57 protein-coding genes and 1 pseudogene (2 of these 58 running past the window's edge) are annotated in these 56,187 nt (G+C 60.1%); 34 read left to right on the plus strand and 24 right to left on the minus strand.

The window, feature by feature from the left end:
- Window positions 1–875, minus strand: partial view of an ABC transporter substrate-binding protein gene (locus tag C8265_RS02455; RefSeq protein WP_108482370.1) — the 5' portion only. The gene continues 160 nt to the left of window position 1, outside the view; only the first 875 of its 1,035 coding nucleotides appear in the window; its start codon is at window positions 873–875; the stop codon falls past the left edge of the window.
- 298 nt (window positions 876–1,173) lie between these two features.
- On the opposite strand from C8265_RS02455, the gene C8265_RS02460 reads away from it, so the two are divergent.
- The 3 genes from C8265_RS02460 to C8265_RS02470 all read left to right on the plus strand — a co-directional run bounded on the left by C8265_RS02460 (window position 1,174) and on the right by C8265_RS02470 (window position 4,163).
- Window positions 1,174–2,187, plus strand: a complete 1,014-nt coding sequence (locus C8265_RS02460) for a TRAP transporter substrate-binding protein (protein WP_108482371.1) — start codon at window positions 1,174–1,176, stop codon at window positions 2,185–2,187.
- Between the two features lie 73 nt (window positions 2,188–2,260).
- The gene (locus C8265_RS02465) at window positions 2,261–2,851 is read left to right on the plus strand and encodes a TRAP transporter small permease subunit (RefSeq protein WP_108482372.1); all 591 of its coding nucleotides are present in this window, start codon (window positions 2,261–2,263) and stop codon (window positions 2,849–2,851) included.
- Window positions 2,844–4,163 (plus strand): TRAP transporter large permease, encoded by a 1,320-nt coding sequence (locus C8265_RS02470; protein WP_108482373.1) that lies wholly within the window; start codon window positions 2,844–2,846, stop codon window positions 4,161–4,163. Before C8265_RS02465 ends, C8265_RS02470 begins: the two co-directional genes overlap by 8 nt.
- A 26-nt stretch (window positions 4,164–4,189) precedes the next feature.
- On the opposite strand, the gene C8265_RS02475 is transcribed toward C8265_RS02470, so the two are convergent.
- The 7 genes from C8265_RS02475 to C8265_RS02505 all read right to left on the minus strand — a co-directional run bounded on the left by C8265_RS02475 (window position 4,190) and on the right by C8265_RS02505 (window position 12,904).
- On the minus strand, window positions 4,190–5,719 hold the full coding sequence (locus C8265_RS02475) for a fused MFS/spermidine synthase (RefSeq protein WP_240610954.1): 1,530 nt from the start codon (window positions 5,717–5,719) through the stop codon (window positions 4,190–4,192).
- 146 nt (window positions 5,720–5,865) lie between these two features.
- The gene (locus C8265_RS02480; protein WP_108482374.1) at window positions 5,866–7,338 is read right to left on the minus strand and encodes a carboxypeptidase M32; all 1,473 of its coding nucleotides are present in this window, start codon (window positions 7,336–7,338) and stop codon (window positions 5,866–5,868) included.
- On the minus strand, window positions 7,335–8,360 hold the full coding sequence (locus C8265_RS02485; RefSeq protein WP_108482375.1) for an ABC transporter ATP-binding protein: 1,026 nt from the start codon (window positions 8,358–8,360) through the stop codon (window positions 7,335–7,337). Before C8265_RS02485 ends, C8265_RS02480 begins: the two co-directional genes overlap by 4 nt.
- A complete protein-coding gene (locus C8265_RS02490) occupies window positions 8,357–9,322 on the minus strand; it encodes an ABC transporter ATP-binding protein (protein WP_108482376.1) in 966 nt (321 codons plus the stop codon). The genes C8265_RS02485 and C8265_RS02490 overlap by 4 nt, the downstream gene beginning before the upstream one ends.
- Window positions 9,319–10,257, minus strand: a complete 939-nt coding sequence (locus C8265_RS02495) for an ABC transporter permease (RefSeq protein WP_206050239.1) — start codon at window positions 10,255–10,257, stop codon at window positions 9,319–9,321. The genes C8265_RS02490 and C8265_RS02495 overlap by 4 nt, the downstream gene beginning before the upstream one ends.
- Window positions 10,257–11,231 carry an ABC transporter permease gene (locus tag C8265_RS02500; RefSeq protein WP_108482377.1) on the minus strand — a complete coding sequence of 325 codons (975 nt, stop codon included), beginning with the start codon at window positions 11,229–11,231 and terminating at the stop codon, window positions 10,257–10,259. The genes C8265_RS02495 and C8265_RS02500 overlap by 1 nt, the downstream gene beginning before the upstream one ends.
- Before the next feature lie 104 nt (window positions 11,232–11,335).
- On the minus strand, window positions 11,336–12,904 hold the full coding sequence (locus C8265_RS02505; RefSeq protein ID WP_108482518.1) for an ABC transporter substrate-binding protein: 1,569 nt from the start codon (window positions 12,902–12,904) through the stop codon (window positions 11,336–11,338).
- 184 nt (window positions 12,905–13,088) lie between these two features.
- Here C8265_RS02505 and C8265_RS02510 point away from each other — a divergent pair, with 184 nt between their 5' ends.
- Genes C8265_RS02510 through C8265_RS02535 form a run of 6 tightly spaced genes read left to right on the plus strand, consistent with a single transcriptional unit; the run spans window position 13,089 to window position 18,365 of the window.
- A complete protein-coding gene (locus C8265_RS02510) occupies window positions 13,089–14,090 on the plus strand; it encodes a GntR family transcriptional regulator (RefSeq protein ID WP_240610942.1) in 1,002 nt (333 codons plus the stop codon).
- The gene (locus C8265_RS02515; protein WP_108482378.1) at window positions 14,080–14,781 is read left to right on the plus strand and encodes a creatininase family protein; all 702 of its coding nucleotides are present in this window, start codon (window positions 14,080–14,082) and stop codon (window positions 14,779–14,781) included. The genes C8265_RS02510 and C8265_RS02515 overlap by 11 nt, the downstream gene beginning before the upstream one ends.
- On the plus strand, window positions 14,778–15,794 hold the full coding sequence (locus C8265_RS02520; protein WP_108482379.1) for a ketopantoate reductase family protein: 1,017 nt from the start codon (window positions 14,778–14,780) through the stop codon (window positions 15,792–15,794). Before C8265_RS02515 ends, C8265_RS02520 begins: the two co-directional genes overlap by 4 nt.
- Window positions 15,785–16,540 (plus strand): SDR family NAD(P)-dependent oxidoreductase, encoded by a 756-nt coding sequence (locus C8265_RS02525; RefSeq protein ID WP_108482380.1) that lies wholly within the window; start codon window positions 15,785–15,787, stop codon window positions 16,538–16,540. The genes C8265_RS02520 and C8265_RS02525 overlap by 10 nt, the downstream gene beginning before the upstream one ends.
- A complete protein-coding gene (locus C8265_RS02530) occupies window positions 16,537–17,442 on the plus strand; it encodes a polysaccharide deacetylase family protein (protein ID WP_108482381.1) in 906 nt (301 codons plus the stop codon). Before C8265_RS02525 ends, C8265_RS02530 begins: the two co-directional genes overlap by 4 nt.
- Window positions 17,439–18,365 (plus strand): isoaspartyl peptidase/L-asparaginase family protein, encoded by a 927-nt coding sequence (locus tag C8265_RS02535; RefSeq protein ID WP_108482382.1) that lies wholly within the window; start codon window positions 17,439–17,441, stop codon window positions 18,363–18,365. The genes C8265_RS02530 and C8265_RS02535 overlap by 4 nt, the downstream gene beginning before the upstream one ends.
- A gap of 185 nt (window positions 18,366–18,550) precedes the next feature.
- Here the strand turns inward: C8265_RS02535 and C8265_RS02540 are convergent, their stop codons facing one another.
- The 4 genes from C8265_RS02540 to C8265_RS02555 all read right to left on the minus strand — a co-directional run bounded on the left by C8265_RS02540 (window position 18,551) and on the right by C8265_RS02555 (window position 21,460).
- Window positions 18,551–19,135: an HNH endonuclease gene (locus C8265_RS02540; protein ID WP_108482383.1), complete on the minus strand. Its 585-nt coding sequence runs from the start codon at window positions 19,133–19,135 to the stop codon at window positions 18,551–18,553.
- Between the two features lie 170 nt (window positions 19,136–19,305).
- On the minus strand, window positions 19,306–19,980 hold the full coding sequence (locus C8265_RS02545; RefSeq protein WP_108482384.1) for an alpha/beta hydrolase: 675 nt from the start codon (window positions 19,978–19,980) through the stop codon (window positions 19,306–19,308).
- Window positions 19,977–20,609, minus strand: coding sequence for a DNA-3-methyladenine glycosylase family protein (locus C8265_RS02550; protein WP_108482385.1), 633 nt, complete (start codon window positions 20,607–20,609; stop codon window positions 19,977–19,979). The genes C8265_RS02545 and C8265_RS02550 overlap by 4 nt, the downstream gene beginning before the upstream one ends.
- A complete protein-coding gene (locus C8265_RS02555) occupies window positions 20,606–21,460 on the minus strand; it encodes a cobalt-precorrin-6A reductase (RefSeq protein ID WP_338065760.1) in 855 nt (284 codons plus the stop codon). The genes C8265_RS02550 and C8265_RS02555 overlap by 4 nt, the downstream gene beginning before the upstream one ends.
- A 122-nt stretch (window positions 21,461–21,582) precedes the next feature.
- On the opposite strand from C8265_RS02555, the gene C8265_RS02560 reads away from it, so the two are divergent.
- A complete protein-coding gene (locus C8265_RS02560) occupies window positions 21,583–22,809 on the plus strand; it encodes an MFS transporter (protein ID WP_108482386.1) in 1,227 nt (408 codons plus the stop codon).
- On the opposite strand, the gene C8265_RS02565 is transcribed toward C8265_RS02560, so the two are convergent.
- The 5 genes from C8265_RS02565 to C8265_RS02585 all read right to left on the minus strand — a co-directional run bounded on the left by C8265_RS02565 (window position 22,806) and on the right by C8265_RS02585 (window position 28,375).
- A complete protein-coding gene (locus tag C8265_RS02565; RefSeq protein ID WP_108482387.1) occupies window positions 22,806–23,561 on the minus strand; it encodes a squalene/phytoene synthase family protein in 756 nt (251 codons plus the stop codon). The two genes, C8265_RS02560 and C8265_RS02565, sit on opposite strands and share 4 nt — an antisense overlap.
- Window positions 23,558–24,265: a class I SAM-dependent methyltransferase gene (locus C8265_RS02570; RefSeq protein ID WP_108482388.1), complete on the minus strand. Its 708-nt coding sequence runs from the start codon at window positions 24,263–24,265 to the stop codon at window positions 23,558–23,560. Before C8265_RS02570 ends, C8265_RS02565 begins: the two co-directional genes overlap by 4 nt.
- Window positions 24,262–25,890 (minus strand): citramalate synthase, encoded by a 1,629-nt coding sequence (gene cimA / locus C8265_RS02575; RefSeq protein WP_108482389.1) that lies wholly within the window; start codon window positions 25,888–25,890, stop codon window positions 24,262–24,264. Before cimA ends, C8265_RS02570 begins: the two co-directional genes overlap by 4 nt.
- A 96-nt stretch (window positions 25,891–25,986) precedes the next feature.
- Window positions 25,987–27,441, minus strand: a complete 1,455-nt coding sequence (gene cysS, locus C8265_RS02580) for a cysteine--tRNA ligase (protein WP_108482390.1) — start codon at window positions 27,439–27,441, stop codon at window positions 25,987–25,989.
- A 331-nt stretch (window positions 27,442–27,772) separates the two neighbouring features.
- Window positions 27,773–28,375: an outer membrane protein gene (locus C8265_RS02585; protein ID WP_108482391.1), complete on the minus strand. Its 603-nt coding sequence runs from the start codon at window positions 28,373–28,375 to the stop codon at window positions 27,773–27,775.
- Window positions 28,376–28,733: 358 nt separating this feature from the next.
- Between C8265_RS02585 and C8265_RS02590 the strand changes: the two genes are divergently transcribed.
- From C8265_RS02590 to C8265_RS02635, 10 genes are all read left to right on the plus strand, one after another.
- Window positions 28,734–30,158: an AfsR/SARP family transcriptional regulator gene (locus C8265_RS02590; protein WP_164512248.1), complete on the plus strand. Its 1,425-nt coding sequence runs from the start codon at window positions 28,734–28,736 to the stop codon at window positions 30,156–30,158.
- A 90-nt stretch (window positions 30,159–30,248) separates the two neighbouring features.
- Window positions 30,249–31,487 (plus strand): cytochrome P450, encoded by a 1,239-nt coding sequence (locus C8265_RS02595; RefSeq protein WP_108482393.1) that lies wholly within the window; start codon window positions 30,249–30,251, stop codon window positions 31,485–31,487.
- Window positions 31,487–32,554: a PEP/pyruvate-binding domain-containing protein gene (locus C8265_RS02600; protein WP_108482394.1), complete on the plus strand. Its 1,068-nt coding sequence runs from the start codon at window positions 31,487–31,489 to the stop codon at window positions 32,552–32,554. The genes C8265_RS02595 and C8265_RS02600 overlap by 1 nt, the downstream gene beginning before the upstream one ends.
- Window positions 32,555–32,573: 19 nt before the next feature.
- The gene (locus C8265_RS02605) at window positions 32,574–34,391 is read left to right on the plus strand and encodes a PEP-utilizing enzyme (protein WP_240610943.1); all 1,818 of its coding nucleotides are present in this window, start codon (window positions 32,574–32,576) and stop codon (window positions 34,389–34,391) included.
- A 60-nt stretch (window positions 34,392–34,451) separates the two neighbouring features.
- Window positions 34,452–35,057 carry an HD domain-containing protein gene (locus tag C8265_RS02610; protein WP_108482395.1) on the plus strand — a complete coding sequence of 202 codons (606 nt, stop codon included), beginning with the start codon at window positions 34,452–34,454 and terminating at the stop codon, window positions 35,055–35,057.
- Window positions 35,058–35,068: 11 nt separating this feature from the next.
- On the plus strand, window positions 35,069–36,508 hold the full coding sequence (locus C8265_RS02615) for an aldehyde dehydrogenase family protein (protein WP_108482396.1): 1,440 nt from the start codon (window positions 35,069–35,071) through the stop codon (window positions 36,506–36,508).
- Window positions 36,508–37,122, plus strand: a complete 615-nt coding sequence (locus tag C8265_RS02620; RefSeq protein ID WP_108482522.1) for an HD domain-containing protein — start codon at window positions 36,508–36,510, stop codon at window positions 37,120–37,122. The genes C8265_RS02615 and C8265_RS02620 overlap by 1 nt, the downstream gene beginning before the upstream one ends.
- Complete coding sequence (locus C8265_RS02625) at window positions 37,115–37,861, plus strand: SDR family NAD(P)-dependent oxidoreductase (RefSeq protein ID WP_108482397.1); 747 nt, start codon at window positions 37,115–37,117, stop codon at window positions 37,859–37,861. Before C8265_RS02620 ends, C8265_RS02625 begins: the two co-directional genes overlap by 8 nt.
- 17 nt (window positions 37,862–37,878) lie before the next feature.
- Window positions 37,879–38,196 carry a 2Fe-2S iron-sulfur cluster-binding protein gene (locus C8265_RS02630; RefSeq protein ID WP_108482398.1) on the plus strand — a complete coding sequence of 106 codons (318 nt, stop codon included), beginning with the start codon at window positions 37,879–37,881 and terminating at the stop codon, window positions 38,194–38,196.
- Window positions 38,196–39,419 carry an NAD(P)/FAD-dependent oxidoreductase gene (locus C8265_RS02635; protein WP_108482399.1) on the plus strand — a complete coding sequence of 408 codons (1,224 nt, stop codon included), beginning with the start codon at window positions 38,196–38,198 and terminating at the stop codon, window positions 39,417–39,419. Before C8265_RS02630 ends, C8265_RS02635 begins: the two co-directional genes overlap by 1 nt.
- Here the strand turns inward: C8265_RS02635 and pcaQ are convergent.
- Window positions 39,416–40,324: a pca operon transcription factor PcaQ gene (pcaQ, locus tag C8265_RS02640; protein WP_108482523.1), complete on the minus strand. Its 909-nt coding sequence runs from the start codon at window positions 40,322–40,324 to the stop codon at window positions 39,416–39,418. The genes C8265_RS02635 and pcaQ overlap by 4 nt on opposite strands.
- A 96-nt stretch (window positions 40,325–40,420) precedes the next feature.
- Between pcaQ and pobA the strand changes: the two genes are divergently transcribed.
- Genes pobA through C8265_RS02670 form a run of 6 tightly spaced genes read left to right on the plus strand, consistent with a single transcriptional unit; the run spans window position 40,421 to window position 44,934 of the window.
- Window positions 40,421–41,590: a 4-hydroxybenzoate 3-monooxygenase gene (gene pobA / locus C8265_RS02645; protein ID WP_108482400.1), complete on the plus strand. Its 1,170-nt coding sequence runs from the start codon at window positions 40,421–40,423 to the stop codon at window positions 41,588–41,590.
- The gene (pcaD, locus tag C8265_RS02650; RefSeq protein WP_108482401.1) at window positions 41,590–42,378 is read left to right on the plus strand and encodes a 3-oxoadipate enol-lactonase; all 789 of its coding nucleotides are present in this window, start codon (window positions 41,590–41,592) and stop codon (window positions 42,376–42,378) included. Before pobA ends, pcaD begins: the two co-directional genes overlap by 1 nt.
- Window positions 42,371–42,751 (plus strand): 4-carboxymuconolactone decarboxylase, encoded by a 381-nt coding sequence (pcaC, locus tag C8265_RS02655; RefSeq protein ID WP_108482402.1) that lies wholly within the window; start codon window positions 42,371–42,373, stop codon window positions 42,749–42,751. The genes pcaD and pcaC overlap by 8 nt, the downstream gene beginning before the upstream one ends.
- A complete protein-coding gene (pcaH, locus tag C8265_RS02660) occupies window positions 42,748–43,473 on the plus strand; it encodes a protocatechuate 3,4-dioxygenase subunit beta (protein WP_108482403.1) in 726 nt (241 codons plus the stop codon). Before pcaC ends, pcaH begins: the two co-directional genes overlap by 4 nt.
- Window positions 43,473–44,090, plus strand: a complete 618-nt coding sequence (pcaG, locus tag C8265_RS02665) for a protocatechuate 3,4-dioxygenase subunit alpha (RefSeq protein WP_108482404.1) — start codon at window positions 43,473–43,475, stop codon at window positions 44,088–44,090. Before pcaH ends, pcaG begins: the two co-directional genes overlap by 1 nt.
- A gap of 7 nt (window positions 44,091–44,097) precedes the next feature.
- On the plus strand, window positions 44,098–44,934 hold the full coding sequence (locus C8265_RS02670; protein ID WP_108482405.1) for a 3-oxoadipate:acetyl-CoA acetyltransferase: 837 nt from the start codon (window positions 44,098–44,100) through the stop codon (window positions 44,932–44,934).
- 13 nt (window positions 44,935–44,947) lie between these two features.
- Here the strand turns inward: C8265_RS02670 and C8265_RS02675 are convergent, their stop codons facing one another.
- Both C8265_RS02675 and C8265_RS02680 read right to left on the minus strand, forming a co-directional pair.
- A complete protein-coding gene (locus C8265_RS02675) occupies window positions 44,948–46,012 on the minus strand; it encodes a 3-carboxy-cis,cis-muconate cycloisomerase (RefSeq protein WP_108482406.1) in 1,065 nt (354 codons plus the stop codon).
- A 63-nt stretch (window positions 46,013–46,075) separates the two neighbouring features.
- The gene (locus tag C8265_RS02680) at window positions 46,076–47,191 is read right to left on the minus strand and encodes a Ppx/GppA phosphatase family protein (protein ID WP_108482407.1); all 1,116 of its coding nucleotides are present in this window, start codon (window positions 47,189–47,191) and stop codon (window positions 46,076–46,078) included.
- A gap of 178 nt (window positions 47,192–47,369) precedes the next feature.
- Between C8265_RS02680 and C8265_RS02685 the strand changes: the two genes are divergently transcribed.
- From C8265_RS02685 to C8265_RS19675, 8 genes and pseudogenes are all read left to right on the plus strand, one after another.
- Entirely contained in the window at window positions 47,370–47,666 is a 297-nt protein-coding gene (locus tag C8265_RS02685; RefSeq protein WP_108482408.1) for a virulence factor, read from the plus strand.
- Window positions 47,667–47,692: 26 nt separating this feature from the next.
- Window positions 47,693–48,610, plus strand: a complete 918-nt coding sequence (locus tag C8265_RS02690; RefSeq protein WP_108482524.1) for a methylenetetrahydrofolate reductase — start codon at window positions 47,693–47,695, stop codon at window positions 48,608–48,610.
- Window positions 48,611–48,619: 9 nt separating this feature from the next.
- Window positions 48,620–49,273 carry an HAD family hydrolase gene (locus tag C8265_RS02695; RefSeq protein ID WP_108482409.1) on the plus strand — a complete coding sequence of 218 codons (654 nt, stop codon included), beginning with the start codon at window positions 48,620–48,622 and terminating at the stop codon, window positions 49,271–49,273.
- Window positions 49,270–50,247 carry a methyltetrahydrofolate cobalamin methyltransferase gene (locus C8265_RS02700; RefSeq protein ID WP_108482410.1) on the plus strand — a complete coding sequence of 326 codons (978 nt, stop codon included), beginning with the start codon at window positions 49,270–49,272 and terminating at the stop codon, window positions 50,245–50,247. The genes C8265_RS02695 and C8265_RS02700 overlap by 4 nt, the downstream gene beginning before the upstream one ends.
- Before the next feature lie 95 nt (window positions 50,248–50,342).
- Entirely contained in the window at window positions 50,343–51,023 is a 681-nt protein-coding gene (locus tag C8265_RS02705; RefSeq protein ID WP_126623138.1) for a hypothetical protein, read from the plus strand.
- Window positions 51,024–51,035: 12 nt separating this feature from the next.
- Window positions 51,036–53,075, plus strand: a complete 2,040-nt coding sequence (locus tag C8265_RS02710; RefSeq protein WP_108482412.1) for an ASKHA domain-containing protein — start codon at window positions 51,036–51,038, stop codon at window positions 53,073–53,075.
- Window positions 53,076–53,169: 94 nt separating this feature from the next.
- A pseudogene (locus tag C8265_RS19670) lies at window positions 53,170–53,730 on the plus strand (fasciclin domain-containing protein); the annotation flags it as partial.
- A 24-nt stretch (window positions 53,731–53,754) separates the two neighbouring features.
- Window positions 53,755–54,255, plus strand: a complete 501-nt coding sequence (locus C8265_RS19675) for a fasciclin domain-containing protein (RefSeq protein ID WP_240610955.1) — start codon at window positions 53,755–53,757, stop codon at window positions 54,253–54,255.
- Between the two features lie 51 nt (window positions 54,256–54,306).
- Here C8265_RS19675 and C8265_RS02720 read toward each other — a convergent pair whose 3' ends face one another.
- The 4 genes in view from C8265_RS02720 to C8265_RS02735 are tightly spaced (at most 31 nt apart) and all read right to left on the minus strand, a layout consistent with a single transcriptional unit that may run on beyond the window.
- Window positions 54,307–55,101 carry an FAD binding domain-containing protein gene (locus C8265_RS02720; RefSeq protein WP_108482414.1) on the minus strand — a complete coding sequence of 265 codons (795 nt, stop codon included), beginning with the start codon at window positions 55,099–55,101 and terminating at the stop codon, window positions 54,307–54,309.
- Window positions 55,102–55,125: 24 nt separating this feature from the next.
- Complete coding sequence (locus C8265_RS02725) at window positions 55,126–55,611, minus strand: (2Fe-2S)-binding protein (protein ID WP_108482415.1); 486 nt, start codon at window positions 55,609–55,611, stop codon at window positions 55,126–55,128.
- Between the two features lie 31 nt (window positions 55,612–55,642).
- Window positions 55,643–55,879, minus strand: a complete 237-nt coding sequence (locus C8265_RS02730; protein ID WP_108482416.1) for a hypothetical protein — start codon at window positions 55,877–55,879, stop codon at window positions 55,643–55,645.
- On the minus strand, window positions 55,879–56,187 hold the 3' portion of the coding sequence (locus C8265_RS02735; protein ID WP_108482417.1) for an XdhC family protein. 657 nt of this gene lie beyond the right edge of the window; 309 of the gene's 966 nt are visible here — the last part of the coding sequence; its start codon lies beyond the right edge, outside the window; its stop codon occupies window positions 55,879–55,881. The genes C8265_RS02730 and C8265_RS02735 overlap by 1 nt, the downstream gene beginning before the upstream one ends.

The following is a 56,187-nucleotide window of genomic DNA, read 5'->3' on the forward strand; positions in this document are numbered from 1 at the left end:
CCGGCCAAGATCTGTTGCGCGACCCAAAATGCCAGGGTGCTGACGCCGGGGGCAATCGAAACCGACATGGTTTCATATCCGTTCGCCTCGTTCTGCTCTTTCCACCACAGCATTTCATCCTGACGGTTGCCCAGCACGATCAACGGGGTGTCGCGGCCTGCGGCCTTGAACGCTTGCGCCGCGCCGTAGCCATCACCGCCCTGGGTCACAACGCCGACAATTTCCGGCAGCGAAGGCAAAATGCCCGCCACGGCCTTTTGCGCCACATCCTGCGCCCAATCGCCGTGTACCGATCCGACAACTTCGAACTGGGGAAATTTCTCAACGCCTTCATGGATGCCGGCCGAGATTTCATCATCGACAAACACACCGGCAAGGCCACGAATTTCCAAAAGGTTTCCACCGTCGGGCAAACGCTCGCTCAGGTATTCAACCTGCTTTTGGCCCATGGCGTTGAAATCCACCGCGATCCGCCAGGCGCAAGGTTCGGTCACGATCCCATCAAAGCTGACAACCGTTACACCTGCGCTGCACGCTTCCTTGATTGCGCCGTTCAGGGCGGTTGGCGATGCGGCGTTGATCACGATGGCATCGTAGCCTTGCAAAATCATGTTCTGAATCTGCGCGGCCTGCTCTGTGGCCTGATTTTCCGACGTGGTGTTGGCATCTGCCGCGGCGACGATTCCGTCTGCAACGGCACCGCCTGTCACCTCTTCCCAACTGGTCAGCATCGCCTGACGCCATGAATTGCCGGCATAGTTGTTGGACAATGCAATCTGTTTGTCTGACGTGTCGGCCAGATGCGATTCTGCCGATGCGCCACTTGCGGCCACAATTACCGTCGCCGCACTAAGCAGCAGTTTTGAAATAGACATTTCTTATCCCTCCACACGCCGAATCCACGGCGCAGCAATCTTGTTGTGGCCCGTCCTCCACGCGCCATGACAAGATGGTGATACAGGCACACGCCCATGTAAAGGTTATCATCACTACCTGATCGGGATCATTTTTATCTGCCGCACGCGGCCTGCCCGGCCGGTTCCGTGTTGCCCACCCGGGCTTGTCAGCTGCGAAAAGGTCGTGCAGTGTGGGGATGTTGCCCGGGGTATCCACCCACTCTGCCGGGGTTTCCGGCAGCACGAACAGGGCGACTTTCCTAGGGAGGAGAACACCATGTTCCAACGTCTATTCGCCGCAGTCGCCATTACCGGCGCACTTGCGACCGGTGCCATGGCGCAACAAAGCTACAACCTGAAATTCCAAAGCAGTGATCCGTCCGGCTCTGCCGCCTATAAGGTGCAAGAGGCCTGGGCCGCCAGCCTGGCCGAAAAATCCGGCGGCACGATCAAGGCCGAAATGGTGCCCGCCGGCGCGATTGTTGAATATAACGAAACCCTTGATGCCATCGGCGCAGGTATCCTTGACGGGCATGTGACCGACAGTTCGTATTTCACCGGCAAAGACCCGGCCTTTGCCCTGATCGGCAACCCGGTCGGCGCCTATTCCGAACCCGAAGAGCTGTTGGCCTATTTCAACGAAGGCGGCGGCAACGAGGTTTATAACGAGATCCTCGCACCCTATAACCTGCACTTTATCGGCGCCGCGGCCCAACCCGCCGAAGCGATGGCATCGAAAATTCCAATCGACGGCGTGGATGATTTCAAGGGCGTGAAAATGCGCGCACCCGAAGGCATGGTGCAATCGGCATTCGCCATGGCGGGCGCCGTTCCGGTGAACCTGCCCCAATCCGAAGTGTTCACATCGCTCGACAAGGGCGTGATCGATGCGGCCGACGTAACCACCCTGGCCACCAACGATTCGCTGGGCATTCACGATGTGGCCAAACATCCGATCTATCCGGGCTTCCATTCGCTGCCCCTGAACGAAGTGTCGATCAACAAGGACACCTGGGAAAGCATGACCGAAGAACAGCAGGCGATGATGGTGCAATCGGTCAGCGATTATGCCACCAACCTGATCGAAACCATGCGTGGAAAGAACGAGGAAGTGGCCGCCAGACTTGAGGCCGATCCAGAGGTCACGATTCACAACTGGTCGCAGGAAGAGCGCAAGAAATTCCGCGCCTTTGGAACCGAACAGTGGAAGAAATACGCCGAGCAGTCGGAAAATGCGCAAAAGGTATACGACAGCCTGACCGCCTATCTGAAATCTCAGGGCCGTCTCTGACCCCTTGATCCCTATATCCCGGGCGGCGGTTCTGTTGCCCGGGTTTTCATTCTGATCTCAAAAGGCTGGCGTGATGTCGCAGGAAATTACCCCCAGGATCGATCCGCCTGATGTGCCACAAGACGCCCTGTCGGCGGTTCTGGTGCCATTCGGGCGGCTTTTTGGCATTGCCTTTCTGCTGATCACCGCGTTCAGCTTTTTCGAGGTCGTGATGCGATACGGGTTTGATGCGCCAACCACATGGGTGCATGAAACCACAACCGCGATGACCGCCCTGTGTTTCGTTTTTGGCGGCGTTTATTGTCTGGGCACGGATCGCCATATTCGCGTGGTTCTGATTTATGATTTCGTAAGCCCGGCCGTGCGGCGGATCATGGATATCGTGATTTCCATTGTCGGCACGGCGGCGACCGGGCTGATGGCCTGGGCCTCGTGGCCGCTGGCATATAAATCGTTTTTCCGCCCTACTGGCGAATTTCGGTTGGAAAAAACCGGCACCGCCTGGAATCCGCCCACCCCCGCCATCATCAAGACATTTCTTTTCCTCATGCTCTGCGTGATGTGCGTTCAGTTTGCGTTGCAGACCCTTCGCCACATCCGGCGCGATCCCAACGCCGAGTCCGCCGGGCACGACCCCATAAAGGTGCAGACCGGCGATGCTTGAACTTCAATCTCTCGGCATCGGTGGCGGCAGCCTTGCGATGTTCGGCATGCTGCTGGCGCTTTTGCTGACTGGTATGCCTCTCGCCTTTGTTACGATCCTTGTCGCGCTGATCTTTGCCCTTGGCTGGTTTGGTCCGGTGGTTGTGCCCATTGTGACGACGCGGATCTATTCGTTCATGATGCAATACGTTTTCGTGTCGATTCCGATGTTCGTGCTGATGGCGTCGATCCTTGATCGATCCGGAATTGCGCGCGATCTGTTCAACGCGATGAGCGTTGTTGCCGGGCGCCTGCGCGGGGGTGTCGGAGTGCAGACATTGCTGGTTTCGGTGCTTTTGGCGGCGATGTCGGGCATCATTGGCGGTGAGATCGTTCTGTTGGGTCTGTTGGCGCTGCCGCAGATGTTGCGCCTTGGGTATGACCGTCGGTTGGCCATCGGCATTGTCTGCGCGGGCGGTGCGTTGGGCACGATGATTCCACCGTCGATCGTTTTGATCATCTTTGGCCTGTCGGCGAACGTTTCGATTGCCGAACTGTTCACCGCATCCTTTGCGCCCGGTCTGCTGCTGGCCACCTGTTATGCCATTTACGTGCTGACGCTGGGCAATCTGTTTCCCCATATGGCCCCGGTGCCCGATGTCGAAGACACACAAACCACGCTGGCCGAAAAGCTGGTTCCGCTCAAGGGGCTGATCCTGCCGCTGATCGTGGTGACCTTTGTTCTTGGCTCGATCTATGGCGGTATTGCCTCGGTGACCGAGGCGTCGGCCATCGGGGTTGTCGGGGTGATCCTGTCAACGCTCGTGCGGGGTGAGCTGACGTTCAAGATGCTGATCGATTCGGGGCTTCAGACCCTGCGCACCTGTGGCATGATCGTTTGGATCGGTGTCGGGGCAACGGCGCTGATCGGGGTTTACAACCTGATGGGCGGGATCGATTTCATTAAAACGCTGCTTTTGGGCGTGTCGGACGAGCCGATCTATGTGCTTTTGACGATGATGCTGATCCTTGGGGTGTTGGGCATGTTTCTTGACTGGGTCGGGATCGCGCTTTTGACCATTCCGATCTTTGCGCCGATTGTCGTGTCCTTGGGCTATGATCCGATCTGGTTCGGGGTGCTGTTTTCGCTGAACATGCAGGTGTCGTTCCTGTCACCGCCGTTCGGGCCGGCCGCATTTTATCTGAAAAGTGTGGCACCGCCCGACATATCCCTTGGCACGATATTCACCTCGCTGTTGCCGTTCATCGCGATTCAGTTGTTCGTTCTGGCGCTGGTCATTTCCTTTCCGGGAATTGCCCTGTGGTACAGATAAAAATGGTAAGGCCCGGCCCCGGTGGATCAGTCGATAACCGGGTCCAGCCCCATCAGATGGCTCAGCGGCACATGATCGTCGGTCAGAATCTGCGCCATTTTCTGGTTGATCATGCTGTCGATGAATGCGGGGGCAAGGGGCTGAAACCGCGTCATATCGGGGGTCGGCGCATCGATTGAGGAAACCGGGCTGTCTTGTGCGCTGGCCAACACCACAAAGATCCGCCGCTCACCGGGTTTTGGTTGGCTGGCGGCGGTCCAGACTTCGACGCTGGGAAACACATCGCGCAATGTCACCAGAACTGCCGCCAGAACATCAAGCCGGTTCACACTGTCTACGACGTTCATGGTAAACACCCCACCGGGGGACAGACGGTCAGACACCAGTTGAAAGAACTCCTGCGTCACCAGGTGTTCGGGCGCGGCGATATCGGTAAAGGCATCGCCAACGATCACATCGTATGTCTGCGCGTTGTTTCGCAGCGCCATGCGCGCGTCGGTGTGCAGCACCGTTGCCGTTTCGGGTTTGAACCAGAAGTGTTCGATGGCTGTGGCGGTGACTTCGGGATCGATTTCGGCAATGGTGATGCCTCCGATCCCGCGATCTGCCCAGGCGCGTGGCACCGTATAAGACCCGCCGCCAATATGAAACGATGTGAAATCCGTGCGCCCCATGCGCATCCGGGGCAAGGCATCCAACATCGCGCCGTGTTCGGTATACATTATACGCGGGGTATTTCCGGCACTGATCCCGTGGGCAAGGTGATCAATCACCATCAGGTTCACGGGGTTTTGCGGATCATTCGACAGGGCGACGGTGCGAATGCAATAATAACTGCTTTCCCGGTCGCATATCGAAGGAAGCCGCGCCGCCCCTGCCCCAATCACAAACACCAGCCCGAGTCCCGCGATCAGCACCGCCCCACCGCGCCGTGACACCCCCCCAAGCCAGAAACAGATCAGCGCCGCCGCCAGATATATCCCCGAAATCGTAAGCAGCGTCGCCACCGAGCCGATCCACGGAATAAACAGGAACCCGGCCAAAAGCGTGCCGAAAATCGCCCCGATCGCCCCGGCGGCAAACATCGCGCCCAGCGCGCGTTCCGATTGATCGCGCCCGCGCATGGCCGCCACGGTCAAAACCGGTGCCGGCACCCCGGCAAAAAGCGACGGCAAGAAAAACGCCAGCGTGGTCAGGGTGGTGATCGCCGCCAAAGGGTGCAGCAGCGTGTCAATCACCGGCCCCGACGCCATGCGCAACACCAACGTTGCGCCCGCCGTGGCACAGGCAGCGGCGATCATCGTCCAACCGGTGATGCGCAGGGCACGGCCGGTTTCGGCCGCCGCAATCCGTCCGCCCCACCAATGGCCCACCGAAAACCCGGCCAGGACAACAGCAATGATCGAGGTCCAGGTGTACAGGCTCATCCCGACATAGGGGGCAATCATCCGCCCCGCCACGATTTCAACCACAAGGCTTGACGCGGATATGCCCGCCTGAAGAAAGATCAGCAGCCATAGTGGCGCGTGTGAGGGTTTGTCAGAGGTTTTCATCATATCCACAGCCGATCCTTCGCCAGAGTTTTGCCAATATATCTGTCGGGATAAAGCAATGGAATGGGAACAAAGGCCAGATGCACACGGCATCAAGCGGCCAATCCAACGCGCGGTGTCAAAATCGCGCGTTGGAACCGCAATCGGGCCTAGGCAAACTTGCCGCTGAGATAGTCGACATAAGGCCCCGTATCACCGACGCGCAGCCCCAGATCACCCAAAATCTGTGCGCGGGTTTTCGAGCGGCCATGGCGCCAGACCGCATCGCCCAGCGCGGCGCGCAACGGCGCGGTATCGGCCCGGTTCAGCGCGGCGCGCACATCGGGCTTTGCCGCATCGAAATGTTGCATCAGCTGCGCGGCCGTGGCGTTTCCGATGGTATAGGTCGGAAACGACCCGATATAGCCGACCGACCAATGCACATCCTGCAGACACCCTTGGGCGTCGTTTTCAACACTTACGCCCAGATCGGCCTGCATCGCCTCGCGCCACACATGGGGAATATCTGCCACCGACAGGCTGCCATCCATCAGGGCCATTTCAATTTTAACCCGTAACATGATGTGCAGATCATAGGTCAGCTCATCGGATTCCACCCGGATCGGCCCCGGCTCTACCCGATTCACGGCGGCGATGAATTCCTCGGCGCTGACATCGCGCAGCTGATCGGGAAAAGTATCGCGCAGCCGGGGAAAATGCACATTCCAAAACGCTGCCGTGCGCCCCACATGGTTTTCCAACAGGCGCGATTGGCTTTCATGCATGCCAAAACTGGTGCCACCCACGGCATAAAGCCCAATCATATCAGTGGCAAAGGCACCCCGGTCATGGTCCGGTGACACGCCCTGTTCATACAGGGCATGGCCAACCTCATGAATTGATCCAAAGATCGACATCGGCAGGTAATTTTTCGGCCAACGCGAGGTGATGCGCACATCATTACGGGTGAAACTTACCTCAAAGGGATGCACGGCGGTATCCAGCCGCCCGCGATTGAAATCATAGCCCAGGGCGCGCGCGGTGTCGGCGGCGAACCTGTGTTGCAGTTCGGGCGCGAAATCACGGTACAGGAAATCGGTGCGCGGTTTATCGCGGCCCCGCGCCACGTCAAGCACCGGCAGGATGCCCGCGCGCAATTCATCGAAAAACGCCGACAGGCTGGCCGCTGTTTCGCCCGGTTCGTAAATTTGCACCATTGGGTCATAGGGGTGGCCATCATACCCCAAGGCTTGGGCACTTTGCCGGGCCAGATCGACAACCTTTTCCAGATGCGGGCGAAACAGCGCAAAATCGCCGGTTTCGCGCGCCTTGGCCCAGGCTGCACTTGCCACGGTGGCCTGTTCCGCCTGTTCGCGCAGCAATGCGGCAGGCAGGCGCGCGTGATGGTCAATGGCCTGTTGCACGGCCTGGGCCGCCGGATCGTCGCCCGCCGCCTGCACCGCGTCCTGCATCCCCGGATCAAGGATCATGTCGCGCGCGATACCCAGAAGGGTGGCAATCTGATGCCCGCGCGTGGCCGCGCCGCCGGTGGGCATTTGGGTGCGCGCATCCCAGTTCAGCGTGTTCACGGTACAAAGAATATCGTTCAGGCGCCCGATCCGGGCAGTCAGGTCATTGGTCATGCAGCAGCCTCTGATTTCAACTCAACTCCGCCATCGTTGAGATGGCAGGCAACGGTGCGCGCCGGGCCAGCATCCGACAAACGCGGCACTTCGACCCGGCAGCGTGGCCCGGCAAAGGGGCAACGCGGATGAAAGGCACAGCCCGGCGGTGGATTGATCGGCGATGGGATTTCGCCCTTGATCGCCTCGAACCGCCGTTTGCCAGTGCCCACTGTGGGAACCGAGGCAAACAGCGCCTGAGTATAGGGGTGTTTGGGATCGGCATAGAGCTGATCGGCGGGGGCCAGTTCAACCAACCGGCCCAGATACATGATCGCCACCCGGTCACAGACATGGCGCACCACCGACAGATCATGGGAAATGAACAGCGCCGTCAGCCCCAGATCGCGGCGCAGATCCATGAACAGGTTCAACACCTGCGCCTGAATCGACACATCAAGCGAGGCGACGGCCTCATCCAGAACCAGAACTTCGGGCTCCATCGCCAAAGCCCGGGCAATCGCCACACGCTGCCGTTGCCCGCCGGAAAACTGATGCGGCAGGCGGTCGGCATAGGCCCCCTCAAGGCCGACCTTTTCCAACAGCTCACGCATTCGCGCGCGCACCTGATCGGCTGGAATAATCTTGTGATGGCGCGGCCCTTCGGCCAGGGTTTCGCCCACTTTCATACGCGGATTGAGCGATGCGAAGGGGTCCTGATGGATCATCTGCACCTGCGTCGTCAGCTTGTCGGTATTGCCGCCCACCTGTCGCGCGATGGGTTTGCCATGCAATGTTACCGCGCCGTCGCTGGGCGCATAAATACCCGACACGACACGGCCCAAGGTGGATTTTCCACAGCCGGATTCACCGACAATGCCCACCACTTCGCCCTTGATCACCTCAAGCGAGACATCCGACAGCGCGTGCACGACCACAGGTTTGCCGCCCCCCGTCAGCCGCCCCACCAGACGTTCGGCCAACCCGGGCATCCGGGTGAACCGTTTGGACACATGGTCGATTTTCAGGATGGGATCGGTCATGAACGCTCCAACGGATGATGGCACAGCACGGTTTGCCCGTCTTCGGTGACGACGGGCGGTTCGGTCGCGCAAATATCGGTTGCCCGGGGGCATCGGGGCCGGAACGGGCAACCCGACGGCAAACGCGACAGTTGCGGCGTTGAGCCGGGGATTTGCGGCAGCGGTTTACCCGGCTCATGGCGCGCCGGGATCGAATCAAGCAGCCCCATCGTATAGGGGTGGCGTGGGTGGCCAATCACCTGCTGCGCCGTGCCGCGTTCCACGATCCTGCCCGCATACATAACGCAGATATCATCGGCCAGCGATGACACAACCGCCAGATCATGGGTGATCCACACGATCGCCGCGCCAGTACGGTCGGCCAAATCGCGCACCTCGGCCAAAATCTGCCCCTGGATCGATACATCCAGCGCGGTTGTTGCCTCGTCCGCGATAATCACCGATGGGCTGTGCAGCAAAGCCATGGCAATCGCCACCCTTTGGCGCATACCGCCCGATAATTGGTGTGGATAGGCGTGCAACCGTTCGCCCGCCGACGGAATCCCGACCGTTTCCAACGCTTTGCGCGCTTCTTCCAATGCCTCGGTCTTTGACATGCTGCGATGCACGCGCACCGCCATCGCCATCTGATCGCCCACACGCAGAACAGGATTGAGGGTCATCATCGGGTCTTGAAACACCATGGCCACGCGGTTGCCGCGCATCTTGCGCATATCCTCATCGGACAATTCGCGCATGTCTTTGCCATCAACCAAAACCTGACCGGCGCACACCTCGCCCGGTGCGTCAATCAGGCCAAGGATGGAAAACCCCGTCACGCTTTTGCCCGAGCCGGATTCACCGACCAGACCCAGAATCCGGCCCTTTTCCACGGCAAAGCTGACATCGTTCACCGCTGTCACGGCCCCGCCGCGGGTTTCAAAACGGGTGGTCAGGCCCCTCACCTCTAATGCTGCGGTCATCGGCTGTTCCTCGGGTCGATTACGGTGCGCACCTGATCGCCGACAAGGTTGATCGCAACCACCGTGACCATCAGGAAAAGGCCGGGATAGATCGAAAGCCAAGGGCGCCCGGCGTGAATGTATTTGAACCCGTTGGAAATCAGCGATCCCAGCGAGGGTTCGGTCAGCGGCAGACCGACGCCCAGGAACGACAGTGTCGCCTCAAGCGAAATCGCCGATGCCACCTGCACCGTGGCCACAACAATCAGCGGTGGCAGAACGTTGGGCAACAGATGTTTGAACATGATCCGCCGGGTCGGCAGCGGGGTAGAGCGCGCCGCCTCGATGTAATCCTTGCGCCGCTCGACCGATGCCGCGCCGTGGGTGGTGCGCGCGAAATAGGCGTATTGCGCCACGACCAACGCCAGAATGATCTGCGGTATCCCCTGCCCCAGCATCGCCACCATGACCAGCGCCAGCAGGATCGCGGGCATCGACAGTTGCAAATCGACAATCCGCATCAACAGCGCCTCGATCCGGCCCCCGAAATAGGCGGCGGTCAAACCCACGGTGATGCCCACGGTCAGCGCCAGAACTCCCGCCGACAGGCCGATCACGAAACTGGTGCGCAGGCCGTAAAAGATGGCCGACAACATGTCGCGCCCGGCATTGTCGGTGCCCAGCAAATGCTCGTACCCGCCCGACCCCTCGCTGCCCGGTGGCAGAAACGCATCAAGCCAGTCAAGATTGGCCAGATCATAGGGGTCTTGGGGCACCAGCCAGGGCGCGCCAAACGATCCGACAACCAATGCAACAATCACGATCAGCGCGGCAATCGCCACCCAAGAGCGCGAATAATCCGACCAGAAATTGCGCAAACGCACGGCGCGGGTTTCGGCAGGCGGGGCGGCCGGAACCGCCAGGGTGTTGCCACCCGGTGTCAGGGTATCGGGCATCACGACCCTCCTTTCAGGCGCACACGCGGATCAAGCCGGGCATAGATCAGATCGACCGTCAGGTTGATGAAAACAAACAGGATCACCACCATCACCAGATAGGACACCATCACCGGGCGATCCAATTGCAGAATCGAATCGATGATCAGCTTGCCCACCCCCGGCCAGTTGAACACCGTTTCGGTGACAACCGCGAAGGCCAGCGTCGAGCCAAGTTCAAGGCCGAACACGGTGACCACCGGGATCGAGATATTGCGCAGGATGTGGGAAAATACGATCTGGCGGTCGGGCAACCCCTGGGCGCGGGCAAAGCGAACATATTCGGCGCCCATCGCCTCGACCATGCCAGCGCGGGTGAGGCGGATCAAAAGGCCCATCTTGAACAACGACAGATTGATCGCGGGCATGATCACATGCGACCATCCCTCAGCCGTGGCCAGCGATGTCTTGAACCACAGGAAATCGGCCACCGGCCCACGCCCCCCCGAGGGCAACCAACCCAGTTCGACCGCAAACGCCATGATCAGCAACATGCCGATCCAGAATGTCGGCACGGAAAAGCCAAGAACCGACAGTGCCATGATCAGTTTTGCGCCAATGCTGTTGGGGCGATACCCGGCATAAAGCCCGGCCGGTATGCCGATCACGGCGGCAATCGTCACCGACACCAGAACCAATTCGATGGTCGCGGGCAGCCGCGAAAACACCAGCGACGTGACCGAGATGTTATAGACCATGGATTTGCCCAGATCACCCTGGAACACATTGCCGACAAAGGTAAAATATTGCTGCCACAGCGGTTGATCCAGGCCGTATTGGCGGATCAGGTTTTCACGTATTTCGGCGGTCGCGCCCGGATCGATCATCACGTCAATCGGATTGCCGATGGCATAAACCCCGACAAAAACGATGATCGACATCACGAAAACGACCACGACGGCCTGCGACAGTCTTCCGACCAGATATCCGAACATCGGCAACCTCGTGTTTCGGCCCCTGCATCAGGGCAGTATCGGTGTTGGAAAAGACCGGAGCGGCGCACCCATCAAGGCGCGCCGCCCCTGTTTTCAGATCAGATTTATTTCGGCGTGATCGCGTAGGCGCGGGTTTCCTGATCAATCCGCGGTACGAAATTCAGCTTGCCAGCCTTGGCCGCCGATACGCTTTGCAAGATTACGGTCGGGATCAGCGCGCGGTCTTCCATGGCGATGAACGACGCTTCTTCATACAGCTTCCTGCGCGCTTCCGGGTCCAGCGTTTGTGCGCCTTCGCCGAACACACGGTCGAAATCGGGGTTGGAATAGCCCGAGCGGTTGAAGTTGCCGAAGCCCTTTTCAGGATCCTTGGTATGAACCAGTGCGCCATAGGTATAGGCGGCCTCACCCGTCAGGGTGCCCCATGCCGACATCGTCATGGTGTATTCCTCGCGCGCGGCGGCGGGGAAATACACGGTGCCGTTCAACGCCTGCGCATTCACTTTCAGCCCGGCGCGCGACCACATTTGCGCCAGCGCCTCGCAGACCACGGCATCGCCGGGCACGCGGTTGTTGGTGCAGGTGAAATCAATTTCGAATCCGTCGGGATATCCGGCTTCGGTCAACAATGCCTTGGCCTGTTCGATATCATAGGCAGGGGCGGGCAATTCGCTGGAATACCCAAAGAACCCTTCTGGCATCAACTGATTGGCAGGGGTGCCCAGACCTTCGAGAACGATACTCACCAGAACGTCACGGTTGATCGCCAGATCCAGCGCCTTGCGCACGCGCACATCCTGCAACGGATTGCCGTCAACCTCTTTGCCGTTCACCTTGATCGGCTGGGGCTCTTCGTCTTTTACCGATGGCGCGATATTCAGGATATACACCGAATCCGACACGAATGTATCGATGCTGCTGTCGTTTTTCATCGACAGGTAATCGGTCGCAGGCACATAGTTGATCATATCCACCTGGCCCGATTTCAACGCGGCCACGCGGGCGGCATCATCAGGGATTTCGCGGCGCGTGACCTTGTCCCACACGGGTGCGTCGCCCCAGTATCCGTCGAACTTTTCCAGCACCAGATCGCCTTTTGGCTCCCAGCTGACAAAGGTGAACGGCCCGGTTCCGATGGCCTTTTCGCCCGAGTTGAATTCTTCGTTGCGGGCTTCCATGCCGGTTTCGCTGGGCACCACGAACAGACGGGTGAAATCGTTGGGCAGGGATGGCGCCATGCCCTTGGTTTTCACGCGCAAGGTGTAATCATCGACCACTTCGACCGAATCGACGTATTTGGTATACAGGGTCATCGGCATCGGGCCGGTGACTTCCGGGATGCGTTCGATGCTGAATTTCGCGTCTTCGGCAGTAAAATCGGTGCCGTCGTGAAATTTCACGCCTTCGCGCATCTTGAATTCCCACGTCGTATCGTCAATCGCCTCCCAGCTGACGGCGAGGCCGGGCTTGAGCTGCAGGGTTTCATCCACATCGACCAGCGTATCAAACACGTGGCGCAGGGATTCCGCCTGACTGCCCAGGGTTGACCAGTGCGGGTCGATGGAATCAGGCCCGGCGCGCAAACCAATGGTCAGATCCGCAGCCATCGCCGACGGGGCGACAACCACCAGGGCAAGGGCGGCAAGGCCCGATTTGAGAGTATTCAACATCATTCCCATGTCTCCATTTGTTATATTTATCTGTAACACTACGCGGCGAAACTTTTTTTCGTCAAGCCAATTTACACCAAAAAACATCGCCATCCAGAAACAAAATTGCGCCAACCGGGCAAAATATAGGTCGAAAGCTTAAAAATTAGACTTGAGCCACAAAATGTTATTCTGCATTGATACTCTTATGAAGAGCAATGACCCCAATGGAATCGCCCCCGCCCTTGCGCGCATCGCAGCGGCAATCGACGACTCATCGTCAATTTCGGTATCGGTGCAACTGCGCGGTGCACTGGAATACGGGATAGCCACGGGCGACATCCCCGCCGGTGGCCGCCTGCCTTCGGTGCGCAAACTGGCGATGACACTGGGCCTGTCGCCGGTGACCGTTTCCAATGTTTACGCCGCCCTTCAGGAACGCGGGCAGATCGAAGGACGCATCGGGTCGGGCACGTTCGTCACCGACCGGGGCCGCCCTTCGGCGGCAGGCGCCGACCGTCTGGCCGCCTTCGAACGGCGCATCGCCGATCTGATCGCCGCCGGGCGCGATCTGGGGCTTTCGCCACAGGATGTGGCCTTTCGCGTTTCCATGGCGCCACGCACACCCGAACGGGGGATACGGGTGCTTCTTCTTGGCACGTTCCGCGAGGCCACCGCCGCCTATGCCGATGATCTGAGGCCAATGCTGAACAGCGTTGATACCGTGATACCATGGGTCACGTCCGAAACCGCGCCCGCGCCCGCCGCCGATGTGGTGTTTTGCGCGCGCACCATTTCGGGCGAGGCGGCGCGCCTGTTTCCCGACCTGCCGATGGTGGCGATGGTGCTGATTCCAAACGAGGCGACGCGCATCGCGCTGGCCTCGATTGCACCGGATTCACGGGTTGTGGCCGTTTCATATTTCGATGATTTCCTGACCGTTCTGAAGGCCGGGATCACCCGCTTTGCCCCGCATGTGGATCGGGTGACGGCGGTGCCGCGCACGGCGCTTGATCTCGATGATCTGCTTGAGCGGTGCGATGTGCTGATTCACGTCACCGGCGCCGAATACCTGCGCGACCGTATGCGCCCCGATCAAACCTGTATCGAATATCGCCACACCCCCGACACCCAAACCGTACGCGCCGAGCTGCTGCCGATGATTGATACGTTGCGTGCGCGAACAAAGGAGACATTGAATGAAAATTAGTGAAAGCAACTGGTTTGAAGTTGAGGAATACCTGAAATCCGATGACCGCTGTGTTTTGCCCTTGGGCAGCACCGAACAACATGCCCATCTGTCATTGGCGGTCGATTCGATCCTGTCCGAAAAAATGGCCGCCGATGCTGCTGCCCCGCTGGGCGTGCCGGTGTTTCCCGCCGTTCCCTATGGACTGACGCCGTATTTCATGGCGTTTCCGGGCACGGTTTCGTTGAAACTGAACACCTATGCCACGCTTGTGCGCGATATCCTCGACAGTCTGTATGACACCGGGTTTCGCCGGATCCTGATCGTGAACGGCCACGGCGGCAACAGCCCTGTGCAACCCGTTTGTGCCGAATGGATGCAGGACCGCGACGGTGCCCGGTGCCGGTTTCACGACTGGTGGCGCGCGCCCAAGACATGGGAGGCGGTGCAAACCCTTGACCCAATAGCCTCGCACGCGTCCTGGATGGAGAATTTCCCCTGGACACGGCTTGAGGGCCGCGCCCTGCCCAATCACCAGAAACCCTTTGTCGATTTCGACCGCCTGCGTGACCGCAACGCGCAGGGCGTGCGCGAATTGATCGGCGATGGCAATTATGGGGGCGTCTACCAGAAACCCGATGAGGACATGCACCGCATCTGGGACATCGCGGTTGAAGAAACCCGCGCGCTGCTGGACGGTGATTGGGCATGAGCGATGATCCGATCCTGATCTGGGGCGCGGGCGCCATCGGTGGCATTCTGGGCGCATATTTCGCGCGGGCCGGTCATGCGGTGCACATGGTCGATATCGTCGCCGACCATGTGGACGAGATGCGCCAAGGCTTGCGCATCGAAGGCCCGGTCGAGGCATTCACCGAACCCCTGACCGCCGATACGCCCGAAACCCTGACCGGCACGTTCCGCCGCGTGATCCTGGCGGTCAAGGCGCACCATACCGCGGGTGCCATGGACATGTTGATGCCGCATCTGGCCGAGGACGGATTTGTCGTGTCGGCGCAGAATGGGCTGAACGAACGGGTGATCGCGGGCAAGATCGGGGCCGAGCGTACCATGGGCTGTTTCGTAAACTATGGCGCCGACTGGCTGGAGCCCGGGCGCATCCTATATGGCAACCGCGCCGCCGTGGCCTTGGGCGAACTCGATGGCACGATGACCGACCGATTGCGCGACATGCACGCCCTGTTTTCACTGGTCGAACCCGATGCCGTGGCGACCGACAATATCTGGGGCTATCTCTGGGGCAAGCTGGGATATGGCGCGCTGTTGTTTGCCACCGCCCTGACGCCCGAATCGATGTCTGACGCGATGAACCCGCCCGCGACACGCCCGGTCTATGCAAAACTTGGCCAAGAGGTGATGCAACTGGCCGCCGCCGAAGGGGTCACGCCACTGGGGTTCAACGGATTCGACCCCGAAGGATTCCGCACGGGTGATCCGGCCCGCATCGACACCGCCATCGACACAATGGTCGCCCACAACCGCAAGACCGCGAAAACCCATTCCGGCATTTACCGCGATCTTGCCGTACGCAAACGCAAGACCGAAGTAGATGCACAGGTTGGCGTTCTGGTCAGCATCGGGCGCACCCACGGCATTGCCACCCCCGCGCTGGAATTGCTGTGCGCCCTGATCCACGACATCGAAGACGGGCGCGAAGAGCAATCAACCGGTCTTTTACAAAGGTTCCTGCCGCTATGCACCTGAGTTTCGAAGGAAAAACCTTTGCCGTCACTGGCGCCGCACAAGGCATCGGCGCGGCCATTGTTGAAACGCTTGCCCACTCTGGTGCCACTGTCGCTGCAATCGACATCGACCGTGACGGCATGACGCCACTCACCGCCCTGCCCCACGTCACCCTGCACGCCGGTGATCTGGGCCACCGCGATGCGGCGCTTGCGCTCTGCGCCGAGGTCACCGACCGCCACGGAACAATTGACGGGCTGATCACCGCCGCCGGGGGCGTGCGCGGCCAGATCGGCCGCCCGCTGGAACAGATCGACACGGCAGATTGGTCTGCGATTTTCGCCGCCAACGTGGATGCGGCAATGTGGTGCGCCCAAGGGTTTGCGCCCGGCATGAAATCGCAAGGGGCGGGCCGGATTGTCACCATTTCATCGGGCGCGGGGCTCAAGGCCAGCCTGACTGGCATTCAGGCCTATGCCGCCGCCAAACACGCCCTTGTCGGGCTAACCAAACAACTGGCGCTGGAGTTGGGGCCATCGGGCATTACGGTCAATTCCGTTGCGCCGGGGTTCATCCTGTCAAACCCGTCGACCGAGAAACAGTGGGATGCCTTCGGCCCGGACCGCCAGAAACAGATCATGGGCAGCATCCACATGCGCCGCCTTGGACGCCCTCAGGATATCGCCGATGCCGTTGCGTTTCTGTGTTCGGACCGCGCCGCATGGATCACCGGACAGATACTGCAAGTTGATGGAGGACATGCATGAGCGAACCATATGAGTGGGGCGAACCGACATGGCGCGGCAAGGTCAACGCCGTGCGCGCCGGACGATCCCTGTTGCCCGATGTCTGGCCAAACGGCGCGCGCTGCGCCGTCGCCCTGTCATTTGACAGCGACCATGAAACCAACGAGTTGCGCGATGGCGGCGGGTCGGTGGCGCGCCTGTCCTGGGGCGAATTCGGGGCGCGCCGCGGTATTCCCCGCATCCGCCGCGTTCTGGACCGGTTCGGCGCCAAGGCCAGTTTCTTCGTGCCTGCCGTGTCGGCCCTGCTGCACCCCGAGGAACAGAAATCCCTGGCCGAGGATGGCCACGAAATTGGTTTGCACGGCTGGATTCACGAACTGAACACCAAACTCGACGCCGCCACCGAACGTGATCTGATGCTGCGTGCCGCCGATACCCTGGAAAAGATCAGCGGCAAACGCCCGGTGGGCATGCGCACGCCGTCTTGGGATTACAGCCCCAACACCCTTGATATTGCCCGTGAAATGGGGCTGCTTTACGACAGCTCGCTGTTTTCCGATGATGATCCTTATGAAATCGTCGCCAACGGCGAGGCCACAGGCATTGTCGAGCTTCCGGTCGAATGGATCCGCGACGACGCGGTGTATTTCATGATGAACCGTCACGGCGCACAGCGCCCCTATACGCCGCCCGCCGACGTGCTCGACATTTTCACCCGCGAATTTGAGGGGGCGCATGCCGAAGGCGGCTTGTTCCTTTTGACCATGCACCCCCATGTGACGGGCTATCGCAGCCGCATTTTCATCCTCGAACAGCTTCTGGAACGCATCACCGCCAAGGGCGATTGCTGGATCGCCACCCACGCCGAAATCGCGCAATATTGCGCCGATCAGGCAGGCATGACCACGAAAGGCACGACATGACCAAATTTTCACTCGCCGTTCACGGCGGCGCCGGTACGATCCTGAAAGAAAACCTGACACCCGAACTTGAGGTGCAGTATCACAATGGATTGCGCACAGCACTTGAGGCCGGACAGGCCGTCCTGGCCAAGGGTGGCAGCGCGCTGGATGCCGTGACCGCCGCCGTTTGCGCGCTGGAGGATGAACCGCTGTTCAACGCCGGGCGCGGCGCGGTGTTCACCACCGAGGGCGTGCAGGAAATGGATGCCGCCGTGATGGACGGTGCCACCCGCAAGGCGGGCACCGTCGGCGGCATCTTTGGCCCGCGCAACCCGGTGCGCGCCGCCCGCGCGGTGATGGAAAACACCGATCACATCATGCTGATCGGGCCAAATGCGCTCAAGGTAGCAAAGGATGCGGGCCTGCCGTTCGAAGAGGCGCCGTATTTCTTTACCCAGGCGCGTTGGGACGCGCTGCAGTCCACCCTGAAGATGCGCGCGGCAGGGATTGAGGATGATGATCCGGCCCGCCGTCACGGCACCGTGGGCGCGGTGGCCTGCGACGCCAACGGCAACCTGGCCGCAGCCACATCCACCGGCGGGATGACCGCCAAGGCACCGGGGCGGATCGGTGATACGCCGTTGATCGGGGCCGGCACATTCGCCGACAATGAAACCTGCGCCGTATCGGGCACCGGCCACGGCGAGGTGTTCATCCGCTTTACCGCCGCCGCCGAAATCGCCGCAAGGATGCGCCACGCGGGCCAATCGCTGGAACAGGCCGCGCGCCATGTCGTCGATATCGATCTGGGCCAGAACGACGGATCAGGCGGCGTGATCGCGGTGGATGCCAAGGGCAACATCACCCTGCCCTTCAACTGCGAAGGCATGTACCGCGGATCGGTCACACAAGACGGCGATTTCCAGACGTTCATCTATCGCTGAACGGATTTCACCTTACAGGCCGCCATGCGGTTTTGAACAATGGAGCCAGGCGTGGGCCAATCGGCCGGTCCACGCCTTTGCCCGCTATCGCGGCGCCAACCCGGGGCAGCGACCCGAAAAATCAACGCACCCGCACATTTTGATGCTGCGCCGCAGCATATGCACAAACACCCCTCCCGCGCCCTTCATGCCTCAAGTTCGGCGTCCCAGTATAGGAAATCGAGCCAGCTGTCGTGAAGGTGGTTGGGTGGAAAGCGGCGGCCCATGTTTTTCAGCTCTTCCGCTTGGGGCTGGCGGGCGGGTTTCAGCAGGTTCATTCCCGATTGGCGAAGACTTTTGCTGCCTTTGCGCAGGTTGCACCGCGAACAGGCCGCGACGACGTTTTCCCAGCTGGTGATCCCGCCGCGCGCGCGGGGGATTACATGGTCAAAGGTCAATTCGCCTTTTGCGCCGCAATACTGACAACTGAAATCGTCGCGCAGGAAAAGGTTGAACCGGGTAAAGGCCACGCGTTTCACCGGTTTCACATAATCGCGCAGAACCACCACGGACGGAATTTTGATCTGTGTCGTGGGGGATCGCACGATCTGATCGTATTCCGCAATCACATCGACTCGGTCCAGAAACGCGGCTTTTACCGCCTCTTGCCAGGGCCAAAGGGACAGGGGGTAATAGGATAATGGCCGATAATCGGCATTCAGCACCAAAGCCGGACAATGGCGCAAGCTACTGGGTTCACGTACAAAATTGGTTCTGAAGTCGCCGTCCATCGGTGCATCATCTCCTCGCCCAAGGGCGGCGGAGACCTGATGATCGGATCACATTCCGCCCCGGTAATGGTCGGACTATATATCGGCTTTGGCGTCTGACAAGCCTAAGATTTTGTGATCGTCCCGATGCAAAACCAACGAACGGCGCGGCGCCCTGCCCCGTGCTGGGGTCAGTCGGTGTGTTCTAACCCCAACCGTTCGCGCATGAAGGCCAGCGCCACCGACAATCCGTCAGGTGCGATGCCATGGGCCGTGCCCTTCATGATGTGGGCGTATACGTCGATTCCGGCCTCTTGCAACGCTTCGGCGGCGGCGGGCAGGCTTTCTGGTGGCACCACATCATCGCCGTCGCCATGGATCAGCAGAACCGGCATTTTCGAAACCGCCTCATCGGCCAATGTTTCGGGGCGAAGCAACCGGCCCGAAAACCCGACAACGCCCGCCACTTCGTCATCGCGGCGCGGGGCGACATGCAGGGCCATCATCGTACCTTGGGAAAACCCAAGCAGGATCATGCGATCGGCACTCAGCCCTTCGTCGGCCAGCACGGAATCGAGATAAGCGTTCAGATCATCCACCGCCGCGCGCATGCCTGTTTCGGCTTCTTCCTCGCTTGAACCATCAATCCAGGGAATCGGGAACCACTGAAAGCCCATCGGATTGCCGGTACAGCGTTCCGGCGCGTTGGGGGCCACAAAGGCCACGCCGGGCATATGCGGTGCCAACGGATCGGACAGGCCCAGCAAATCAGCGCCATCCGCGCCGTATCCGTGCAACAGCACCACAACCGCTGTTGCCTGCCCTTTGGGCGCGCCGGCCCGTTTGCTTTCAAGTGCCCGTGTCATCCGATACCCTCGCGTGATTTGATGTGCTGGTAATAGGCCCAAAGCCCGCGCGCCGCAACGGCCCGCCACGGTGCCCAGGGTTCGGCCAGCGCGCGCAGTTCTGCGTCAGTTGGCCGGGCGGGCAGATCATAAAGCAGGCGCGCCGCCTCTTGCATCGCCAGATCGCCCGCCGCAATCACATCGGCCCGCCCCAGCGCGAACATGGCATAGATTTCCGCCGTCCACCGGCCAATGCCCAACAGACCCGACAGGCGCGCGATGACCTCTTCATCGGGCAGATGGTGCAGCGCGTCATAGTCAAATCCGCTGTTGGCAAGGGCCATGGCATAACGGATCTTGGGCCGCGAAAAACCACAGGCGCGCCATGCCTCGGCATCGCCCTGTCGGGCGCGGTGAAGATCATCCAATCCCGCCGCCTGCACCTTGGCCCAAACCGCCGCCGCCGATGCCACGCTGACCTGCTGGCCAACGATGGCAAACAACAGCGCCGAAAACCCCACCGGGCGGCGGCGCAGCGGCCAGGGGCCGGTCAGGCGCAAAATATCGCCAAAGCGCGGATCAACCCTGGCCAGCCACGCCGCGCCCTCTGCCACATCCTGGTCAGTCAGTATCAATCGCCGTTCTGTCATATCTGCCCCTTGACCCAATCAACCGCTGCCGCAACCGTTTCGACCTGTGGCGCGTCAGGTTGCGCAGACCGGCGGATCATCGCAACGGGCAAATGCAATTGGCGCGCCGCGTCCAGTTTTGGTCGGCTGGCATCGCCGCCGGCATTTCGCATGATCAGCCAATCGATGTTCAATTCCCGAAACAGATCCACCTCATCTGCTACCGAAAACGGCGGATGACCCAAAAGATAATACCCGTGGTCCAATGGAAACGCACCATCGGCGGTTTCGATCTGTCGGCAGATCATCAGACGCCCGGACATATTTTCAAAGCGGTGCAATGTCTTGCGCCCTGTCGCCACGAACACGCGCGCGCCCACGGGAATGTGGTGTGCGGCGTCTTCCTCGCGGTTCAGATCAGCCCATCTGTCGCCGGGGCCGGCCACCCAGGGCGGGCGCAAAACCTGCAGATAAGGGATATTCAACCGTTGACACACCGCAAAGGAGCGATGCGAAATATCCGCAGAAAACGGATGAGTTGCATCCATCACCGCAGTGATGTTTTCGTGACAAAGATATTCGGCAAACCCGTCGACGCCGCCAAACCCGCCAACCCGCATCGGCACGCCAGACGGTTGCACGGTGCGCGTGATCGCTGCGACAGATGCAATCACCTGCACGCCGGGAACATCGCGAAGGCAGGCGGCAATTTCACGCGCTTCGACCGTCCCGGCCAGCAACAAAACGCGCATCACACCCGGCGCGCCAAAGTTGCGCGAAGGCAAACACAGATAAAACCACTCACCGCTTTTCGCATCGGCCCATCCAACCCCGGCTTTCCCTGCACCGCCAAGGCGGCGCGACAGGCCCATCAGCCTGTAACACAGATTGCAACTTTGCAACCTGTCACGCAGAACAAAGCGCCAGCGACCGTTTTACACAGGCCCGTTTGTGCCCCCTTCCCAACCGTGAACCTGCGGCGTATGGAGAGCCCATGACAGACACAGCCGCCCCCTCCGCCTCTCACAGCGTTGCCAAACGCAACGTTGCCATTCTGGTTGCCGCGCAGGCCATTCTGGGCGCACAGATGCCGATGATTTTCACCATCGGCGGGTTGGCGGGCCAAACCCTGGCCACAAACATCTGTTTTGCCACCTTGCCGATTTCCATGATCGTTCTGGGCAACATGCTGTGCGCGACGACGATGTCGTCTTTCATGCAGAAATTCGGGCGGCGCGCGGGGTTCTTTCTGGGCACGTTTGGCGGGGCGCTGGGGGCCGCGATCGGGGCCTGGGGTCTGGCAACGGCCAGCTTTCCGTTGTTCCTGCTTGGCTCGTTCGTGACCGGCGTCTATATGTCGGCGCAGGGGTTTTACCGCTTTGCCGCCTCAGACAGCGCCAGTGACGATTTCCGCCCAAAAGCAATCTCATATGTCATGGCGGGGGGGCTGTTTTCGGCCATCATCGGCCCGCAACTGGTAAAGGTCACCGCCGATTCGATGGGGGTGCTGTTTTTGGGCACCTATATCGCCGTGATCCTGTTGAATATGGTCGGCTCACTGTTGTTTCTAGGCCTGAAAATTCCGACGCCCCCCGCCCCCAAACCCGGCGAAGACAGGGGCCGCACCCATTTACAACTGTTGAAAACGCCGCGCATTGCGGTGGCGATCATCTGTGCCATGGTCAGCTATGCGTTGATGAATCTGGTGATGACATCCACGCCCCTGGCCGTGGTTGGGTGTGGGTTCACCACCAACAATGCGGCCGATGTGGTATCGGGCCATGTTCTGGCCATGTTCATTCCGTCGTTTTTCACCGGCCATTTGATTGCCCGGTTTGGCGCGGAAAAGATCGTGGGCATCGGGCTGGCCATTCTGGCTGCTGCCGGGCTTGTCGGGCTTTCGGGTGTCGAACTTGAAACCTTCTTTGTTGCGCTGATCCTGTTGGGCGTGGGGTGGAATTTCGGCTTTATCGGCGCCACTGCCATGTTGGCCGGCGCGCATTCCACCGCCGAACGGGGCCGGGTTCAGGGCATGAACGACATGATCGTATTTGGCTGTGTCACCGTGGCCAGTCTTGCCTCGGGCGGATTGATGAATTGTTCCGGCGGCACCGCCCAGGCCGGTTGGAGCGCGGTGAACTATGCGATGATCCCGTTCCTGATGTTGGCAGGCGGATCACTGATCTGGCTGATGCTGCGCGGGCGCAAAGGCGAAATTTAACGGCCCAGAATTTGTGCCCGCAACAACCCGGCGCGGCGGGCAAATTCGGATTCGGCAATCTGCCCGTCCAGCACGGCCTGCGGATTGCGCGCCGCGCGCTGTAACAGCCCGCGCGCGCGCCACGCCGACAACCCCGCCTGACGCAGGGCCGGCGATTCCGCCCCTTTGCGCAGCGATTTCAACCGCGCCAGATGCGCCTCGGCCAGATCGCGGATGCAACGCACCGGATCACCCGTTAACGGCTGCCGCCCCTGCTGAATAAGCGTCGGGACCGCCAACATATAATTGGCCGCCGCTCCGGCCTGCCCAATGCTGCGCGCCCGTTCGGTATCGGTGCCGCCAAGGGCGCGTGTGGCAACCGCCATCAAGGTGCCGCCCGTGTCGGCCAGATACGCCTCTAACGCCGCGAATGACGCAAAGGGATCGGCCCCGATATCGTGCCGACGCGCCGCAATCAGGTGATCAAGGTCGGCCGCGCTCCGGGCATCCACCACACCGCTCAGCGGCTCAACCACCTCGTGACGGCGCACTGTCGCCCCTTGCGCGATTTCCTCCAACGCATCACGCCACCATTGCAGCCGCATTTCCGCAATCATCGGTTCCTGCGTCAACCACGGCGCGCGCGACACTTCGATGTTGAACGCATAGATCGGAAACAGCACGGCCCGCGCCGCCGGGGGGGCCGCCATCGTGGCCAAAAACCGGTCGGGATCGCCCCGGCGCACCATTTCAGCGCAGGCTTGTACCGTCATGTAGGCTCAACCACCAACAGGGCATAGGCAAATTCTTCCGGGGCACTGCGCCATTGGTCGATCTCCCACTGCCCGGCATCCAATGCCTCGATCAATTCGGGGCTGGCGGTGGGGCGCAACAGATTGATCCGCGCCTGCATCGGATCGTAATAATTGGCCCAGCCCTGACCGACAATCATCCGATGATCCAACACCCGGCATCCGGCCTTGCGCACCCGGGTGACGATGCCTTCATAGTTCGTGATTTCGGGGTATTCTGCCCAAAACTCTGAGACTTTCTCAGTTGGCGCGCGCAACAACACCGGTTCAGAAAACGCAATCCGCCCGCCCGGCGCCAATTGCTTGACCCAGGCGTTCAACCCTTCGGTCACGCCAATGAAATACAGCGCCCCCGCGCTCCAGATCAAATCATAGGGGCCGGTAATCTGGGCCATATCCCCCTGTTCGACCGTCGCGCGTTCACGCAAATGCGACAGGCGTGACCGGGCGGCCACGCAAAAATGGCGCAGGGTATCGATAGCATGAACCGTGCCCGCCGGGCGCAGTTTGGCCAGCGTCACGGCATCGGTGCCGGGCCCACAGCCCGCATCGCACATGCGCGCCGCCTTGGGGGTTTTTGCCACCTCCAGCGCCCAGGCCACATCATCGGCGGTGCCGGGGCCTTCGCGCATCAACCCGTTATGCAGTTGAAAAAACGGCTTCACGCCACAGCTCCGTCTCTGACCAGTTTCCAGTTTATCGAATCGAGAAGCGCCTGAAACGACGCATCCACGATGTTGGGCGATACCCCGACGGTTGACCACCGCCGCCCTTGGGAATCTTCGCTGTCGATAATCACCCGCGTTACCGCTTCTGTTCCGCCCTGGGTGATGCGCACCTTGAAATCCACCAATTGGATATCTTCGATAAAGGCCTGATATGGGCCAAGATCCTTGGCCAGTGCTTTGGAAAGCGCGTTCACCGGCCCGCGGTCGCTGCCGCTTTCGTCCATGCTTTCGCTGACCGAGAGCTTCTTTTCATCGCCCACTTTCACCACCACCACCGCTTCTGACAGGCTGACCGTCTGGTTATACTTGTTCTTGCGCCGCTCGATGGTAACACGATACCGCTTCACCTCGAAAAATGTCGGCAATTGTCCCAGGGCGCGCCGCGCGATCAATTCGAAACTGGCCTGCGCGGTATCATAGGAATATCCCTGATCCTCCAACGCCTTGATATCGTCCAATATCTGCCCCAGCGCCGGATCATCCCGCTCAACGCTCAGGCCCATATCGGCCAGCCGGGCGCGCAGATTGCTTTGCCCCGCCTGATTTGACATCGGCACGATCCGCGCATTGCCCACCAGACCCGGATCGATATGTTCATATGTCGTCGGGTCTTTCAAAATCGCACTGGCGTGCAGGCCCGCCTTATGGGCAAAGGCCGACGCGCCAACATAGGGTGCCGCGCGCTGGGGCACCCGGTTCAGAATATCATCCAACAGACGCGCGCCGCGGGTCAGCCCGGCAAGGCCCGCCTCGCTCACCCCGATGTCGTATCGGCTGCGATAGGGTTCTTTCAACATCAGCGTCGGGATCAGGCTGGTCAGGTTGGCATTGCCGCACCGCTCGCCCAAACCGTTCAGCGTGCCCTGAATCTGGCGCACGCCCGCATCAACGGCGGCCAGTGTGCCCGCCACCGCATTGCCGGTGTCATCGTGGGTATGAATCCCCAACCGATCACCCGGAATCCCGGCGGCAATCACGTCCCCCACTATCCGGCCAATATCGGCCGGCAGCGTGCCGCCGTTGGTATCACACAGCACAATCCACCGCGCCCCGCCCGCCATCGCCGCCGCCAGACATTGCAGCGCATAGGCCGGGTTGGCCAAATAGCCGTCAAAGAAATGCTCGGCATCAAACAACGCCTCGCGCCCCTGTGCCACCACATGCGCCACCGACGCGCGGATGTTCTCGATATTCTCATCCAGCCCAATGCCCAGCGCGGCGGTGACATGAAACTCATGGGTTTTGCCCACCAGACACACCGCTGGCGTCTTGGCATTCAAAACCGCCGCCAGCACATCGTCGTTCCCGGCCGACCGGCCTGACCGCTTGGTCATGCCAAAGGCGGTGAACGTGGCGCGCAACTGCGGCGCTGACTCAAAAAACGCCGAATCCGTCGGATTGGCACCGGGCCAGCCGCCCTCGATGTAATCCACCCCCAAATCATCCAGCATCGCGGCAATCCTGCCCTTTTCCGGGGTCGAAAACTGCACCCCCTGGGTCTGCTGACCGTCGCGCAAGGTGGTATCGTACAGATACAGCCGCTCTTTGCCCGCTCCAACCATGTTACGCACCCTGCCCATTTTCGTTTTGCAAATATCCCGGGGGAGTCGCCCGTGGCGACGGGGGCAGCGCCCCCTGCCCCCGCCAGTTCCACATGCTCACTGCAGCGACTCCAGAACCGTCACATCAAACCCCGGTCCCGGCACCCAGGTGGCGGTGCCGCCCACATCCGTGACCTGCACGCCAGCGGCGTTCAGCACATCGCGCAAACGGTCGGCCTCGGCCCAATCCCTGGCCGTGCGCGCCGCTTGGCGGTCGGCCAGCAAACGCTCGACCACCGGTTCGACCCAGGCGGGATAGCTGGCATCGGCGGGGGCGACCCCGGCCAGATCGCGCAAACTGTCCCAATCTTCGATCAGGCCCAGTTGCTCCAACCCTTGCGCCAGCCCGATCAACGCCTGGGGCGTGTGCCCCTTGGCCAGAACATGCAGCCGCGCCAGGGCGCCGGGTGTGTTCAGGTCATTGGCCAGCACACCCAGAAATTCGGCGTCCGGCACCCATTCGCCCGATGCCTTCAGGGCGGCAACCATGCGCGCGCCATAGCCGTGTTGGTGCAACACTGTAGCCCAGCGGCGCAGGGTGCCTGCCGCCTCATCGCGTTTGGTTTCGGTCCAGTCCATCGGTTTGCCGTAATGGGTGGACAGAAACACCAGTCTGATCACCACCCCCGGCACACCCTGATCCAACAGATCGCGCACGGTAAAGAAATTGCCAAGAGATTTCGACATTTTCTTGCCCTCGACCAACAACATTTCGTTGTGCATCCAGACCCGGGCAAAGTCAGACCCCGGGTGCGCACAGGCCGATTGGGCAATCTCGTTTTCATGGTGGGGAAACATCAAATCGTTGCCGCCCCCGTGAATATCAAAGGTTTCGCCCAACAGCTCATCCGCCATGGCCGAACATTCAATATGCCATCCGGGCCGCCCCCGGCCCCACGGGCTGTCCCATCCGGGCAATCCTTCGCCTGATGGTTTCCACATGACAAAATCCATCGGATTACGCTTGTACGGGGCAACCTCAACCCTTGCCCCGGCAATCATATCATCCACCGACCGGCCCGACAGCGCGCCGTATTCGGCGTAACTGTCCACGGCGAACAACACATGGCCCTCGGCGGTGTAGGCATGGCCCTTGGCGATCAGGTTTTCGATCATCGATATCATCTGGGCGATGTAATCCGTGGCGCGCGGCGTATGGGTGGGCGCAAGATTGCCCAGCGCCGCCATATCCGCCAAATACCAGCCGGTGGTTTCTTCGGTAATCTCGCCAATGCTGCGGCCCTGTTCCGCCGCGCGCGCGTTGATCTTATCATCCACATCCGTGATATTGCGCACATAGGTAACATGGGCCGCGCCATAGACCTGTCGCAACAGACGAAACAGCACGTCAAACACGATTGCGGGGCGCGCATTGCCGATGTGGGCGCGATCATACACCGTTGGCCCACAGACATACATCCGCACGTTTTTCGCATCAATCGGCTCAAACGTTTCGCGGCGGCGGGTTTTGGTGTTGTGCAGGCGTATTTCTGTAAACCTAGTCTCGGTCATCGGGCCGTCCCTTTTGGTGCGCAAACGCAGGCGTGGCGCGGGCTTAGCAATATCGGTTGTGATTGGAAACAGACAGACCGGCCCGCAAGGTGAAATCAGCGGAAAATACAGCAGATGGTGAAGGCAATATCGATCATGATCCGCGATTAGCAGCTTTCAAAGCAGCGCGCAATCGCGCCGCTCTGGGCGATAAGGCCGCACCCAACGGCGCAAGCCCTATCTTTAGGCGCAAAAAAATATCCGCGTGGGCCAAGTGAGTGAACAAAAGGACCACGCGGATATTTTGGATCAGAGTGTCCGGCGCGCGAGTGCGCTCCGGACAAACAGTGTTTTAGAAGCGGAAGTTCATCGTTGCGCCAACCGTTGTCACACCGACATCAACACCGGAATTGTCGATGTCATCAAAGCGGTGATAGTTGACCTCGCCGCCCAGCGACACGCGGTCGTTGATCATGTATTCCACACCGGCACCCACGACATAGCCGACATCATCGTATTTTGTGCCGCCTGCAACGCCATCGGCATAGGCCGCGCCGAGCGAGCCGAATATCAATGTGCGTCCGGCGTCATACCCGGCCTTCACTTTGAACGTGTGCAGATTGTCGATCGACCCGACGCCGCTGTCAAAATCAATGTCAGCCTTGTTCAGGTTCAGCTCCGCACCCATGACATAGGTGCCAAAGTCATACAGATACCCGCCCTGCACACCGTAAACAGCGCCAGTGCCGTCCAGAATGTTTGGCGTGCCGCCCAATGCGCCACTGCCCGATGAATCGCCATAGGAAAGGCGCGCACCGACATATCCGCCGGTCCAGTCACCGCCAAGCGATACCACCGGAGCGATTGTCGGCTCGACATAGGGTTCGTTCAAACCACCTGCCAAAACGGGGGATGCGAAAACGGTTGTGATTGCAATAATGCTCAAGGATTTCATAGTCTGCCTCCTGACAGTCTCATGCGACTTAACGTGTGTCTCAGTGGTCAAATGCGAATGGCCCGCGAAGGTTCCAAGACCCGTTAAGATAATATTTACCTATCCACGGTAAAGCAGCCGAATAGTGGCATTTTTGCAACATATCGATACACTATAACATATTTTCGACACGCGCCCGACATTCATAACGGCCCACAGGCCCTGCCTGAAACCCTATGACACATTGAAATTTTCTGCGTTTTGCTGTGGTGTAACGGTCTGTGACACTGTCAGGGATTTGAACGCTCATCATGCGAAAATGCCAATTTCAATCAGATACGCTGTATCTGGCATCGTTAATAATCAGGGGTTTCTGCCTATGGCGGGCCTGAATGCGGCGGTTATTTTGGGGCCGGGGGCGTTGGCCGACATGGGCGCGTCCCTGCGACGGGACGGGCCGGAAACCTGCATCATTGCCGTAACCAGCGATACACGGTTTCAGGCCGCGCTGAATGCCACTGTGCATCTGAGTGTTGAAAATGCCGGTCTGCACGCCGCGCCGTTTGATCCCGCTACGGTTGCACGGGCACTAACGGACGCGGCGGCGCGGCTGGGGTCTGATGTGGTGATTGCCGTTGATATGGCATGGGGTCTGGAAACGCCGGCCGCTTCGGCAAATTTCGATGTCTGGGGCGGGTTGTGCAGCGATCTGGCCGATCAGGGGCTGCGCATTGTATCGCTGTATGACTGGCAACTGCTGATCGGTGATCAAATCCTTGCGGCACTGCGCGGGCATCAACATTTTCTGGCGGCGACCGGGCTGCATGATAATCCGTTCTGGTTGCCCAGCGCCTATCTGGCCACGGCCAGCTTGCGCGAACAGGTGTCGTTCCTTCTGGCCCGCACGGTCCCCGATTGGGGCGCGATGGTTCTGGCGCCGGGCGCAGACGATCAGGCGGCGGTGGGCGCCAACCCCGGCTGGTTGCCGATCTCTGATCTGCGGCCCATGCGCGGCTTGGGCCAGCGGTGGAAAATCCGCTGTTTCGGGCGGCTGCGGGTGTATACCAGTGCGTCGGATCAGATCGTGTGGCAGGTGCCCGGCGGCGCCCCGCGCAAAACCAAGGCGCTGTTTGCCTATCTGCTGACCCGCGGTGAACGGGGCGCATCCGCCGAACATATGGCCGAACTGCTGTGGCCCGATGATGGCGATGAAACCGCGAAACGGGCGCGATTGCACCACACCATCGCAATGCTGCGCAAGGCGCTGGGCGGAAAATCCTTTGTCGAACGGCGCGGCGAATATTACCATCTCTGCGCGCCCCCGGGCAGTTGGATTGACACACAGGCGTTCGAACAATTCTGTCGCCGCGCAAAAACGCTTGAGCGGGATGGGCAATATGATGCCGCCTTCGCGTTACTTCAGGCCGCCGAACGTCTGTACAGTGGTGATCTGTTCGAGGATCTTTTGCCGGAATACGTTGAAAACGACACCGAAGACTGGTGCCTGTCACAGCGCGCCTGGCTGCGCGATATGGTGCTGAAGGTGCATCGCGACATGGCGGTGATGCTGCGCAAACGCGGCAATTTCCGCGATGCGATCAAACAATGTCGCCGCGCGCTGGCCTTGGACCCGACATGCGAAATCGCCCACGAAGAGGCAATGCGCAATTTTCATGCCCAGGGCCGCAAGGATGCAATCGCCCGCCAGTATCGCCAATTTACCGACGCGCTAAAAGTGTTGGGCGGTGATCCGGCACAGTCCGCGGTTCGAACGGTATATCGTGATCTGGTTTCAAAATACTGAATTCACAGCGTAAATATTGGCCAAAGAAAAACCAAAGTTTCTCGCGTAGCGTTGCCGGTAAGTTAGGGAATCAGTGACGAGGAGAACACGATGACCGTAAAGAGCGAGCCAAAGCCAGCCGACAGGTTCAATCCATTCGACCTGAGCGCGCCGCATGCATTGTGGCAGGACATGCGCAATGAACAGCCGGTGTTCCAACATGGCGACACCGGCTATTTCGTGGTCACACGTCACGCCGATATCAAGGCCGTTTTTGACGATTGGAAGACATTTTCATCCGAAAACGCCCAGGCCCCGATGCGTCCGATGTGCGCCGAGGGCAAAAAAATCATGACCGATGGCGGCTTTACCGCCTACTCTGGCCTGTCGGCCCGCATTCCGCCCGATCACACGCGCATCCGCAAAATCGTGCAAGGCGCGTTTGGCCCGCGCCGGTTTCGGGCGATGGAGCCCAAGATCGAACAGATCGTGGCGGATGCCTTTGATCGGATCGAACCAAAGGGGCACGCCGATTTCTTTCGCGATGTTGCCTATGACGTGCCGGCCTTTGTTCTGTTCAAACTTGTCGGTGTGCCCGACAGCGATGTGGAAAAGGTAAAGGCATGGTCTGTCAGCCGCGCCCTGTTGACATGGGGCGAACTGTCGGACGCAGAGCAATTGCCCCACGCCCATAACATGGTGGATTATTGGGCCTATTGTCGCGCCCTTGTCGCATCAAAACGCGCAACACCGGGCGATGACCTGCCCAGCGATCTGTTGCAGTTACAGGCCGATGGTGCCGACATCACCGATGATGAAATTGCCGGTGTCATGTATTCGGTTCTGTTTGCCGGGCATGAAACCACCACCACCCTGATGACCAACGGCGTGCATACATTGCTGTCCAATCGCGATGCCTGGGAGGCGATCTGTGCCGATCCCGCCCTGATCCCCAAGGCGACCGAGGAAATATTGCGCTTTGCGCCCTCAATCGTGGCGTGGCGTCGCCGGGCCAAGGCCGATGCCGAAATCGGCGGCGTTGCGGTGCCCGAAGGATCCGACATTCTGTTGATCATGGGGTCGGGCAACCGTGACGAGGCAGTGTTTGATCACGGTGAAACCTTTGACATGCACCGCGACAATGCGCGCAATCACCTGTCGTTCGGGTATGGCATTCACTTTTGCCTGGGCTTTCAGTTGGCCAAGCTGGAATTCGGTATCATGCTGCGCCAATTGACCGAACGTTTCCCCGATGCGCGGCTGACTGGGGATGGCAACATCGAATACCTGCCAAACGTGTCGTTCCGCGTTCCGTCAAAACTGGAAATCACTTGGGGAAAGGGCTCGTGATGGATACTCCGTATATACTGCCATTCGATCAGATTTCATCGGCCGATCATGATCGTGTGGGCGGCAAATGTGCGTCACTTGGGGAAATGACCCAACATGGTGTTGCGGTGCCCCCCGGGTTTGCCGTGACCACCGATGCCTATGCCGAAATGCTGGAATTTCAGGGGTTGAAGCGCGAAATCGAGGCGTTGCTGAAAACCCTTGATCCCGATGATGTGGTCAATACCGAACGGGTGGCGCGCAATATCGAACTGCGCGTGCGGTCCCATCCGATGCCCGAACCCATCGCCACCGCGATCAAAACTGCATATGCGGCGATGGGCGATAACATGGCCGTTGCCGTGCGATCATCCGCCACTGCCGAAGATCTGCCCGATGCCAGCTTTGCAGGCCAGCAGGATACCTATCTGTGGGTGGTGGGCGCCGATCAGGTTGTCGAAAAGGTGCGCGATTGCTGGGCGTCGCTGTTTACGGCCCGCGCGATTGCGTACCGCGCCAAGGCCAATCTGGGCCAGATCGACGTATTGATGAGCGTGGCCGTGCAAAAGATGGTCAACGCCCGCGTGGCCGGGGTGACGATGACGTTGAACCCCACCACGGGCGATCGCACCAAGATCGTGATCGACGCATCCTGGGGTTTGGGCGAACTGGTGGTTTCAGGGGTGGTGACGCCCGACAATTACACCGTGGAAAAGGTGCTGATGGCGGTGATTGATCGCAAGATTGGCGATAAACATCTGGAACTTGTCGGCGATGCCACTGCGGGCGCCACGATTGAGCGCGAAGTCGATGCAGAGCGGCGCAAATCCCCCTGTCTGACCGATGCCGAAGTGATCGCCGTGGCCACATTGGCCAAACGGTTGGAAAAACAAAACGGCTGCCCACAGGATGTGGAATGGGCAATCGATGCCGATCTGCCCGATGGTGAAAACCTGTTGGCCCTGCAATCGCGGCCCGAAACCGTGTGGGCCCAGAAAAAGGCGCAAGCCAAACCAAAGGCCAGTTACAGCATGGGCATGGCGGGCATTGTCGGCACGCTCAACAATCCCCTTGGCGCGAAAAAATGAACTCTCTGGGAGGAGAAAAATGAAGATGGATGTTCAGACATCAATGTTTCCAAGTCCGTATGATTTGCCCGCGCCAAAAGGCGCCGAAGACTGGCGCGATCTGTACCCTTATTATCTGAAGTTTCAGCCACAGCTGCGCGAAAGGGAAGACGCCAAATTCTGGTTCTGCGACAGTCAGCACTGGCCAAATCCGTTTCGCCCGTTTGATGCGATGACGGTGGAATTTGCCGTTAAATGTCTGGGCCAATACAACACCCGCCATCTGCTGGTGCCCCCGGCCAATGGCGTCGATTACCGCATCCACAATGGCTATTGCTACATGTCGCCGGTGGCGGTTTCCCCCGACTTGATCGAGGCGCGCGTGCCGCAGTTCATGGAACGGGCCGGACATTACTTTGCCAATTGGGACAGTCTGATCGAAAACTGGCACAAAAAGGTGAAATCCAACATCGACGAGATGGAGGCGCTGCGTTTTGAAAAACTGCCCGATGTTGTGCCTTTGGAGTGGATCAAGGAAGGGCGCGGATTGGATAACACCACCGCCCTGATCGAAAATTACGACCGCGCGATCAATCTGCTGTATCGCACATGGCAATATCATTTCGAATTTCTCAACCTCGGCTATGCCGCCTATCTGGATTTTTTCGGCTTCCTGAAGGGCGAATTGCCCACGATCCCCGATCAGGCCATCGCGCAGATGGTGCAAGGCGTGCACAGTGATCTGTTCCGCCCCGATGACGAGCTGAAAAAGCTGGCGCATCTGGCGGTTGAGCTGGGCGTGGCTGACACGGTCATGAACGGCACTGTCGATGATGCGCTGGCGGCTTTGGCAAATTCGGAGGCAGGCAAGAAATGGATCGCGGCATGGGACGCGGCCAAAGACCCATGGTTCAACTTCACCTCGGGCAACGGATTTTATTCAACCGATAAATACTGGATCGAACACCTGGATATCCCCATGGGGTATCTGCGCGATTATATCGGGCGCGTTCAGGCCGGTGAAAACATCGAGCGCCCGACCGAAAAACTGTTGGCCGAACGGGATCGGATCACCGCGGAATACGCCGATCTTCTTGACCCCGACGCGCGCGAGGCGTTCGAGGGCAAACTGGGTCTGGCGCGCACCGTGTATCCCTATGTTGAAAATCACAATTTCTACATCGAACATTGGTCGATGGGGGTTTTCTGGCGCAAGATGCGCGAACTCAGCCAGCTTTTTCACGAAGAAGGGTTCTGGCCCGATGCCGATGGCATGTTCTTTCTGTCGCGGCAGGAAGTGCGCGATGCGCTGTTTGATTATGGCAACGCATGGGGTACGGGCGGTGAATGGATCGGGCCGCACCATTGGCCACAAGAGATCGAACGCCGCCGCGCCATTCTGGATGCGCTGGCCACCGAACCGCCCAAACCCGCGCTGAACAATCCGCCCGCCGTCATCACCGAACCCTTCACGATCATGCTGTGGGGCATCACATCGGAAGCGATCGAAAGCTGGGTTGGCGCGGGCCAGGAGGGTAACGAACTGACCGGCATGGCCGCCTCGCCCGGTCTGGTCGAAGGGCCCGCGCGGGTGTTGCGCAGCCCGGATGATTTGCACCTGATCCAGCAGGGCGAAATCCTGGTTACGCCTGTCACCGCCCCCAGTTGGGCGCCGGTCTTTGGCAAGATCGCCGCCACCGTCACCGACATCGGCGGCATGATGAGCCACGCCGCCATTGTGTGCCGCGAATATGGCCTGCCCGCCGTCACCGGCACCGGCACCGGATCATCGCGGATCAAGACCGGTCAGATGCTGCGCGTCGATGGCAACACCGGCAAGGTGACGATCCTGGATTAAACCAAACGGGGGCGGTTCTGCCGCCTCCTGCCCTCTTTCCTGAGTTCGAAAGCCGATACCATGCCCCAGACCCATTTTGACACGGCCCGCTATGACGCAGTCTGGCGCGCGGCCGAACCTTACATGCGCGCGCGCAAGAACGATGTGCATGTCCCCCTCAGCTTTGCCTGGGCACAGCGGTTGTTGGGCGAATATGCCGGGGCTGACCGTGATGTGGTCAGTCTGGCCATTCTTTTGCACGACATCGGTTGGTATTCGATTGATATGGACGACATCATCGAAAAAGGATTTTCGGGGCCGAACATGTTGCAATCGGATGTGCGGTATCTGCACGAATCCGAAGGTGTGCGTTTGGCGCAACCGGTTCTGAAAGGCACCGGATGGTCCGATGATATCATCGCGCAGGTGTGCGAAATCATTGACGGGCACGACACCCGCCCCGATCCGCGCCACCTGAATGACAGGCTGGTGCGCGATGCCGACAAACTGTGGCGGTTCGAGGTGACGGGCATCGCCGTGGCCTGTGATTGGTTCAAGACCACGCCGCACCTTTACGCCGACCGGCTGGAATCGCAAAAGACGCAATTGGAAACCGATGCCGGATGCCGCTGGGCAACCGAAACACTGGCGGCGTCGCGCGGCGCGCTGATGTTGCACGTAATCTGAAGGAACCCGAAATGGAAATGTTCATTGATGGCGTCTGGCGGGCCTCCGTTTCAGGCGATACTCAACCCGTGACCGAACCCGCAACCGGACAGGTGTTTGACACCGTACCAACCGGCACAGCACAGGACGCCGATGATGCGATCCGCGCCGCCGACCGGGCGTTTCACGCCTGGCGACAGGTGCCGATGGCCGAACGGGTGCGCATTCAAAAGGCCTGTGCACAGGCGATGCGCGATCACGCCGCGCGGATTGGCGGCGTATTGCACCGCGAACTGGGCCGCCCCCTGCCCGCCGCGATTGCCGAAATCACCCGGTCTGCCGATTTGCTGGATGTCTATGCCGAAGAAGGGCTGCGGTTGCAGGCGACCATGGCGCTTGCTTCGGGGCCGGGTGAAAAAACCATCGTGACGCGCGATCCCTTGGGGGTTGTTGTGGCGATCACGCCGTTCAATTACCCGGTGACACTGTTGATGTTCAAATTGGGCGCGGCACTGATTGCGGGATGTACGGTGGTTGCCAAACCCGCCGAAGACACGCCGCTGTCCACGCTGATGTTGGCCGAACTGTTTCACCAAACCGGCCTGCCTGCGGGGTGTTTCAACGTGGTTACCGGGCGCGGGCGCGGCATTGGCGCGGCAATGATCGAACACCCGATCCCACGCAAGATTGCCTTTACCGGCGGCACCGCCGCGGGCAAGGCGATTGCCGCCGCCGCCACCGGCACGATGAAACGGGTGACGCTGGAACTGGGTGGGCAATCCGCCGCCATCGTCTGTGCCGATGCCGATCTGGAAAAGGCCACGACCGCGATCGCACGGCACGGTTTCGCCAATTCGGGGCAATTCTGTTACCGGGTCAACCGGGTGTATGTGGAACGACCAGTGTATGACGCATTTGTCGAAAAACTCACCGCCAAGGCGGGCCAACTGACCCTGGCCCCCGCAGGCGGCACCGGTGATCTTGGCCCGATGGTGAACGAAAAGATCTTTGCCAATTCCGAAATCCAGGTGGCCGATGCCCGGACCAAAGGCGCGCGGATCGTTCTGGGCGGGGATCGTCGGCGCGGCGCGGGGTTTGATGACGGATTCTATTTTCCGCCCACGATCATCGCCGATGCAACCCATGACATGCTGGTCTTGAGCGAAGAAACCTTTGGCCCGGTGTTGGGCATTTGCCCGGTGGACAATGCGTTTGACGGGCTGCGCCATGCCAATGATAACCGCTATGGTCTGGCCGGGTTTGTGTTTTCCGGCGATCTGGCCAAGGGCCTGACCCTGTGTGAGGGGCTGGAGGCGGGCTCGGTCTGGTTGAATGATATTCACCGCTCCAGCCATTATGTGCCGTTCGGCGGCATGAAGGAAAGCGGGCTGGGCCGCGAAAAGGGCCGCTATGGCGTTGAAAGTTATCTGGAATATAAAACCATGTATCTCAGCTATGAGGTGGCGTCGTGATGCGCACGCTTTTGCCGCGCGACCTGCCCTTGTGGCACGATGCGCGCGGATTTCTTGATGTTCGCTCAAACGATGTGCACACACTGATTTCCTATGGACTGGCGCGCGCGCTGTGTGCTGAACACCCACAGGCGGATACCTCTGTCGTTTTACCGGCCATTCTTTTGCATGATGTCGGGTGGAAACGGGTTGATCCGGCGCTGTTGTCCGAGGCGGTCGGACCAAACCCCAAACACCCCGAACTGGTGCGCGTGCACGAAATCGAAGGCGTAAGGATCGCAGACGGAATTTTGCAGCGTCACACGCCAGAGGGCGTGGATATCGCACAGGTTTTAGACATTATCGACACCCACGATACGGTAAAACAGGCCAAATCCCTGAATGACGCCATGGTCAAGGATGCCGATAAATGCTGGCGTTTTACCCCCCATGGCGTGGCAACGATTGCCGGTTGGTTTGGCGATGGGTTGGCCGAAACGTTGGATATGCTCGAAGATTTCGTGATGCCATCAATGCTGACCGATACCGGCCGGGCGATGGCGCGCGGGTTCATCGTGGCCGCCCGCGCACAGATGGAATCAGACGATTATTTGAAAGGACACAGCGATGAGTGATCTGGGTTTGAACGGCAAACGCGTTGTGGTGACGGGTGCTGCCGGTGGGTTGGGCCGCGCCTTTGCGCAGGGGTTTGCCGATGCCGGCGCCACAGTGATGGCCGCCGATGTCAACGCCGAAGGCATTGAACAAACCGCGCAGATGACCGGCGGTTTTGCACAAACGGTCGATGTGACCGATGCCGCCTCGTGCGCCGCCCTGGCCAAGGCGGCCGGGGCGCAGATGGGCGGCGTTGATATCCTGATAAACAACGCCGCGATCTACGCAGGGCTGGAACGCGCCCCGCTGGAAGATCTGGACGAAGACATCTGGGACAAGGTGATGGCCGTCAACGTCAAGGGCGTGTGGCAGGTCAGCCGCGCGTTTTCGCCCCTGTTGCGCAAGGCCGGACAAGGCGCGATCGTCAACGTTGCCTCGGCCACCGTGTTTTCCGGCTCGCCGCAATGGATGCATTATGTGGCGTCCAAGGGGGCAGTCATCGCCATGACCCGCGCAATGGCCCGCGAAATGGGCGATGACAACGTGCGCGTCAACGTGATTGCACCGGGCTTTACCCTGACCGAGGCCAGCCTGGGGTTGATGGAGGATGCCGCCAGTTATGGCGTCACCCGTGGCGCGCTGAAACGGGCCAGTCAGCCAGACGATATGGTGGGCGGCGCGCTGTATCTTGCATCGCCTTTGGCCGGGTTTGTGACCGGGCAGACATTGATCATTGATGGCGGTCGCCAATTCATCTGACAGACAGGATATCGAAAATGGCAAAAATCACCTTTATTCAGCCCGATGGATCACCCTTGATCGTCGACGCGCAACCGGGCGACAGCGTCATGGTTGCGGCGACGGCCGCCGGAGTTGACGGCATCGCGGCGGAATGCGGCGGATCATGCATGTGCGCCACCTGCCACTGTCTGGTTGAAACCGGGCCAATCGGGGCATTGCCAGAGATGGAAGACGCCGAACGCGACACCCTGGAATTTACCGCCGAACAGATGCAACCGGCCAGCCGCCTCACCTGTCAGATCACGGTCAGTGAGGCGCTTGACGGGTTGGTGTTGCGCGTTGTGGGGCGGTGATGGCCGGGATTGTGATCATTGGCGCGGGCCATGGCGGCGTTCAACTGGCCGCGTCCCTGCGCGACCAGGGGTTTGGTGGCCAAATCACCCTGATTTCGAACGAGGCCGATTGGCCCTATCACAAACCGCCGCTGTCAAAATCGTATATGCAGACGCAAGAGGCGCCGTTGCAGGCGCTGCGCGGCGCGCGGTTTTTTGATGACAAACAGATCAATCTGCGGCTTGGGGCTGCGGTTTCTTCGATTGATCGGGCAGCGCAAACCGTAACCTTCGCGGATGGTGCGACGCTGGGGTATGACACCCTTGTTCTGGCAACGGGCACGACCGCGCGGCGATTGGCGGTGCCGGGTGCGGATTTGGCCGGCGTGTTCCATCTGCGCACTGCCGAAGATGCCCGCGCCATGCGCAGCGCCCTTGGCGGGGTCCGCCGCGTTGCGGTGATTGGCGGTGGTTTCATCGGGCTTGAGGCGGCGGCGATGCTGGCCGCGCGCGGCCTGAGTGTTGAGGTTCTGGAAACCGCCCCGCGCCTGTTGGGCCGCGCTGTCAGTCGGGCGGTGGCAGATGCGGTGGGCGAATATCTTGTGCGTCAGGGCGTGAAAATACACTGTTCCAGTGCGGTTTCACAGTTGGTTGGCCAAAAACAGGTGAACACGGTTCAACTTGAGGATGGTCAAAAGATTGCCGCCGACATGGTTGTGGTCGGGATTGGCGCGGTGCCCGAAATTACGCTGGCGCAGGCGGCGGGGCTTGACTGTGACAATGGTATTGTCACCAATTCCCTGCTGGCCACTTCGGATCGGGCAATTTACGCGCTGGGCGATTGCGTGGCCTATCCACAGGCACAGCTTGGCCGGATGGCCCGGTTGGAATCGGTGCAAAACGCGACGGATCAGGCGCGCGCCTTGGCCAGAACACTGACCGGCACGCCAACACCCTATGACACCCTGCCTTGGTTCTGGTCAGACATCGGCACATTGAAACTTCAGATTGCGGGATTGTCCCATGATGCGGACGAGGCAATCACCGTGCACCGCGACGATGGCACGCTGCAATCGGTCTGGTGTCTGGCCAAAGGGCGATTGGTGGCGGTTGAAACCCTGAACAGCCCCGGCGAACATATGCTGGCGCGCCGTCTGATCGCCGATGGTCTGACCCTTGATCGCGCGGTCATGGCATCGGGCGATATGATGCGGCTGAAGGCGGCGTATTCGGTGGCCCGTTAGGTTGGCGGTTGGCACAATTCGTTCAATAGCTTGGAAAACACCCGTGTGGCGACCGATGGCAGCTCTTCGGCGCGGCTCATGATGCCAACGGCGCCACGGGTCGCCGCCATGTCGATTTCCAGCGTCGCCAACCGGCCCTGATCGATATCGCCCGCGACAACGCCGCGGCTGATGATCCACACGGTTTGCGGATCGGCCAGCAAAACCGCACGCCCGAAGGCCGATGATGCAGTTTCAATGCGGTTTCGAAACAGCGGCACGCCCTGTGCAATCAGCAACCGCGCCACCAATGGGCGGATTGCCGAATCCTTTGGCGGGTACAGCACGCGAAACCCGGCAATTCCGGCGAAATCGCGCACCTGAATGGCATCACTGTCGGCCCGGGCCACGATGACCACATCTTCTGAATACAATTGCTGAAAACTCAGCCCGACCATGGTTTCGGGTTTACCCAGACGCCCCACAACCAGATCCAGATTGCCACTGCGCAACCGTGTCGTCAGGTCGTGATGCGCACCTTCGTGAATTTCCAGCAGGGTGTCCGGGCTTTGCCCGGCAAAGGCCAATGCCGCCTGCGGCAATAACGACGAGGCGACACTGGGCAAGGCGCCCACCTTCAACTGGCCCGCCGCGCTGCCGGTGGCGCGAATGCTGCGCAACCCATGGCGCAGGGCCGCCGTGCTTTGTTCGGCAAACTGCAGAAAAATCTCGCCCTCAGGGGTGAGGGTGACGCCTGCGCGACTGCGCTCCATCATCACCACGCCCAGGATATCTTCCAACTCTTTCAGGGTTTTGGATATTGCCGGCTGGGTCAGGTTCAATTGCTGCGCGGCGGCCTTGAAACTGCGGGCGCGGGCGATGGCGCTAAACGCATCAAGATGGCGAAATTTGATCCGGCGATCCATATACTTTCCCTTTTTGATAACCAAATTGTGCAATACCTCATTTTGAATATCCAGATAAATATGCGATAAGGGCGAAACGGGATCAGGAGGAACGACATGAAAACACAAGTCGCAATCATCGGCGGGGGGCCATCCGGGCTTTTGTTGGCGCAACTGCTGCACACGCGCGGGATCGACAGCGTGGTGTTAGAGCGCAAGACCAAGGATTATGTGCTTTCCCGCATTCGCGCCGGTGTGTTGGAACAGGGGCTTGTGAAACTGCTGGAAGAGGCCGGATGCGCCGACCGTTTGCATGCCGAAGGCATTTCCCATGACGGCACCCTGATTTCGTATGGCAACGAATTGTTTCGGATTGATTTCAAGGAACACACAGGCACGCCCGTCATCGTGTACGGCCAGACCGAAGTGACCCGCGATCTGTATGCCGCCCGCGAAAAGGCCGGCGGCAAGATTGAATTCAACGTCGAAGATGTGGTCATTCACGGTGCAGATGGTGAATCCCCCCATGTCGAATACACCGTCAATGGCGAAGCGCGTCGGCTGGAGTGTGATTTCGTCGCCGGATGCGACGGGTTTCACGGGGTCAGCCGCCAAACCATCCCGCTGGATGTGCGGCGCGAATACGAAAAGGTATATCCCTTTGGCTGGCTTGGCATCCTGTCGGAAACGCCGCCGGTCAATCATGAACTGATCTATGCCAATTCGCCCCGCGGATTCGCCCTGTGCTCCATGCGCAACGACAACCTTAGTCGGTATTATATCCAATGCTCGCTTTCGGACAAACCCGAAGACTGGACAGACGAGGCATTCTGGCAAGAACTCAAACGTCGGATTCCGGCGGATCAGGCAGAAACACTTGTCACCGGTCCAAGTATCGAGAAATCAATCGCGCCGCTGCGGTCTTTCGTGACCGAACCGATGCGCTGGGGTCGGCTGTTCTTGTGTGGGGATGCCGCGCATATCGTACCACCCACCGGGGCAAAGGGGCTGAACACGGCCGCGTCGGATGTGCATTACCTGTATAACGGGCTGCGCGACTTTTATGAAAACAACAGCACCGATGGCATTGACCAATATTCGCAAAAGGCACTGGCCCGCGTCTGGAAGGCCGAGCGGTTCAGCTGGTGGTTCTCATCGCTGATGCACCGCTATCCCGATCAATCCGAGTTTGATTTGAAAATGCAGGTGGCCGAAATCGAATTTCTGCGCTCAAACGAGGCGGCGCAACGGGCGATGGCGGAAAATTACGTCGGGTTGCCGTACTGATGCGCGCGATTTCCGCAAATGGCGTGACGCTGCATGTGCAAACGGGGGGCAATCCGGCGGGCGCGCCGGTGTTGTTTGCCAATTCGCTGGGCACCGATCTGCGGCTGTGGGATGCGCTGATTGCCCTGTTGCCGCCCGATCTGCGGCTGATCCGTTATGATATGCGCGGTCACGGCCTTTCGGGGTGTCCCGATGGGCCTTATACGATGGATGATCTGACCGCCGATGCCGAAGCGTTGATTGAAACGCTGGAGCTGGGCGCGGTGACGTTTGTTGGCTTGTCGATTGGCGGAATGGTTGGTCAATCTCTGGCCGCGCGCCGCCCCGATCTGGTGCGCGCGCTGGTGCTGTCAAACACGGCCGCGCGCATGGGCGATGCGGCCTCCTGGGACGCGCGGATCGCGGCGATCACCGCCGATGGATTGGCGTCAATGGCCGATGCGATCCTTGATCGTTGGTTCGCGCCGCGGTTCCGCGCCACCCCCGAGGCCGACCTGTGGGGCGCAATGTTGGCGCGCACACCGCAGACCGGGTATTTGGGCTGTTGCGCGGCAATCGCAAATGCCGATCTGACCGACGCAACACAGGCCCTGCGCCTGCCCACTCTGGCCATCGCGGGCAGCGATGATGGCGCCAGCCCTGCCGATCTGGTGGCGGCCACTGCCGCGCTTGTTCCCGGCGCTGCGTTTCATGTGATCGACGGCACCGGCCATCTGCCCTGTGTCGAAGATCCGGCGGCCTATGCGGCCATTCTGACCCCGTTTTTAAAGGAGCATGCCAATGTCTGAGCGTTTTGAAAAAGGCATGGCCACACGCCGCGCGGTTTTGGGCAATGCCCATGTTGACCGCGCCGAGGCCGCGAAATCGGAATTTGACGCGCCGTTTCAAACCATGATCACCGAAGGCGCCTGGGGCACCCTGTGGTCCGATGACACGATCGGCAAACGCGAACGTTCGATGCTGACCCTGGCGTTGTTGGCCGCAACGGGGAATTTCGAAGAAATCCCGATGCACATCCGCGCCACCGCCAACACCGGTGCCAGCCGCGCCGATGTGTTGCAAGCGTTTATGCATGTGGCCGTTTATGCCGGTGTGCCAAAGGCAAATCATGCGATCAAACTGGCCAAACAGACCTTTGCCGAGATGGAGGAAACCCAATGACCACCCCCGCCGAATATTATCAACGTGATCGCCAACGCCATCCCCCTGCCCTTGTGCCCAGCTATAAAACCTCGGTCGCGCGCAGCCCGCGTTATGCGCTGATCAGCCTTGAACAAACCATCAGCGAAATCACCGGACCACGGTTTGGCCATTCGGATTTTGGGGCGTTGGATCATGATCTGATCAAAAATTATGCGCAAGGCGGCGACCCCATCGGTGAACGGATCATCGTGCATGGCCGGGTTCTGGATGAAAATGCGCGCCCGGTGCGCAACACGCTGGTGGAAATCTGGCAGGCCAATGCAGGCGGGCGGTATCGCCATAAAAAAGATACCTATCTGGCGCCGATTGATCCCAATTTCGGCGGTTGCGGGCGCACCATGACCGATGAAAACGGGTATTACTTTTTCCGCACGGTCAAACCCGGCGCCTATCCGTGGCGCAACATGGTGAATGACTGGCGGCCTGCACATATCCACTTCAGCGTGTTTGGCCCGTCGTTCAGTCAGCGCCTGATCACCCAGTTGTATTTCGAGGGCGATCCGCTGATCCCGGGGTGTCCGATCCTTCAGGCGCTGCCCGATGCCAGCGCGATTGACGCGCTGACCGCACGTCTGGATCGCAACGCCACGATCCCGCTTGATACGATTGCCTATCGTTTTGATATTGTGCTGCGCGGGCGACGTGCCACGCTGTTTGAAAACCGGCAGGAGGGAAACTGATGCATACCCCGGAATATCTTCGTGAAACCCCATCCCAAACCGCCGGCCCCTATGTGCATATCGGCCTGGCGCCCGGCGCCGCGGGCTTTGACATTTACGAACAGGAACTGGGCTGGGATATCGCCGGACCCAACGCCAAAGGCGAACGGATCCGCGTGGAGGGCCGGGTGATTGACGGCACCGGCAGCCCGGTCAAGGATGTGCTGCTTGAGGCATGGCAGGCCAATGGCGATGGCAAATATGCCCACCCCGAAGGCGGCGGACCGGTCGAAGACGGCTTTCGCGGCTGGGGCCGGGTCATCACCGATTTTGCCACCGGTGAATGGGCGTTTGACACTGTCAAACCGGGGCCGACACCGGGGCGCAACGGCACCGTGCAAGCGCCCCACATTTCCCTGTGGATCGTGGCCCGCGGCATCAATATCGGCCTGAGCACGCGCCTGTATTTCGAAGATGAGGCCACAGCCAACGCCGCCGATCCTGTCTTGAATGTGATCGAGTGGGAAAACCGCCGCGCCACCTTGATCGCGCAAAAAACCGAACGGGATGGACAAACCGTCTATCGGTTCGATATCCACATTCAAGGCGACAGCGAAACCGTTTTTTTTGATATCTGAGGTAGCTATGAACAATCCTTGCATCATCTGCGTGGCCATCACCGGATCAGTGCCCACCAAGGCCGACAATCCGGCGGTGCCTGTCACGATCTCGGAACAGATCGAAAGCACGCATGAGGCATTCGAAACCGGTGCAAGCATTGCCCATTGCCATGTGCGCGACGCGGCGGGCAAACCCACCTCCGACCCCGAGCTTTTTGCGCAGCTCAAGGAAGGCATCGAAAAACACTGCCCCGGCATGATCGTGCAACTTTCGACCGGCGGGCGTTCGGGCGCGGGGCGGGATCGGGGCGGCATGTTGCCCCTGTCGCCCGATATGGCGTCACTGTCCGTCGGATCGAACAATTTTCCGACGCGGGTTTATGAAAACAGCCCCGATCTGGTGGATTGGCTGGCCTCGGAAATGATGACCCATGATATCAAGCCCGAAATCGAAGCCTTCGATCTTGGCCATATCGTTCAGGCAACCCGCATGGCGGCCGATGGGCGGTTGCAGGGGCCACTGTATGTGCAGTTCGTCATGGGTGTCAAAAATGCCATGCCCGCAGATGAGCCGATATTCGATTTCTATATCGAAACCCTTAAACGTCTTGCCCCCGATGCGCAGTGGTGCGGTGCGGGCATCGGCCCGGCGCAATTGACAGTCAATGAATGGTCGATTGCCAAAGGCGGCCACACCCGCGCCGGATTGGAAGACAACATCCGTCTGGATCGCGACACCCTTGCGCCGTCAAATGCCGCGCTGGTGCAGCGTGCCGTGGATCTGTGCGAAAAATATGAACGGCCCGTCGCCACCTGGCAACAGGCGCGCGACATGCTTGGTCTGCGCAAGGTTACGGTTTAAGCGCGCCGCACGATCAGGGCGCCGGGTCAGGCGCCCCGATCCGCACGATTGACGGAATGACCGTTTGGGCGTGGCGCAGGGCCGCGCCCGTCGCCTCGGCCATGGCGGGCAACGTCAACCACTCCAGCGCCCATGCCGCGCCCGAACGTTCCTGTTCGTGGATCATCGCCTGAGCCAACACGCCCTGCTGACCCCCAACATAACGCGACAGGGCGATCATCGCTTCGGCGGCCACCGGGTTTTGTTTATGGGCCATCGCCGACGATCCGCCGCCGCCTGACAGGGCGATCTCGTCCATCCCCTGCTGCGCCATCAGGGCGATATCCTGACCGATCTTGCCAACTGATCCCGCCACCAATGTCAGCCAATGGCCAAATTCAATCATCCGGCTGCGATCCGTGTGCCATACCGGCCCCAATGACAGGCCCAGCGCGCGCGCCACGATTTCGGCACAGGCCGCACCCTGCCCGCTTGGCGCATCACGCGTGCCGATCGCCCCGCCGATCTGCACCACAGCCAGATCACCGCGCAGCGTTTCGGCCCGCGCCAGATGATCGACCAGCGGTCGCCGCCACGCCCCGACCCGCAGTGCCACGGTCGCAGGCAGCGCCGCCTGCATCCGGGTGCGTGCCATCATTGGCCGGTCGCCAAACCGGCCGAACAGCCCATCAAGCCGGGCAATCAGATCAGACAGGCGTTCCACCAATATATCCAGTACCGACAGACAGGTCAGCACCATCGCCGTATCCATCACATCCTGGCTCGTCGCGCCCGTATGTACCGCCGATGCCGCGCCTTTGGACAGGCCGGTTTTCAGCGCGGCCACCAAAGCGGGAACCGGAATGCCATCGCGCGCGCTGCCTTGCCCCAAATCGGCGCCGGAAAACCGCGCGATTGCATCCAACGCTGCGGCCATATCGTCCGCGGGCACAACCCCGGTTGCCCCCAACGCGCGGGTCCATTCGGCTTCAAACGCGATCATGCGGCGGGTAAAGGCCGGTGCGTCAAATTCCGCCGCAATCGCGGTATCGCTGAACAGCCCCCCAAACAGCCCCGAGGCCGTAAACGCATTTGTCATTCTAGCACCTCTTCACCAATCCAGTAATCGTCGTGACCATGGCATACGCCAAGACCCTTGTTTTTAATGGGTTCCATCCTCAAGAACCCCATCCGCCGACATCTGGGCATATAACAACCCCTCGCGCAGGCCACGATCAGCCACCGACAGGCGGTTGGTGGGCCACACCCGCAGCAGCGCCTGAAGTATCGCCGCGCCCGACATGATCAACGCCTGTCGATCACGCCCGATACGCGGATCGGAAAGCCGACCTTCGGGGCCAAGCACCAGATATTCGCGGATCACCTTGTCAATCTGCTCAGACGTCATGCGCAACCCATCAACACGGTTACGATCATAACGTTTCAGGCCCAGATGGCTGGCCGCGACGGTGGTGACGGTGCCGGATGTGCCGATGATCTGAAACCGCTCGATGGCCTGTTCTTCGGCGTATGGTGCGAAATTGGCCAGGTTTTCTTCGAAAAACCAACTCATCAGGGCAAAACGCGCGGCATCGCTTTTTACATCGTCAAACTGATCGCGCAGGGTCGCCACCCCCAGCGGCACCGATATCCAGTCAACCACCCGCGCCGCCGCAAAGGGCGATGCGCGGTCGGGCAAAAACCCCGAATGCAGGCGCATGATCGCCTTGGGCCGTTCGATCATCGGCACCCGGCTGAGATCAATCCAAACCAGTTCGGTTGAGCCACCGCCAATATCGACCACCAGCAATTGTTCGGTATTGGTGCTGACCAGGGGTGCGCAGGAAATGACCGCCAGACGCGCCTCTTCCTCGGGGGCGATAATATCAAGGGTGAGGCCGGTTTCGCGTTTCACCATCGCCATGAATTGCGCGCCATTGGTGGCGCGGCGGCATGCCTCCGTCGCGACCAGACGCATGTGTTTCACCCGGTGTTTGTGCAGCTTTTTGGCACAGATCCTCAGCGCCTGCACCGTGCGCCCCATCGACGCACGCGAAAGCCGCCCGGACGCCTCAAGGCCCAGACCCAATTGGACAGACTTGGAAAAGCTGTCCACCACATGAAACTGCGTGCCTTTCGGCTGCGCAATCAACATGCGACAACTGTTCGTGCCCAGATCTAACGCCGCGTACAATGCAGCAGGATCATGGGGTTCGGTGCGCGGCGGCTCGACCGATCTCGGGAACGCGCCCGCACCTTTGGGACGCTCGGGCGTCATGACGTCGCCCTCCAACTTTGGTTACCCCCAACGTATGGCGACATGGGCGGGGGTGCAAGCCGCGGCTCATAATCATCGTGAGAATTATGCGCCGCCCGGCCTCTGGCCCCGGATTGGCGGAACCGCTAAATCCTGCACATCGCCCCGGACGGTGGCAAAGTTACAAAGGATAAAACCCATGGCCCAGGTCATCATCGTTTATTGGCGCGACATTCCCGCTCAGGTGATTGTGGGCAAGGGGCGACGCGCCGCCAAGGTGGCGCTGCCCGAACGGTTTGAACAGGCCATCGACCGCGCGGCGATGAAATGCGGCGCGGCGCAAACCGATGCGTATCTGGCCGAATGGCGCAAGGCCGCGCCCTATTCTGTCGATGGAGACGATGCAGAGGTCGCAAAAGACGAAGCGGCCCGTCTTGACGCCGAATACGATCGCGAAAGGATCAAACAACTGATCGCGAATGACGGCTGGGCATGATCCCCAGACCGATATGGGGGGCCCTGATGTCACTGCTGAATTTCCGCCGTATACCCGATGTTTCAGTGCCCGGTGATTTTGCACCGTTCCTGAAGGATTACTCGATCGAGGTGATGCCGCGCACCGCGCAGAAGGTGGATGAATTTCGCGCCCTTCTGCCACAAGGCACGCGGGTTTACATCGCCCATATCGACGGCACACCGATAGACGACATGCTGGCCACTGCGCGGCGTCTGGCGCGCGACGGATTCGCGGTGATGCCGCATTTTCCGGCGCGCAGCATTGCCGACATCGCCACATTGAAAGACTGGATCGCGCGCTATCGCGGCGAAGCGGGGGTGGATCAGGCACTGTTGCTGGCCGGTGGCGTTTCCCGGCCACGGGGCGATTTTCACACCTCCATGCAATTGCTGGAAAGCGGCGCGTTCGATGGGTTTGCCCGGTTGCACGTGGCCGGCCACCCCGAAGGCAACCGCGATATCGACCCCGACGGCAGTATGAAAAACGTTGATGACGCGCTGCGCTGGAAACAGCGGTTCAGCGAAACAACCGATGCGCAAATGGCGATCACCACACAGTTCTGTTTTGATGCAAAACCGGTCATCGCCTGGGTTGATGCGTTGCGCGCGGCGGGCGTGACGCTGCCGGTTCACATTGGCGTCGCGGGGCCTGCGAAATTGCAGACACTCATCAAATTTGCGATTACCTGTGGTGTTGGGCCATCGCTCAAGGTACTGCAAAAGCGCGCGATGGATATGTCGAAACTGCTGTTGCCCTATGCGCCGACAGAGGTGATATCAGACTTGGCCGCGCACAAGGCCGCACATCCCGATTTCAATATCGAACAGGTGCATTTCTTTCCCCTGGGGGGGATAAAAGCCAACGCAGGTTGGGCAATTGAACATGCGGGCGCGTCGGGCGTGCCGGCATCCATGGCAGGTTGATCTGAACTTATGAAAGCGCTTCTTCTTGATCTTGACGGCACGATTGTTGATTCCGATCCGGTGCATGTGGCGGTGTTTATCGATCTTCTGGCCGAATTTGGCCATGACATCAGCGCCGAACACTATTTCACCGCGCTGCACGGACGACAGAACGTTGCTATCTTTTCCGAACTGTTGCCCAACGAAGATCCACAAGCAATGTCCGAGCGCAAAGAGGCGATGTATCGTGAGCGGCTGGATCAGGTTGCGCCGATTGCAGGCTTGCCCGATCTGTTGGCCAGGGCCCGGGCGCGGGGCGTGAAACTGGGCGTTGTCACCAATGCGCCGCGCGCCAATGCCGATGCGGTTCTGGCCGCATTCGGGATGAGCGATACGTTTGACACCATCGTCATCGGCGAAGAATGCGCCCGCGGCAAACCCGACCCCCTGCCCTATGCCACGGGTCTGGCCAACCTGGGCGCTGATCCGGCGCATTCATTCGCTGTCGAAGACAGCCCGGCAGGCATTCGCAGCGCGGTGGCGGCGGGGCTTTATACCTTTGGGATGCGCTCCAGCCTGACGGCTGAAAAACTGTTGGCCGCGGGCGCCCATGACACGATCACAGATTTCAACGCACGCGCGATCCACACCAGATTGGACCGCCTGACAGGAGCCACCGTATGACCCGTACCGTCATCGAATCAAAAACCAAAACCGTCACCATCGGGTTTGACGAACCGTTCTGCGTCATCGGCGAACGGATCAATCCCACCGGGCGCAAAAAACTGGCCGCCGAACTGGAGGCGGACGATTTTTCGACCGTTGAACAAGACGCATTGTTGCAGGTGGCCTGTGGCGCAATGGTTCTGGATGTAAATTCGGGCGCGGTATTCACCAACAAGATGGCCGAAGACCCGCGCTATGCCGACAACAACTTTGTCGAACCGCCGCTGATGCGCGAACTGATCACCCGGATTCAGGCGTTGGTCGATGTGCCGCTGTGCATTGATTCATCGGTTCCGGGTGCGTTGCAAAACGGGCTTGAGGCGGCCGAGGGGCGGCCATTGCTGAATTCAGTCACCGGCGAGGAAGAGCGTCTGGAACTGGTCCTGCCGTTGGTGAAAAAGTACAACGTGCCGGTCGTGGCGATTTCGAATGATGACACCGGCATTTCCGAAGATCCCGATGTGCGCTTTGCCGTGGCGAAAAAGATTGTCGAACGCGCCGCCGATTTTGGTATTCCGTCGCACGATATCGTCGTTGACCCGTTGGTCATGCCGATTGGCGCGATGGGCAGCGCGGGCCAACAGGTTTGGGCGCTGGTGCGTCGGTTGCGCGAAGAACTGGGGGTGAATACCACCTGTGGCGCGTCCAACATCAGTTTCGGCCTGCCCCATCGCCACGGGATCAATGCCGCGTTTTTGCCCATGGCGATCACGGCGGGCATGACCAGCGCCATCATGAACCCGTTGCGCGTACAGGAAATGGAGGCGATCCGCGCCGCCAATTTCTTGATGAATCACGATCCCAATGGCGCCCAGTGGATCGCGTTTTCGCGGATCATGGACGCAGTGAACGCAGGCACACCATTTGCCGAGGCATCGCAAGCCTCGCTCAATTCGGGGGCCGGGCGCGGTGGCCGCCGCCGCCGCCGGTAATGTTCAGCGCCCAGCGGCCAATCACCGGTTGCCCCCACGGGCCGATGCCCGCTCCTGGCCCCATCCGTGCAGCCCCGCGCGGCGGAGATCTCTGTGTGATCCAACCAACGCCACCGCCCCTGCGTTTTTCAGCGCTGCGTATCGCGCTGCGGCTGGCGGTGCTGTTTGCTATTGGATACGGGATTCACCTGCTGTTGGGTGTCGCAATGGGGTTGGTGAATACTCTGCCCCAAACCGCGCAAAGTGGCGCGCGCGTCGGGCTGATTGTCGCGATGCTGGTGATTTATACGGTATTGATTGCGGTGCCGTTTGTGCCGGGCATCGAAATCGGCGTAACGCTGATGATACTGCGCGGTGCTGAAATTGCGCCTGCGGTGTATATTGCCACGGCGTTGGGCCTGACGCTGGCATATTTTTCGGGCCGGTTTTTGCCCTATGCCACGTTGCACCGGATATTTCTGGATCTGCGCCTGTTGAAAGCCTGTGAATTGCTCACTCGGATACAACCCCTGACCCAAGAACAACGCCTTGATCTGTTGCGCGCGAAACTGCCCGGTGCGATGGGCGACTGGGCGGTGCGGTTTCGCTATGGCGCGATTGCGCTGTTGTTGAATATTCCGGGCAATGCGGTGATTGGCGGCGGCGGTGGCATTTGCATGATTGCCGGGCTGTCCCACCTGTTTTCGGCGCGCGCCATGGTTTTGACCATCGCGGTGGCTGTTGCGCCTGTTCCTTTGGCCGTCTGGATATTCGGCCCTTCCCTGATTGCTCCGTGATAAAGGTGCCCCATGTCTGATCCTCTTGTAATCTTCACCCCTTCGGGCAAACGCGGCCATTTCGCCAAGGGCACGCCAGTGTTGCAGGCGGCGCGGCAGTTGGGCGTCGATCTGGATTCGGTCTGTGGCGGGCGCGGCATCTGCAGCAAATGCCAGGTGTCGCCGGGATATGGCGAATTTTCCAAACACGGGGTGACGGTGGCGCCTGATGCCCTGTCGGAATGGAACAGCGTCGAAGAGCGTTATAAATCCAAGCGCGGCATGTTGGACGGGCGGCGCTTGGGCTGTCAGGCGACGGTTCAGGGCGATGTGGTGATCGATGTGCCCCCCGAAAGCCAGGTGCACAAACAGGTGGTGCGCAAAGAGGTGACGCTGCGCGACATCCGGCTTGATCCCGCCACGCGGCTTTATTTCGTTGAGGTGGATGAACCCGACATGCACGAACCCTCGGGCGATCTGGAGCGTTTGTCAGCGGCACTTGAGGCGCAATGGCAAACCGGCCCGGTCACCGCCCCCCTGGCGGTTTTGCGAAAACTGCAACCAGTGCTGCGCAAGGGCAATTGGCAGGTCACGGTTGCGCTGCACCAAGGGCACAACGACGTGATGGCGCAGATTGTCGACATCTGGCCGGGCCTCTATGAGGATGGGCTGTATGGTCTGGCGATTGATCTTGGCTCAACCACCATCGCGGCGCATCTGTGCAACCTGTTGACGGGCGAGGTTTTGGGCAGTGCGGGGCGGATGAACCCGCAAATCCGCTTTGGCGAAGATCTGATGAGCCGGGTGAGTTACGTGATGATGAACCCCGGCGGCGATGTGGCCATGACCAACGCCGTGCGCGAGGCGATGGATGCCTTGGCGGTGGAAATCGCCACCGAATGCGGGCTGGCACCACACGCCATCGTTGAAACCGTGATCGTTTGTAATCCTGTGATGCACCATCTGTTGATGGGAATTGATCCGGTGGAATTGGGCCAGGCGCCCTTTGCCCTGGCCACGTCTGACGCAATGTCGCTGGGCGCGCGTGATCTGGATCTGGTGTCGATCAACCCGTCGGGCCATATTTATGTCTTGCCCTGCATCGCGGGCCATGTGGGGGCCGATGCCGCCGCTGTCGCCCTGTCGGAAGAGCCGGGTAAACAAGAGGCGCTGACGCTGATCGTGGATGTGGGCACCAATGCCGAAATTCTGTTGGGCAATACAACACGGGTTTTGGCCTGTTCATCGCCCACCGGCCCGGCCTTTGAGGGCGCGCAGATTTCCAGCGGCCAACGCGCCGCCCCCGGCGCGATTGAGCGGGTCGAAATTGACGCCACAACCAAAGAGCCGCGGTTTCGCGTGATCGGCTGTGATTTGTGGTCGGACGATCCGGGCTTTGCCGAGGCAACCAAAACCACCGGCATCACCGGCATTTGCGGATCGGGCATCATCGAGGCAGTCGCAGAAATGCGCACCGCCGGGTTGGTGGATGCCGGCGGGCTGATCGGATCGGCGGCACAAACCGGCACTGACCGGATGATCGCCGAAGGGCGCACCCATTCTTATCTGCTGCACCAATCCGCACAGGACGGCGGGCCGCGCATTACCGTGACCCAAGGCGATATTCGCGCCATTCAATTGGCCAAATCGGCACTTTATGCCGGTGCGCGATTGCTGATGGATGAATTCGGCGTCGATAAGGTGGAGCATGTGGTATTGGCGGGCGCGTTCGGTGCGCATATCTCACCCAAACACGCGATGATCCTGGGCATGATCCCCGACGCGCCGCTTTCCCATGTGCGCAGTGCGGGCAATGCGGCGGGCACCGGCGCGCGCATTGCATTGCTGAACCGCGCCGCCCGGGGCGAGATTGAAACAACCGTGGGCCAGATCACCAAGGTCGAAACAGCCATCGCCCCAAAGTTTCAGGAGCATTTTGTGAACGCTAACGCCCTGCCCCACGCGGTTGATCCGTTTCCTGAACTCAACCGGATCGTGGATTTGCCCAAGGTTTCGTTCAACACAAATGGTGACGGGTCCGATGGGGGCCGCCGTCGCCGCCGCCGGGGATAAATAAAAAAACGCGCGGGCCTGAAACTTTGGCCGGCGCGCTTTCGTGGCTCTTCCCATAACAGGCCAAACTCTGGCCCAGTATTGGGAGATTACGATGCGAAACCTTCTTGCCACGACAACGATCCTTGCCTCAATCGCTTTTGGCGGCGCGGCCTTTGCCGAATCCCACGCGATGAAAAATCCCGATGTGGGCGGCGCGGCGATGTTTGCCGAAAAGAACATCATCGAAAACGCGGTCAATTCTGCCGATCACACCACGTTGGTGGCCGCTGTCAAAGCCGCCGGATTGGTCGAAACCCTCAGTGGGCCAGGCCCGTTCACCGTGTTTGCCCCGGTCAACGCCGCCTTCGCCGCCCTGCCCGCAGGCACGGTTGAAACCCTGCTCAAGCCGGAAAACAAGGCGATGCTGAGCAAAATCCTGACCTGTCATGTGGTGGCCGCTGATGTGATGTCAGACGCCATTCAGGGCATGATTGCCGATGACAATGGCGCGCATCCGGTGCCAACGGTCGGCGGCTGCACCTTGATGGCGAAAATGGACGGTGACATGATCACCCTGACCGATGAAACCGGCGGCGTGGCCACCGTGACCATCGCCGATGTGAAACAATCCAACGGCGTGATCCATGTGATCGACAAGGTGCTGTTGCCCAGCCCAGATCAGGCCAAGGCCGACACGATGGAAAAATCCGACAACCCGATGGTGGGTGGTGCGGCAATGTTTGCCAGCAAGGATATCATCGACAACGCGGTCAATTCCGCCGATCACACCACGTTGGTCGCGGCGGTAAAAGCCGCCGGTTTGGTCGATACATTGAAAGGCCCGGGGCCGTTTACCGTATTCGCCCCCACCAACGCCGCATTCGCCGCCCTGCCCGATGGCACGGTTGAAACCCTGTTGATGCCTGAAAACAAGGCGATGCTGACGAAAATCCTGACATCGCACGTTGTAGCGGGCAAATGGTCGGCCAATGACATCGTGACGGCGGCGAAATCATCGTCGGACGGATTTTACCATTTTAGCGCCGTGTCGGGCGATGCCCTGTCGGCCAAGGTTACCCCGTCGGGCGATGTGTATATTTTCGATGAAAGTGGCAATGCCAGCAAAGTAACGATTGCCAATGTGAACCAGTCAAATGGTGTTATCCACGTCATCGAAGATGTGTTGTTGCCGAAATAAGTTCGGATCAACGGCACGCTGGGTCGCCCCCAATTCCGGGGGCGGCCCGTTTTAGTCAAGCGCCGCAGTGACCGCGCGCCCGGTCATCACCTTGACCAGATGCGCGCGATAGGCACCCGATCCGTGCATGTCGGACATCATGCCATCGGCGGGCGGGGGCGCGATATTATCCAAGGCGCCGGGCGAAAAATCTGAAGACAGCGCCGCCTCGGCCTCGGCCCAGCGGAACACGCCCTCTTCCGACGCACCGGTGACGGCCACGCGCACACCGTCGAAAAATTCCGCCACAAACACCCCGACCAGCGCAAACCGCGAGGCAGGTTGGACAAACTTCTGATAATTGGCCCGCTCGGGGATCGGAAACGCCACCTGCGTGATGATTTCGCCTTCGTCCAGCGCGGTGGTAAACATGCCCTGAAAATAATCACCGGCGTCGATATCGCGTTGGTTGGTGACAACGGTGGCATTGCTGGCCAGAACCGCCGCCGGATAACAGGCGGATGGATCATTGTTGGCCACCGACCCACCAATTGTGCCCCGGTTGCGCACCGCCGGATCACCGATATGGCGCGCCATGTGGGCCAAGGCGGGATAGGCCGATGCACCCGCCGCCACCGCCGCGTGGGTGGTGCCCCCCCCAATACACAACCGCCCGGAATCATCGACGCTGATCCCTTGGATTTCGGGAATGTTCGTCAGGCTGACCAAGGTTGAGGGCATCGCCAAACGCTGTTTCAACGTCGGGATCAGGGTTTGGCCACCGCCCAGCGCCTGGGCCTCTTCATCGGTCAGGGCTGCCACTGCCTCGGCCAGGGTTGTGGGGCGTTCAATTTCGAAGGCGTACATGTCACTCTCCTGTGCAAAGCCGCGTTATTCTGCCGCGATGGTTTCGGTTTCCTGGCCCGATGCCGCCAGAATCGCCTTTACGATATTGTGATACCCGGTGCAGCGGCAGATATTCCCCTCAAGATAGGTACGAATTTCCGCCTCGGTCGGTTTTGGATTTTCCTGCAGCAATGCCGCCGCACTCATCACCATGCCCGGCGTGCAAAAGCCGCATTGCAACCCGTGATGATCCTGAAACGCCTGTTGGATGGGCGACAGGGCGCCACCCGGATCGGCCATGCCTTCAATCGTCAGCACATCGGCATCTTCGCATTCGGCGGCGAACATGGTGCAGGATTTAACCGCAGCGCCGTTCACATGCACCACGCAGGCGCCACATTGGCTGGTGTCGCACCCCACATGGGTGCCGGTCAGGCCCAGACCACCGCGCAGAAAATCTACCAACAGGGTGCGGCCTTCGGCCTCGCCCGTGACCGCCTGGCCGTTCACCCGCATCGAAATCTTTGCCATCTCAGCCCTTTCTGTTCGCCTTTGGTGTAACTTAATCACGCGGATCAGGGTTTGAGAACACCTGATTTTTCCTGATACCGCCATCGGCGATCACGATTGACCGCCTGCCGCACGGCGGTGGTATCTTCGTGCACATCACCGGGCCACGATGGGCAATGATCACATTTTCACGCCCCGCGCCCTTGCGCAACCGACCATCGGGCAGCAGAACCGAATGGGCCAAAATCGCCCCCTCGGCCAGATCGACGGGTACGGGGGCGAATTTCATCAGCCCCGGCGCAGGCGTTGGGTGATTTCCGCCATCACCGAAATCGCGATTTCCGCCGGGCTGCGCGACCCGATATCAAGCCCGACAGGCGCGTAGATCCGCGCAATCGCGGCGTCATCAAAGCCCAGATCGGCCAGCCTTTGCACCCGTTTGCCATGGGTGCGGGTTGACCCCAGACACCCGAGGTAAAATACATCAGATCCCAAGGCGGCGACAATCGCCGGATCATCCAGTTTCGGATCATGGGTCAGGGTGACAACCGCTGTGCGCGCGTCCAACCCCAGGTTTGCCAATGCGGCATCCGGCCA

The organism is Oceaniglobus ichthyenteri (genome assembly GCF_003057885.1).
Taxonomy (GTDB): domain Bacteria; phylum Pseudomonadota; class Alphaproteobacteria; order Rhodobacterales; family Rhodobacteraceae; genus Oceaniglobus; species Oceaniglobus ichthyenteri.

Bases quoted from the DNA above. Each gene is read 5' to 3' on its own strand.
- C8265_RS02460 (WP_108482371.1), top strand. From the start codon at position 1,174: ATGTTCCAACGTCTATTCGCCGCAGTCGCCATTACCGGCGCACTTGCG.
- C8265_RS02465 (WP_108482372.1), top strand. From the start codon at position 2,261: ATGTCGCAGGAAATTACCCCCAGGATCGATCCGCCTGATGTGCCACAA.
- C8265_RS02470 (WP_108482373.1), top strand. From the start codon at position 2,844: ATGCTTGAACTTCAATCTCTCGGCATCGGTGGCGGCAGCCTTGCGATG.
- C8265_RS02475 (WP_240610954.1), bottom strand. From the start codon at position 5,719: ATGATGAAAACCTCTGACAAACCCTCACACGCGCCACTATGGCTGCTG.
- C8265_RS02480 (WP_108482374.1), bottom strand. From the start codon at position 7,338: ATGACCAATGACCTGACTGCCCGGATCGGGCGCCTGAACGATATTCTT.
- C8265_RS02485 (WP_108482375.1), bottom strand. From the start codon at position 8,360: ATGACCGATCCCATCCTGAAAATCGACCATGTGTCCAAACGGTTCACC.
- C8265_RS02490 (WP_108482376.1), bottom strand. From the start codon at position 9,322: ATGACCGCAGCATTAGAGGTGAGGGGCCTGACCACCCGTTTTGAAACC.
- C8265_RS02495 (WP_206050239.1), bottom strand. From the start codon at position 10,257: ATGCCCGATACCCTGACACCGGGTGGCAACACCCTGGCGGTTCCGGCC.
- C8265_RS02500 (WP_108482377.1), bottom strand. From the start codon at position 11,231: ATGTTCGGATATCTGGTCGGAAGACTGTCGCAGGCCGTCGTGGTCGTT.
- C8265_RS02505 (WP_108482518.1), bottom strand. From the start codon at position 12,904: ATGATGTTGAATACTCTCAAATCGGGCCTTGCCGCCCTTGCCCTGGTG.
- C8265_RS02510 (WP_240610942.1), top strand. From the start codon at position 13,089: ATGAAGAGCAATGACCCCAATGGAATCGCCCCCGCCCTTGCGCGCATC.
- C8265_RS02515 (WP_108482378.1), top strand. From the start codon at position 14,080: ATGAAAATTAGTGAAAGCAACTGGTTTGAAGTTGAGGAATACCTGAAA.
- C8265_RS02520 (WP_108482379.1), top strand. From the start codon at position 14,778: ATGAGCGATGATCCGATCCTGATCTGGGGCGCGGGCGCCATCGGTGGC.
- C8265_RS02525 (WP_108482380.1), top strand. From the start codon at position 15,785: ATGCACCTGAGTTTCGAAGGAAAAACCTTTGCCGTCACTGGCGCCGCA.
- C8265_RS02530 (WP_108482381.1), top strand. From the start codon at position 16,537: ATGAGCGAACCATATGAGTGGGGCGAACCGACATGGCGCGGCAAGGTC.
- C8265_RS02535 (WP_108482382.1), top strand. From the start codon at position 17,439: ATGACCAAATTTTCACTCGCCGTTCACGGCGGCGCCGGTACGATCCTG.
- C8265_RS02540 (WP_108482383.1), bottom strand. From the start codon at position 19,135: ATGGACGGCGACTTCAGAACCAATTTTGTACGTGAACCCAGTAGCTTG.
- C8265_RS02545 (WP_108482384.1), bottom strand. From the start codon at position 19,980: ATGACACGGGCACTTGAAAGCAAACGGGCCGGCGCGCCCAAAGGGCAG.
- C8265_RS02550 (WP_108482385.1), bottom strand. From the start codon at position 20,609: ATGACAGAACGGCGATTGATACTGACTGACCAGGATGTGGCAGAGGGC.
- C8265_RS02555 (WP_338065760.1), bottom strand. From the start codon at position 21,460: ATGGGCCTGTCGCGCCGCCTTGGCGGTGCAGGGAAAGCCGGGGTTGGA.
- C8265_RS02560 (WP_108482386.1), top strand. From the start codon at position 21,583: ATGACAGACACAGCCGCCCCCTCCGCCTCTCACAGCGTTGCCAAACGC.
- C8265_RS02565 (WP_108482387.1), bottom strand. From the start codon at position 23,561: ATGACGGTACAAGCCTGCGCTGAAATGGTGCGCCGGGGCGATCCCGAC.
- cimA (WP_108482389.1), bottom strand. From the start codon at position 25,890: ATGGTTGGAGCGGGCAAAGAGCGGCTGTATCTGTACGATACCACCTTG.
- cysS (WP_108482390.1), bottom strand. From the start codon at position 27,441: ATGACCGAGACTAGGTTTACAGAAATACGCCTGCACAACACCAAAACC.
- C8265_RS02585 (WP_108482391.1), bottom strand. From the start codon at position 28,375: ATGAAATCCTTGAGCATTATTGCAATCACAACCGTTTTCGCATCCCCC.
- C8265_RS02590 (WP_164512248.1), top strand. From the start codon at position 28,734: ATGGCGGGCCTGAATGCGGCGGTTATTTTGGGGCCGGGGGCGTTGGCC.
- C8265_RS02595 (WP_108482393.1), top strand. From the start codon at position 30,249: ATGACCGTAAAGAGCGAGCCAAAGCCAGCCGACAGGTTCAATCCATTC.
- C8265_RS02600 (WP_108482394.1), top strand. From the start codon at position 31,487: ATGGATACTCCGTATATACTGCCATTCGATCAGATTTCATCGGCCGAT.
- C8265_RS02605 (WP_240610943.1), top strand. From the start codon at position 32,574: ATGAAGATGGATGTTCAGACATCAATGTTTCCAAGTCCGTATGATTTG.
- C8265_RS02610 (WP_108482395.1), top strand. From the start codon at position 34,452: ATGCCCCAGACCCATTTTGACACGGCCCGCTATGACGCAGTCTGGCGC.
- C8265_RS02615 (WP_108482396.1), top strand. From the start codon at position 35,069: ATGGAAATGTTCATTGATGGCGTCTGGCGGGCCTCCGTTTCAGGCGAT.
- C8265_RS02620 (WP_108482522.1), top strand. From the start codon at position 36,508: ATGCGCACGCTTTTGCCGCGCGACCTGCCCTTGTGGCACGATGCGCGC.
- C8265_RS02625 (WP_108482397.1), top strand. From the start codon at position 37,115: ATGAGTGATCTGGGTTTGAACGGCAAACGCGTTGTGGTGACGGGTGCT.
- C8265_RS02630 (WP_108482398.1), top strand. From the start codon at position 37,879: ATGGCAAAAATCACCTTTATTCAGCCCGATGGATCACCCTTGATCGTC.
- C8265_RS02635 (WP_108482399.1), top strand. From the start codon at position 38,196: ATGGCCGGGATTGTGATCATTGGCGCGGGCCATGGCGGCGTTCAACTG.
- pcaQ (WP_108482523.1), bottom strand. From the start codon at position 40,324: ATGGATCGCCGGATCAAATTTCGCCATCTTGATGCGTTTAGCGCCATC.
- pobA (WP_108482400.1), top strand. From the start codon at position 40,421: ATGAAAACACAAGTCGCAATCATCGGCGGGGGGCCATCCGGGCTTTTG.
- pcaD (WP_108482401.1), top strand. From the start codon at position 41,590: ATGCGCGCGATTTCCGCAAATGGCGTGACGCTGCATGTGCAAACGGGG.
- pcaC (WP_108482402.1), top strand. From the start codon at position 42,371: ATGTCTGAGCGTTTTGAAAAAGGCATGGCCACACGCCGCGCGGTTTTG.
- pcaH (WP_108482403.1), top strand. From the start codon at position 42,748: ATGACCACCCCCGCCGAATATTATCAACGTGATCGCCAACGCCATCCC.
- pcaG (WP_108482404.1), top strand. From the start codon at position 43,473: ATGCATACCCCGGAATATCTTCGTGAAACCCCATCCCAAACCGCCGGC.
- C8265_RS02670 (WP_108482405.1), top strand. From the start codon at position 44,098: ATGAACAATCCTTGCATCATCTGCGTGGCCATCACCGGATCAGTGCCC.
- C8265_RS02675 (WP_108482406.1), bottom strand. From the start codon at position 46,012: ATGACAAATGCGTTTACGGCCTCGGGGCTGTTTGGGGGGCTGTTCAGC.
- C8265_RS02680 (WP_108482407.1), bottom strand. From the start codon at position 47,191: ATGACGCCCGAGCGTCCCAAAGGTGCGGGCGCGTTCCCGAGATCGGTC.
- C8265_RS02685 (WP_108482408.1), top strand. From the start codon at position 47,370: ATGGCCCAGGTCATCATCGTTTATTGGCGCGACATTCCCGCTCAGGTG.
- C8265_RS02690 (WP_108482524.1), top strand. From the start codon at position 47,693: ATGTCACTGCTGAATTTCCGCCGTATACCCGATGTTTCAGTGCCCGGT.
- C8265_RS02695 (WP_108482409.1), top strand. From the start codon at position 48,620: ATGAAAGCGCTTCTTCTTGATCTTGACGGCACGATTGTTGATTCCGAT.
- C8265_RS02700 (WP_108482410.1), top strand. From the start codon at position 49,270: ATGACCCGTACCGTCATCGAATCAAAAACCAAAACCGTCACCATCGGG.
- C8265_RS02710 (WP_108482412.1), top strand. From the start codon at position 51,036: ATGTCTGATCCTCTTGTAATCTTCACCCCTTCGGGCAAACGCGGCCAT.
- C8265_RS19675 (WP_240610955.1), top strand. From the start codon at position 53,755: ATGGAAAAATCCGACAACCCGATGGTGGGTGGTGCGGCAATGTTTGCC.
- C8265_RS02720 (WP_108482414.1), bottom strand. From the start codon at position 55,101: ATGTACGCCTTCGAAATTGAACGCCCCACAACCCTGGCCGAGGCAGTG.
- C8265_RS02725 (WP_108482415.1), bottom strand. From the start codon at position 55,611: ATGGCAAAGATTTCGATGCGGGTGAACGGCCAGGCGGTCACGGGCGAG.
- C8265_RS02730 (WP_108482416.1), bottom strand. From the start codon at position 55,879: ATGAAATTCGCCCCCGTACCCGTCGATCTGGCCGAGGGGGCGATTTTG.